The sequence below is a fragment of the Celeribacter halophilus genome, assembly GCF_900114135.1.
In the GTDB taxonomy this organism is placed as follows: domain Bacteria; phylum Pseudomonadota; class Alphaproteobacteria; order Rhodobacterales; family Rhodobacteraceae; genus Celeribacter; species Celeribacter halophilus.
This window is the reverse complement of record NZ_FORY01000016.1, coordinates 1-57,671: the sequence shown is the minus strand read 5'-3', so window position 1 is coordinate 57,671 and position 57,671 is coordinate 1. Positions and strand designations below refer to the sequence as shown.

50 protein-coding genes (1 of these 50 running past the window's edge) are annotated in these 57,671 nt (G+C 58.7%); 42 read left to right on the top strand and 8 right to left on the bottom strand.

The window, feature by feature from the left end; genetic code table 11:
* Together BM152_RS14760 and BM152_RS14755 are read right to left on the bottom strand one after the other, a co-directional pair.
* A protein-coding gene (locus BM152_RS14760) for a pyruvate carboxylase (RefSeq protein ID WP_066600853.1) crosses the window boundary here: on the bottom strand, window positions 1-2,826 show its 5' portion. It extends 618 nt beyond the left edge of the window; only the first 2,826 of its 3,444 coding nucleotides appear in the window; it begins with the start codon at window positions 2,824-2,826; its stop codon lies off the left edge, out of view.
* A 238-nt stretch (window positions 2,827-3,064) separates the two neighbouring features.
* Window positions 3,065-4,600, bottom strand: a complete 1,536-nt coding sequence (locus tag BM152_RS14755; protein WP_066600851.1) for an MDR family MFS transporter — start codon at window positions 4,598-4,600, stop codon at window positions 3,065-3,067.
* Window positions 4,601-4,736: 136 nt separating this feature from the next.
* Here BM152_RS14755 and BM152_RS14750 point away from each other — a divergent pair, with 136 nt between their 5' ends.
* Together BM152_RS14750 and BM152_RS14745 are read left to right on the top strand one after the other, a co-directional pair.
* The gene (locus BM152_RS14750) at window positions 4,737-5,348 is read left to right on the top strand and encodes a MarR family winged helix-turn-helix transcriptional regulator (protein ID WP_066600848.1); all 612 of its coding nucleotides are present in this window, start codon (window positions 4,737-4,739) and stop codon (window positions 5,346-5,348) included.
* Window positions 5,349-5,429: 81 nt separating this feature from the next.
* Window positions 5,430-8,081, top strand: coding sequence for an ATP-dependent helicase (locus BM152_RS14745; protein ID WP_066600927.1), 2,652 nt, complete (start codon window positions 5,430-5,432; stop codon window positions 8,079-8,081).
* Between the two features lie 563 nt (window positions 8,082-8,644).
* On the opposite strand, the gene BM152_RS14740 is transcribed toward BM152_RS14745, so the two are convergent.
* Window positions 8,645-8,860: a DUF1127 domain-containing protein gene (locus BM152_RS14740; protein ID WP_066600846.1), complete on the bottom strand. Its 216-nt coding sequence runs from the start codon at window positions 8,858-8,860 to the stop codon at window positions 8,645-8,647.
* A 365-nt stretch (window positions 8,861-9,225) separates the two neighbouring features.
* Between BM152_RS14740 and BM152_RS14730 the strand changes: the two genes are divergently transcribed.
* From BM152_RS14730 to BM152_RS14685, 10 genes are all read left to right on the top strand, one after another.
* A complete protein-coding gene (locus BM152_RS14730; protein WP_066600845.1) occupies window positions 9,226-10,320 on the top strand; it encodes an Mrp/NBP35 family ATP-binding protein in 1,095 nt (364 codons plus the stop codon).
* Between the two features lie 213 nt (window positions 10,321-10,533).
* A complete protein-coding gene (locus BM152_RS14725) occupies window positions 10,534-10,950 on the top strand; it encodes a universal stress protein (protein ID WP_066600843.1) in 417 nt (138 codons plus the stop codon).
* A gap of 85 nt (window positions 10,951-11,035) precedes the next feature.
* Window positions 11,036-12,649 carry a BCCT family transporter gene (locus BM152_RS14720; RefSeq protein WP_066600839.1) on the top strand — a complete coding sequence of 538 codons (1,614 nt, stop codon included), beginning with the start codon at window positions 11,036-11,038 and terminating at the stop codon, window positions 12,647-12,649.
* A 277-nt stretch (window positions 12,650-12,926) separates the two neighbouring features.
* Complete coding sequence (locus tag BM152_RS14715; protein ID WP_066600836.1) at window positions 12,927-14,873, top strand: TonB-dependent receptor domain-containing protein; 1,947 nt, start codon at window positions 12,927-12,929, stop codon at window positions 14,871-14,873.
* Between the two features lie 246 nt (window positions 14,874-15,119).
* On the top strand, window positions 15,120-16,514 hold the full coding sequence (locus tag BM152_RS14710; protein ID WP_066600834.1) for a Do family serine endopeptidase: 1,395 nt from the start codon (window positions 15,120-15,122) through the stop codon (window positions 16,512-16,514).
* A gap of 178 nt (window positions 16,515-16,692) precedes the next feature.
* On the top strand, window positions 16,693-18,186 hold the full coding sequence (locus tag BM152_RS14705) for an ABC transporter substrate-binding protein (protein WP_066600831.1): 1,494 nt from the start codon (window positions 16,693-16,695) through the stop codon (window positions 18,184-18,186).
* A gap of 78 nt (window positions 18,187-18,264) precedes the next feature.
* Window positions 18,265-19,218 carry an ABC transporter permease gene (locus BM152_RS14700; RefSeq protein WP_066600829.1) on the top strand — a complete coding sequence of 318 codons (954 nt, stop codon included), beginning with the start codon at window positions 18,265-18,267 and terminating at the stop codon, window positions 19,216-19,218.
* A complete protein-coding gene (locus BM152_RS14695; protein ID WP_066600827.1) occupies window positions 19,215-20,033 on the top strand; it encodes an ABC transporter permease in 819 nt (272 codons plus the stop codon). Before BM152_RS14700 ends, BM152_RS14695 begins: the two co-directional genes overlap by 4 nt.
* Complete coding sequence (locus BM152_RS14690; protein WP_066600825.1) at window positions 20,030-20,836, top strand: ATP-binding cassette domain-containing protein; 807 nt, start codon at window positions 20,030-20,032, stop codon at window positions 20,834-20,836. Before BM152_RS14695 ends, BM152_RS14690 begins: the two co-directional genes overlap by 4 nt.
* Window positions 20,833-21,633, top strand: coding sequence for an ATP-binding cassette domain-containing protein (locus tag BM152_RS14685; protein ID WP_066600823.1), 801 nt, complete (start codon window positions 20,833-20,835; stop codon window positions 21,631-21,633). Before BM152_RS14690 ends, BM152_RS14685 begins: the two co-directional genes overlap by 4 nt.
* A gap of 9 nt (window positions 21,634-21,642) precedes the next feature.
* Here BM152_RS14685 and BM152_RS14680 read toward each other — a convergent pair whose 3' ends face one another.
* Complete coding sequence (locus tag BM152_RS14680) at window positions 21,643-22,029, bottom strand: YciI family protein (RefSeq protein WP_066600820.1); 387 nt, start codon at window positions 22,027-22,029, stop codon at window positions 21,643-21,645.
* An 88-nt stretch (window positions 22,030-22,117) separates the two neighbouring features.
* Here BM152_RS14680 and BM152_RS14675 point away from each other — a divergent pair, with 88 nt between their 5' ends.
* The 6 genes from BM152_RS14675 to BM152_RS14650 all read left to right on the top strand — a co-directional run bounded on the left by BM152_RS14675 (window position 22,118) and on the right by BM152_RS14650 (window position 27,578).
* Entirely contained in the window at window positions 22,118-22,990 is an 873-nt protein-coding gene (locus BM152_RS14675; RefSeq protein WP_066600923.1) for a fumarylacetoacetate hydrolase family protein, read from the top strand.
* A gap of 8 nt (window positions 22,991-22,998) precedes the next feature.
* Entirely contained in the window at window positions 22,999-23,640 is a 642-nt protein-coding gene (locus BM152_RS14670; protein WP_082715301.1) for a malonic semialdehyde reductase, read from the top strand.
* 100 nt (window positions 23,641-23,740) lie between these two features.
* Window positions 23,741-24,823, top strand: a complete 1,083-nt coding sequence (locus BM152_RS14665; protein WP_066600818.1) for a C4-dicarboxylate TRAP transporter substrate-binding protein — start codon at window positions 23,741-23,743, stop codon at window positions 24,821-24,823.
* A 5-nt stretch (window positions 24,824-24,828) separates the two neighbouring features.
* Entirely contained in the window at window positions 24,829-25,398 is a 570-nt protein-coding gene (locus BM152_RS14660) for a TRAP transporter small permease (protein WP_066600914.1), read from the top strand.
* On the top strand, window positions 25,395-26,702 hold the full coding sequence (locus BM152_RS14655) for a TRAP transporter large permease (RefSeq protein ID WP_066600817.1): 1,308 nt from the start codon (window positions 25,395-25,397) through the stop codon (window positions 26,700-26,702). The genes BM152_RS14660 and BM152_RS14655 overlap by 4 nt, the downstream gene beginning before the upstream one ends.
* 9 nt (window positions 26,703-26,711) lie before the next feature.
* A complete protein-coding gene (locus BM152_RS14650; RefSeq protein ID WP_066600816.1) occupies window positions 26,712-27,578 on the top strand; it encodes a dioxygenase family protein in 867 nt (288 codons plus the stop codon).
* Window positions 27,579-27,591: 13 nt separating this feature from the next.
* Here BM152_RS14650 and BM152_RS14645 read toward each other — a convergent pair whose 3' ends face one another.
* Entirely contained in the window at window positions 27,592-27,993 is a 402-nt protein-coding gene (locus tag BM152_RS14645) for a YbaN family protein (RefSeq protein ID WP_231730482.1), read from the bottom strand.
* A 165-nt stretch (window positions 27,994-28,158) separates the two neighbouring features.
* Between BM152_RS14645 and rpiA the strand changes: the two genes are divergently transcribed.
* From rpiA to BM152_RS14615, 6 genes are all read left to right on the top strand, one after another.
* Entirely contained in the window at window positions 28,159-28,944 is a 786-nt protein-coding gene (gene rpiA, locus BM152_RS14640; protein ID WP_066600815.1) for a ribose-5-phosphate isomerase RpiA, read from the top strand.
* Window positions 28,945-29,117: 173 nt separating this feature from the next.
* A complete protein-coding gene (gene gor / locus BM152_RS14635) occupies window positions 29,118-30,479 on the top strand; it encodes a glutathione-disulfide reductase (RefSeq protein WP_066600814.1) in 1,362 nt (453 codons plus the stop codon).
* Between the two features lie 148 nt (window positions 30,480-30,627).
* Window positions 30,628-31,770, top strand: coding sequence for an FtsH protease activity modulator HflK (gene hflK, locus BM152_RS14630; protein ID WP_066600806.1), 1,143 nt, complete (start codon window positions 30,628-30,630; stop codon window positions 31,768-31,770).
* Complete coding sequence (hflC, locus tag BM152_RS14625; protein WP_066600791.1) at window positions 31,770-32,645, top strand: protease modulator HflC; 876 nt, start codon at window positions 31,770-31,772, stop codon at window positions 32,643-32,645. The genes hflK and hflC overlap by 1 nt, the downstream gene beginning before the upstream one ends.
* On the top strand, window positions 32,646-32,843 hold the full coding sequence (locus BM152_RS14620) for a DUF2065 domain-containing protein (RefSeq protein WP_066600789.1): 198 nt from the start codon (window positions 32,646-32,648) through the stop codon (window positions 32,841-32,843).
* A 424-nt stretch (window positions 32,844-33,267) separates the two neighbouring features.
* Window positions 33,268-34,689 carry a Do family serine endopeptidase gene (locus tag BM152_RS14615; RefSeq protein ID WP_414835845.1) on the top strand — a complete coding sequence of 474 codons (1,422 nt, stop codon included), beginning with the start codon at window positions 33,268-33,270 and terminating at the stop codon, window positions 34,687-34,689.
* 93 nt (window positions 34,690-34,782) lie between these two features.
* Here the strand turns inward: BM152_RS14615 and BM152_RS14610 are convergent, their stop codons facing one another.
* A complete protein-coding gene (locus tag BM152_RS14610; protein ID WP_066600780.1) occupies window positions 34,783-35,310 on the bottom strand; it encodes a peptidoglycan-binding domain-containing protein in 528 nt (175 codons plus the stop codon).
* A gap of 257 nt (window positions 35,311-35,567) precedes the next feature.
* Here BM152_RS14610 and BM152_RS14605 point away from each other — a divergent pair, with 257 nt between their 5' ends.
* The 3 genes from BM152_RS14605 to purU all read left to right on the top strand — a co-directional run bounded on the left by BM152_RS14605 (window position 35,568) and on the right by purU (window position 37,626).
* Window positions 35,568-35,891: a 2Fe-2S iron-sulfur cluster-binding protein gene (locus BM152_RS14605; protein ID WP_066600770.1), complete on the top strand. Its 324-nt coding sequence runs from the start codon at window positions 35,568-35,570 to the stop codon at window positions 35,889-35,891.
* Complete coding sequence (locus BM152_RS14600) at window positions 35,891-36,607, top strand: FG-GAP repeat domain-containing protein (RefSeq protein WP_066600766.1); 717 nt, start codon at window positions 35,891-35,893, stop codon at window positions 36,605-36,607. The genes BM152_RS14605 and BM152_RS14600 overlap by 1 nt, the downstream gene beginning before the upstream one ends.
* 134 nt (window positions 36,608-36,741) lie before the next feature.
* Window positions 36,742-37,626, top strand: coding sequence for a formyltetrahydrofolate deformylase (gene purU / locus BM152_RS14595; protein WP_066600762.1), 885 nt, complete (start codon window positions 36,742-36,744; stop codon window positions 37,624-37,626).
* A 56-nt stretch (window positions 37,627-37,682) separates the two neighbouring features.
* Here purU and BM152_RS14590 read toward each other — a convergent pair whose 3' ends face one another.
* On the bottom strand, window positions 37,683-38,615 hold the full coding sequence (locus BM152_RS14590; protein ID WP_066600760.1) for an L-lactate dehydrogenase: 933 nt from the start codon (window positions 38,613-38,615) through the stop codon (window positions 37,683-37,685).
* A gap of 270 nt (window positions 38,616-38,885) precedes the next feature.
* Here BM152_RS14590 and BM152_RS14585 point away from each other — a divergent pair, with 270 nt between their 5' ends.
* The 14 genes from BM152_RS14585 to recN all read left to right on the top strand — a co-directional run bounded on the left by BM152_RS14585 (window position 38,886) and on the right by recN (window position 54,930).
* Entirely contained in the window at window positions 38,886-40,055 is a 1,170-nt protein-coding gene (locus BM152_RS14585; RefSeq protein ID WP_066600908.1) for a peptidoglycan glycosyltransferase FtsW, read from the top strand.
* A 46-nt stretch (window positions 40,056-40,101) separates the two neighbouring features.
* On the top strand, window positions 40,102-41,202 hold the full coding sequence (gene murG / locus BM152_RS14580; protein ID WP_066600754.1) for an undecaprenyldiphospho-muramoylpentapeptide beta-N-acetylglucosaminyltransferase: 1,101 nt from the start codon (window positions 40,102-40,104) through the stop codon (window positions 41,200-41,202).
* Window positions 41,203-41,253: 51 nt separating this feature from the next.
* Entirely contained in the window at window positions 41,254-42,657 is a 1,404-nt protein-coding gene (murC, locus tag BM152_RS14575; protein WP_066600752.1) for a UDP-N-acetylmuramate--L-alanine ligase, read from the top strand.
* 195 nt (window positions 42,658-42,852) lie between these two features.
* Window positions 42,853-44,040: an APC family permease gene (locus BM152_RS14570; RefSeq protein WP_066600749.1), complete on the top strand. Its 1,188-nt coding sequence runs from the start codon at window positions 42,853-42,855 to the stop codon at window positions 44,038-44,040.
* Window positions 44,037-44,288: a DUF2484 family protein gene (locus BM152_RS14565; RefSeq protein ID WP_332937023.1), complete on the top strand. Its 252-nt coding sequence runs from the start codon at window positions 44,037-44,039 to the stop codon at window positions 44,286-44,288. The genes BM152_RS14570 and BM152_RS14565 overlap by 4 nt, the downstream gene beginning before the upstream one ends.
* 129 nt (window positions 44,289-44,417) lie before the next feature.
* Window positions 44,418-44,678: a DUF2484 family protein gene (locus BM152_RS14560; protein ID WP_066600741.1), complete on the top strand. Its 261-nt coding sequence runs from the start codon at window positions 44,418-44,420 to the stop codon at window positions 44,676-44,678.
* The gene (murB, locus tag BM152_RS14555) at window positions 44,675-45,640 is read left to right on the top strand and encodes a UDP-N-acetylmuramate dehydrogenase (RefSeq protein WP_066600739.1); all 966 of its coding nucleotides are present in this window, start codon (window positions 44,675-44,677) and stop codon (window positions 45,638-45,640) included. Before BM152_RS14560 ends, murB begins: the two co-directional genes overlap by 4 nt.
* A 144-nt stretch (window positions 45,641-45,784) precedes the next feature.
* Window positions 45,785-46,696 carry a D-alanine--D-alanine ligase gene (locus BM152_RS14550; RefSeq protein WP_066600736.1) on the top strand — a complete coding sequence of 304 codons (912 nt, stop codon included), beginning with the start codon at window positions 45,785-45,787 and terminating at the stop codon, window positions 46,694-46,696.
* Window positions 46,684-47,664, top strand: coding sequence for a cell division protein FtsQ/DivIB (locus BM152_RS14545; RefSeq protein WP_082715295.1), 981 nt, complete (start codon window positions 46,684-46,686; stop codon window positions 47,662-47,664). Before BM152_RS14550 ends, BM152_RS14545 begins: the two co-directional genes overlap by 13 nt.
* A complete protein-coding gene (gene ftsA, locus BM152_RS14540; RefSeq protein ID WP_066600731.1) occupies window positions 47,661-48,992 on the top strand; it encodes a cell division protein FtsA in 1,332 nt (443 codons plus the stop codon). The genes BM152_RS14545 and ftsA overlap by 4 nt, the downstream gene beginning before the upstream one ends.
* A gap of 406 nt (window positions 48,993-49,398) precedes the next feature.
* Complete coding sequence (gene ftsZ / locus BM152_RS14535; RefSeq protein WP_066600726.1) at window positions 49,399-51,039, top strand: cell division protein FtsZ; 1,641 nt, start codon at window positions 49,399-49,401, stop codon at window positions 51,037-51,039.
* A gap of 314 nt (window positions 51,040-51,353) precedes the next feature.
* Window positions 51,354-52,289, top strand: a complete 936-nt coding sequence (lpxC, locus tag BM152_RS14530; RefSeq protein ID WP_066600723.1) for a UDP-3-O-acyl-N-acetylglucosamine deacetylase — start codon at window positions 51,354-51,356, stop codon at window positions 52,287-52,289.
* A 138-nt stretch (window positions 52,290-52,427) separates the two neighbouring features.
* Complete coding sequence (locus BM152_RS14525) at window positions 52,428-53,264, top strand: outer membrane protein assembly factor BamD (protein ID WP_074914371.1); 837 nt, start codon at window positions 52,428-52,430, stop codon at window positions 53,262-53,264.
* A gap of 13 nt (window positions 53,265-53,277) precedes the next feature.
* Window positions 53,278-54,930, top strand: a complete 1,653-nt coding sequence (gene recN, locus BM152_RS14520; RefSeq protein WP_066600721.1) for a DNA repair protein RecN — start codon at window positions 53,278-53,280, stop codon at window positions 54,928-54,930.
* Between the two features lie 236 nt (window positions 54,931-55,166).
* Here the strand turns inward: recN and BM152_RS14515 are convergent, their stop codons facing one another.
* Window positions 55,167-57,035, bottom strand: a complete 1,869-nt coding sequence (locus tag BM152_RS14515; RefSeq protein ID WP_082715294.1) for a TniQ family protein — start codon at window positions 57,033-57,035, stop codon at window positions 55,167-55,169.
* Between the two features lie 378 nt (window positions 57,036-57,413).
* On the opposite strand from BM152_RS14515, the gene BM152_RS14510 reads away from it, so the two are divergent.
* On the top strand, window positions 57,414-57,671 hold a 258-nt coding region (locus BM152_RS14510), incomplete at its 3' end, for a transposase (RefSeq protein WP_139222514.1).

Below are 57,671 nucleotides of genomic sequence, written 5' to 3'. Positions count from 1 at the left end.
ATTGGGTTTTTCCTTGCCCAGCACCTTCTTGACGATTTTCTCGGGGAAGCCGCCGGGAGGCTGCCCGAGATTGCCGCGCATCATATCGACGACACTGTCGGGGAAGGCCACGTCATGTTTCGGGTCTTCGACCTCGTCGCGGGTGAGCCCTTGGGATACCATCATCAGGGCCATGTCGCCCACGACCTTGGAGCTTGGCGTCACCTTCACAATGTCACCGAACATCATGTTTACATCGGCATAAGCCTGTGCGACCTCGTGCCAGCGCTCTTCCAGACCCAGTGAGCGGGCCTGTGCCTTGAGGTTGGTGAACTGACCGCCGGGCATTTCGTGGAGATAGACCTCGGAGGCAGGCGCCTGAAGGCTTGCCTCGAAGGCCGCATATTGCCCGCGCACAGCTTCCCAGTAGTTCGACATTTCGCGGATCGCACCGATGTCGAGACCGGTGTTGCGCTCGTGGAAACGCAGGGCTTCGACGATCGAGCCCAAGGTCGGCTGGGAGGTGTTGCCGGAGAGCGCATCCATCGCCGCATCCACCGCATCAACGCCCGCCTCTGCGGCGGCCAGAACCGTCGCAATGGCAGCGCCTGATGTGTCATGGGTGTGGAAGTGGATCGGCAGGCCGACCTCTTCTTTCAACGCCTTAACGAGCATCCCCGCCTGTGTTGGCTTCAACAGACCGGCCATGTCCTTGAGGCCCAGAACATGTGCGCCAGCGGCTTCAAGCTCTTTGGCCATTTTGACATAGTAGTCGAGCGTGTATTTCGGGCGTGTCGGGTCCAGAAGATCGCCGGTGTAACAGATCGTGCCTTCACAGACCTTGCCGGAATCGATGACTGCATCCATAGCCACACGCATGTTCTCGACCCAGTTGAGACTGTCGAACACGCGGAAGACATCGACGCCGGTCTCTGCGGCCTGCCGCACGAATTCCTGCACCACATTGTCGGGGTAGTTGGTGTAGCCCACGCCGTTGGAGGCGCGCAAAAGCATCTGGGTCATGATGTTGGGCATACGTTCGCGAATGTCGCGCAGGCGCTGCCAGGGACATTCCTGCAAGAAACGGTAGGCTACATCAAAGGTCGCGCCACCCCAGCATTCCACGGAGAACAGCCCAGACAGATTGGCCGCATAGGCGGGGGCCGCGTTCACCATATCGATGGAGCGCATTCGCGTCGCCAGAAGCGACTGGTGCCCGTCGCGCATTGTGGTGTCGGTGATCAAAAGCTGCTTTTGCGACCGCATCCAGTCGGCAACGGCCTGCGCCCCTTTTTCCTCCAGAAGCTGACGTGTGCCGGCAGGCGGGGTTTGGGCCGAGGTTCTGGGGGCGACGGGCGTGCGCGCATCGGCGGCTGGCTTGGCCCGTCCGAGGGTCTCGGGATGGCCGTTCACGGTGATGTCCGCGAGATAGGTCAGCAGCTTGGTCGCGCGGTCGCGTCGCGGTTTGAAGTCAAACAGTTCCGGCGTCGTGTCGATGAATTTCGTGGTATATTCATTCGACAGGAACACCGGATGTTTCAACAGGTTCTCGACGAAGGCAATATTGGTAGACACGCCGCGAATCCGGAATTCGCGCAAGGCTCGATCCATCCGCGCAATAGCCGCCTCCGGTGTGCGCGCCCATGCGGTCACTTTGGTCAGCAGACTGTCATAGTAGCGCGTGATCACCGCGCCGGAATAAGCCGTCCCGCCATCAAGACGGATGCCCATGCCCGTGGCCGAGCGGTAGGTGGTGATCCGGCCATAATCGGGGATGAAATTGTTGGTCGGGTCTTCGGTCGTTACACGAGTCTGAAGCGCGTGGCCGTCGAGTTTCACGTCATACTGGCTGGCAACGCCTGTCGCTTCGGTGAGGCTCTTGCCCTCGGCGATCAGGATTTGCGCTCGCACGATGTCGATGCCGGTGACTTCCTCGGTCACGGTGTGTTCGACCTGCACGCGGGGGTTCACTTCGATGAAGTAGAACCTGCCGGTCTCCATATCCATCAGGAATTCGACCGTGCCGGCGCATTCGTAATGCACATGCTCACAGATACGCTTGCCCAAGGCGCACAGTTCTTCGCGCTGGGCGGGGGAGAGGAAGGGAGCAGGGGCGCGTTCGACCACCTTTTGGTTGCGACGCTGCACAGAACAGTCGCGCTCGTAGAGGTGGTAGATATTGCCGTGGCTGTCACCGAGGATCTGCACCTCGACGTGGCGCGCCTTGATGATCATTTTCTCAAGGTAGCCCTCGCCATTGCCAAAAGCGGCCTCGGCTTCGCGGCGGCCTTCCTTGACCTTTTCTTCAAGCTCTTCGACATTTTCAATCGGCCGCATCCCGCGTCCGCCACCGCCCCAAGAGGCCTTGAGCATCAGCGGGAAGCCGATCTTTTCGGCCTCTGCGCGAATCTGGTCGAAATCATCGCCCAGAACTTCGGTTGCGGGAATGACGGGCACGCCCGCCTCGATCGCGACCTTGCGTGCGGAGGCTTTGTCGCCCAACTCGCGCATGGTTTTGGCTTTCGGTCCGATAAAGGTGATGCCCGCCTCAACGCAGGCATCGACGAAATCGGGATTTTCGGAGAGCAGTCCATAGCCGGGGTGGATTGCATCTGCGCCGGAGAGTTTGGCGACGCGGATAATTTCCTCGATAGAGAGATAGGCCGCGACAGGCCCCATTCCTTCGCCGATCTTGTAGGCTTCGTCCGCCTTGAACCGGTGCAAGGACAGTTTGTCTTCTTCGGCATAGATTGCGACGGTGCGTTTCCCCAATTCATTGGCGGCACGCATCACGCGGATGGCGATTTCTCCTCGGTTGGCGATCAGAACTTTCTGAAATTCGGCCATGGCAAGCTTCCCCTCTTGCTATTTTTTAATCAGCGTAGTGATTTCTGCGGTGCAGTAAATCCCCAATTCCTCTGACGTGCTGCACGAGCACAGGCGGGGGACGCGGCGGGGGAAGAGGATTTTTTGCCGCACCTCTGAAAACATAGGGAAATTTGCAGGATTTGCAGTGCAAATCCTATGTGTTAGCAAATCAACCCTGTCGAGGCTTGCGGCTTTGCAAAACCGCAATGCCAGAGAATCAAGCGACTTCATCCCGTGTGGGAGCGCTGCGCGCGCTCAGGGGAAACTCGCGCAGGAACAGTGCCATAATCAGCCCCGAAAATGCCAGCCCCGCCGCGATCCAATAGACAGGATGCAGCGCCTCGGAGACAGTCTGCGCGACGAGGGTTTGGGCCTCAGAAGGCAAGGTGGCGAGGATTTGCGGCCCCAGTTCTGCGGCATTTGCCAAGCCCTCCACCGGTGCGCCGCCCATGAGGCTGGTCATGCGGGTTGCGAATAGTGCGCCAAACAGTGCAACGGCAATCGACCCGCCTACCTGACGAAACATCAGCCCCGCCGCCGTGGCCGTTCCGATCTGGTGGCGGTCTACGCTGTTTTGCACTGCCGTTGTGACGACAGGGAAGATGCAGCCCATACCTGCGCCAAGACCTGCCAGCGACAGCCAAAGCTGCCATGAGGGCATCTCCGGTGACAGACGTGTCAGAGAGAGCAGGGCAAGCGTGGCAAGGCTCAAGCCGATTTTCGGCAGGATGCGATAGCGCCCGGTGCGGCCCATATACTGGCCCGAGATTGTGGAGGTGCACAGGATGCCGAAGGTCATGGGGATGAGTTGTAGCCCCGATTGGGTGGCGCTGGCGCCTTTGGCCATTTGTAAAAAGACCGGAATGAAGGTCAGTGCACCGAACATCAACGCCCCCGAGATGAAGGAGATCATGGAGCAGATGGTGAAGACATTCATCCTGAACAGGGCCATCGGAAGGATCGGCTCGCTGGCCTTGCGTTCAATGGCGATAAAGCCAAGCGTGGCGGTCAGGAATACGGCCATCAGCCCCAACCCGATCGGGCCGGTGAGGACAAATTCCTTGCCGCCCAGAGCGGTCAGAAGAACGATGGAAGACAGGGACAGGGTGAGCGCTGCGGCCCCTGCGTAGTCGATTTTGTGCTGAACCCGTTTGCCCAAGGGTTTGAATCCGAAGATAAAACCCGCAAGCGCCAGCGCACCTACTGGCAGGTTGATGTAGAAAATCCAGTGCCAGGATAGCGTGTCCACAAACCAGCCGCCCAGAAGTGGTCCGGCGACGGAGGATACTCCAAAAACGCCAGCGAAGACGCCTTGGATTTTGCCGCGCTCCTTGGGCGGGATCACATCCCCGATGATGGAAAGCGCCAAGACAAACAGCCCGCCGCCGCCCAAGCCCTGAAGCGCACGTGCGGCGATGAGAAAGCCCATAGAGCCGGACATGCCGCAGAGCACGGAGCCGGTCAGAAACAGCGTGACCGAAAAGATCACCACGTTCCGCCGCCCGAAAAGATCGCCGAATTTGCCGTAGAGCGGCGCGACGATGGTGGAGGCGAGGATGTAAGCGGTGACCACCCATGACAGATGCTCAAGCCCGCCGAGATCCGCCACGATGGTCGGCAGGGCCGTGGAGACGATGGTCTGATCGAGAGAGGCCAGCAGCAACAGAACCGCAACCGAACTGATCACCAGCGCGACGGAGGTTTCTTCTGCAGGATGATCTGTCGACTTGGGGCTGTTCTTTGGTGCGGGCATGAAGACTCCTTTGCCCCGTCAGGGCAGGGCCCGCGGGTTTTTAGCAGATAGCGTCAATTTTAAATATATGTCAATAGCACATAAGTGTGACTGACATGTAATTGACATGGGCATATTTTCGTGCAACTCCCCTTGCATGATCGAAGATGACACACAGCCGAGCCCTTCCCGAAGTGACGCCGACACCAGTGCGGGTGATCCGCGTATTCATGCGGGCGTGCCGGATTTCCTGACGGATCAGGGGTTTTCCGACCCTGCTGTGATGGCGCTTTTGGATCTCGATCTGGCCTTGTTTCGTTGGCGGCGCATGGCAGAAAAGGGCGAGTTTAAGGGCAAAGTGATGCAGGGCATGTCCGAGCCTCTGGAACCCGCGATCTTGCAGGGGCTTCTGTCTATCGCGCAAATTTCTGCCGGTCTGGGGCGTGACAAAGCCGAGTTGCCCACCATCGGCATGGTGGCAGAGGTCATGTCGGTCGATCCTTCCCGCGCATCGCGCATTGTCTCCGAACTGGTGTCGCGCGGCTATGTGGCGCGGCAGGCGGTGCAGGAAGATGCCCGCAAATCCGTTCTGGTCATGACACCGAAATCCAAGGACTTTTTGCGGGAATTTACCCTGTCGAAATGGCGCATTATGGCGCAGGTCTTCGAAGGCTGGAATGGCGAGGATATCTCTGATTTTTCCCGCCTCTTTGCGCGCTATGTGGGTGGCTTGGTCAAAGCTGTTTCACCTTCTGACGAGGCGTCCTGAACCGGTCGGTGCGGCGTTCATTTTGAGAACAATTGCAGAACGTGCTTTTCCTTGGCGTGGCTCTTCTATATCCTGCTCCTCATGAGCAGTTACGATGAAGACGAGGCCTTCGAGGCCGCCGCAGCCCCGACCTCTGGCCAGCACAGGCCCTCCCTCTCGCAACTGGCGATGCAGGGCGCGCGAGCGGCCACGTTCGGCGCACCGGATACCAGCTATCTCGACAGTTTGAATCCCGCCCAACGCGAGGCGGTAGAGACTTTGGACGGGCCGGTTCTGATGCTCGCCGGCGCAGGCACGGGCAAGACCAAAGCCCTCACGGCGCGTATTGCGCATCTGTTGAATACGGGGCGCGCTCAGCCACGCGAAATTCTCGCCGTGACCTTTACCAACAAGGCCGCCCGCGAGATGAAAGAGCGGGTCGCGGCGCTGATGGGGCAGGATATCGAAGGTATGCCGTGGCTTGGCACCTTCCACTCCGTCTGTGTCAAACTCCTGCGCCGTCACGCGGAACTCGTTGATCTGAAATCGAATTTCACCATTCTTGATACGGACGACCAGATCAGGCTGCTCAAACAGTTGATCAATGCCGAAGGCATCGACGAGAAACGCTGGCCCGCGCGTCAGCTTGCCGGTGTGATCGACAGTTGGAAAAACCGTGCTCTCACGCCGGGGCGTATCTCAGGGGGCGAGGGCGAGGAATTCAACGGTCGCGGGGTCAGGCTCTACGCCGCCTATCAGGCCCGTTTGCAAACGCTGAACGCCGTGGATTTCGGCGACCTGTTGCTGCATGTGGTCACGATTTTCCAGAAACATCCCGACCTCTTGGAGCAATATCAGCGCTGGTTCCGCTACATCCTTGTGGACGAGTATCAGGATACCAACGTCGCGCAATATCTCTGGCTCAGGCTCTTGGCGGGCGGGCATAAAAACATCTGCTGCGTGGGCGATGACGACCAGTCGATCTATGGCTGGCGCGGGGCCGAAGTGGGCAATATCCTGCGGTTTGAAAAGGATTTTCCTGGCGCGAAGGTTGTCCGGCTGGAGCGGAATTACCGGTCCACGGAGCATATCCTTAAAGCAGCTAGTGCGATAATTTCTTGCAACAAAGATCGGTTAGGAAAAGATCTTTGGACTGATGAGACAGATGGCGAAAAGGTGCGCCTCATAGGCCATTGGGATGGCGAGGAAGAGGCGCGCTGGGTTGGTGAAGAAATTGAGGCAATGCATAGCGGAGTGTCCGGTTTTGCAAAAAGGAGAAAAAACCCACGCTCCAAAACCCCAGATCAAGAATTTGAGCGACTGACCAAGGGGGGGCGTGTCTCAGAGCATGTGGCGGGTGATATTCATCAGATCAATTTGCAACGAGAGCAGGCGCTTAGTCCCGCCGGTGTAGGCAACTATAAAATCCCTCAAAGTGTTGGTCTCGACGAGATCGCCATTCTCGTGCGCGCTTCGCATCAGATGCGGGCTTTCGAGGACCGGTTCCTGTCTATCGGCCTGCCATATCGCGTGATCGGTGGTCCGCGATTCTATGAGCGGATGGAGATTCGCGATGCGATGGCCTATTTCCGCGTCATATGTCAGCCTGACGATGATCTGGCGTTCGAGCGGATTATCAACACGCCGAAACGTGGCGTGGGGGATAAGGCCCTGCAAGAGATCCAGATCGCGGCGCGTTCGAATGGTGTGAACCTTGTGGAAGGGGCGCGGATTGCGGTGGCGGACGGGCTGCTCAAGGGCAAGGCGAAATCCGGTGTCGCGCAGTTGCTGGCCGATCTGGATCGCTGGACATCGCTCAATGTGCAGCAAATCCGCTATGGCGTCGAAGACGAGGATGCGCTGGTGGAAGACGTGGCCTATGAGCCTGCCGAGATCAGCCATATCGAACTGGCCGAGAAGATTCTCGACGAAAGCGGCTACACGAAAATGTGGCAGAATGACAAATCTCCGGAGGCCCCCGGACGGCTGGAAAACCTCAAGGAACTTGTCAAAGCCTTGGAGCAATTCGAGAATCTCGCGGGCTTTCTGGAACACGTCGCGTTGATCATGGACAATGACAGCGGCAATGACGGCGAGAAGGTCACGATCATGACCCTGCACGGGGCCAAGGGGCTGGAGTTTCCGGTGGTCTTCCTGCCCGGTTGGGAAGAAGGGCTGTTTCCATCGCAACGCTCGATGGATGAAAGCGGCACCAAGGGTTTGGAGGAGGAGCGCCGTCTGGCCTATGTCGGAATCACGCGCGCCGAAGAGCTTTGCACCATTTCCTTTGCTGCGAATCGCCGTGTGTATGGCCAGTGGCAGGCACAGATGGCCTCGCGTTTCATCGACGAACTGCCTGCCGATCACGTCGATGTCATGACACCCAACGGATTGTATGGGGCGCAAGGCAATATGGGCGCGGGGCGTTCTCTGGATGATTATGGGCAGGACAGCAGCCCCAGCCGCTTTCAGGAGCGCGCCGCCAAGGCCGATGTTTACAATTCACCGGGCTGGAAGCGGATGCAGCAGCGCACGAGCCGCGCAGGCACACCGCGATCACCGGTGACGATTGAGGCCAAGGCGACGGTGGCCTTTACCGAGGGCGAGCGTGTGTTCCACAAGAAATTCGGCTATGGCGAGGTGATGGCGATTGAGGGTGAAAACCTGACAGTTGAATTCGATCACTCCGGTACGAAAAAGCTCAAGGCCGGATTCGTGCTCCCTGCGGATCAGGCGGGCGATGTGCCGTTTTAAAGCCTTTTGCGATTCATTTGAAGCTGTGAAGGTGCGCGGCATAAAGGCGTTGCGCTGTGCTACCTGATAAATCTGTGCAGGTTGTTCGAGCGAGGCTTTCGGCGAGGACTATAGAGTTCTGCGCGAAATCGATTCTCTAAAAAACGATGAGACTTCCGGCGCGGTGTGGCTTAGGCCCGCCGCGTCTTTGGTTTGCGCATAAAAAAACACCCGCGCCAGGGAGGAGGAGAGGCGCGGGTGCTCTTGCATCGGACCACGAGGGAGGAGGAAGGGGTCCGTATAAGTAAAGAAATGCGGCGGTGTCAGGGAGGAGGAAGACACCGCCGCCTTCAGTAACGATCCCTCAGGGAGGAGGAGAGAGAGACCGCATGTCTGGGGCCGGAGCCCCGTATAGGTGCGACGATGCAGGGAGGAGGAAGCATCGTCGCTCTGGTCTTCAAGGCCCAGGGAGGAGGAGGGGGCCTCGAATTCCGGTATCTGTTGCGGCAGCACCAGGGAGGAGGAGAGGTGCCGCCGCAGGTATCAGGGCCTCAGGGAGGAGGAGGAGGCCATGATGAGTATTCTTAGTTGCCGTAAGCGGCCTCGTAGGCCACGGCTTTGATGGACGCCCGGGACAGACCCAGATCGGACAGGTCACGATCGTCCAAACCGGACAGTTCCAGCAACGTCTCGCGATATACGCGGTAACGTGCAACGCGTTCGGCCAGAGCCTTGAACAGGCCGCCAAAAGGCGCAAAAGATGCCGTTGCGGCGTTGCGGATGTCGTTTGTGTAAGCCATGTGACTTTCTAAACCTTAATATGCGTTCGGACCTGTGCCCGTGTGTGCGCCGCGTCTTGTTCCCTTCGGGCTTCTGCCGGTCTTCGATCAAACTCTTGTCTTTCGAAGCAAACCGCTTTGCTGCGGTCGAAGGTGCAAGCCTTGGCTGCGTTGTTGATCTCAATATTGTGGATTTGCTGCAATTGCACAATCCACCTAGTCGTCATTGCCGCTATGCAGAACATGCATAAGTCGTGCTGACCTATTTTGCATGACTCGTTGCGCCGCTCGGAGCTGTTGTGTCTGTGAAGGCAATGAGGAGTGGAAAAAGGTCAATAAACCCCCTATTTCGAAGGGAAAGCCAAAGAAATCGGAAGGGGGCCAAAATGCCTGTAACGCAAGACCTAATCATGGCGACGCTTAAAAAAGTGGCACTTCCGGGAGGAGCCAATTTGGTCGATGCCGATCTGGTGCGTGCTTTGACGGTTCAAGACGGCACAATCAGTTTTGTCATCGAGGCTCCCGATGCCGCCACGGCGCAAAGCTGGGCCCATATCGAATCTGAGGCCAAGGCAGCACTTGAGGCGCTGGAAGGTGTGGAGAAGGTTTCCATTGTGATGACCGCCCACGGGCCTTCCGCACCGAAACCCGCCGCGCAGACGTCTTCTGGTGAACCACCCAGCCTGAAGATCGGGCGTCACCCCACCCCTCAACAGGGCAAGCAGGGCGTTCCGGGCGTCAAACATATCCTTGCAATCGCTTCCGGGAAGGGCGGTGTCGGGAAATCGACCGTCTCTGCGAACCTCGCTGTGGCGCTGGCGCGTCAGGGGCGCAAGGTCGGGCTGCTTGATGCCGATATCTACGGGCCCTCGCAACCGCGCATGATGGGCGTCAACAAACGTCCCGCATCGCCTGATGGTAAAACCATCGAGCCGCTTCATGCACATGGTGTGACGCTGATGTCGATCGGCTTCATGATTCCCGATGGCGAAGCTGTGGTCTGGCGTGGGCCAATGCTCATGGGCGCGATGCAGCAAATGCTGGGGCAGGTGGCTTGGGGTGAACTGGATGTGCTCCTAATCGATATGCCGCCGGGCACGGGGGATGTGCAGTTGACGCTCGGGCAGAAGACCGAACTCACCGGCGCACTCGTGGTCTCCACGCCGCAGGACGTGGCGCTGATTGACGCGCGGCGCGGGATTTCCATGTTCGAGAAACTCAAGGTTCCGGTGCTGGGCCTGATCGAGAACATGTCCACCTATGTCTGTCCGAACTGCGGTCATGAAGAGCATATTTTTGGCCATGGTGGAGTGGCGGATGAGGCGACAAAGATCGGTGTGCCTTTGCTTGCAGAGCTTCCCTTGGCGTTGGAAGCGCGTCTGGCAGGTGACAATGGCGTGCCTGTCGCCGCGACCGACAGCCCTTTGGCCGCTCCCTATGATGCGCTTGCCAAGCGGCTGGTGGAGACCGGCGTCGCCTGACTTTGCGGGCGGGCGAACTCGCTTTTCGGGATGATGAGTGACATGCCTAAATTTTCATCTGTTTGCAAAACAGGGGCAGGGCAGCTATCCTGTCCTTGTTGAAAGGCATTTTGCCATTGCGTTTCATCTCTTTCGCGTCGCCCTCAGCGGCGCGTTTTCATGAAAGGACGACGAGGGGCCGGCAAGCCCGCAAAACCTCCCCGAAAGGACAATATGTTTACAAAAATTTTGGTCCCAGTGGACCTTGCGCATGTGGACAACCTGTCCCGCGCATTGGAAGTCGCCGCAGATATCGCTCTGCATTACAACGCTTCCGTCACCTATGTTGGTGTCACTGCTGAAACCCCCGGTTCTCTGGGGCACAATCCGACAGAATATGCGAAACATCTGGCGCAATTCGCGCAAGACCAGGGCAAGCGCTACGGTTTCGAAACCGCAGCCCGTGCTGTTGTGAGCCACGATCCGGCCACCGATCTGGACAAGTCTCTGGCCCGTGCGGTCAAAGAGGCTGGTGCTGATCTGGTGGTGATGGCCACCCATGTTCCCAATGTCGTTGATCATTTCTGGCCGTCCCATGGCGGCAAACTCGCGACCCACACCGACGCATCCGTCTTTCTCGTGCGCGGCTGATCTGCGCTGACACCTGCTGGCTGTTTGCTCGTCAGGGCAGGGCTGCGTGTGTTCGGATGACACTATAATCCTTAGGAGTAATTCTATGAGCGACGACGGCATTCCCGCCCCGGAGGGCGCGGCTGCATTGATCGAGACCGATTATGAAATCGGTCAGGATAACATCACCCCGAATGTCGGGCCTTTCGGGCTTGATATTCACAACCCTGTCTTTCTCATCTCCGGCCTGTCCATTGTGGCCTTTGTCTTGGTGACACTGGCATTTCAGGAACAGTCCGGCGAGATTTTCACCCATTTGCGCAACTGGCTGACCCAGACCTTTGACTGGTTCTTCCTGACGGCTGCAAATATCTTCGTGGTCTTCTGCCTCTTTCTCATTGTGTCGCCCTACGGCAAAGTGCGGATCGGCGGCAAGGAGGCAAGTCCCGACTATTCCTACGGCGGCTGGTTCGCCATGCTCTTTGCGGCCGGTATGGGCATCGGTCTGATGTTCTACGGCGTCTCCGAGCCGATCTCGCATTTCTCGTCGTCTTTCGCTGACAATGCGGGCACGCCGGAAAGCTGGGCGCCTCTGGCCGGTGCCGCGGGCGATGCCGAAGCTGCGCGTCGTCTTGGTATGGCTGCGACGATTTTCCATTGGGCGCTTCACCCTTGGGCGATTTATGCCGTGGTTGCACTGTCTCTGGCGCTGTTTTCCTTCAACAAAGGTCTGCCTCTGACCGTGCGGTCGATCTTCTACCCGATCTTCGGTGAGCGGATCTGGGGCTGGCCGGGACATATCATCGACATTCTGGCTGTGTTTGCGACGCTCTTCGGTCTGGCGACGTCGCTGGGGTTCGGTGCGGAGCAGGCCAATGCGGGGCTGAACCATCTGTTCGGTGTTCCAGTCAATGATGTGTCGAAAGTCCTTCTGATTGCAGCGATCTCCGGTCTGGCGCTTCTCTCCGTTGTGGCGGGGCTGGACGCCGGTGTGAAACGTCTCTCCGAGATCAACATGGCACTGGCGACCCTGCTTTTGCTCTTTGTGATCATCGTGGGGCCGACGGCGGCAATCCTGACGGGGTTCTTTGCCAACCTGAAAGCCTATGTGATCGACCTTCCGGCACTGTCCAACCCGTTCGGGCGCACGGATGACAACTTCCGCCAAGGCTGGACTGCGTTCTATTGGGCGTGGTGGATTTCCTGGTCACCGTTCGTGGGCATGTTCATCGCGCGTGTCTCGCGTGGCCGGACCGTGCGGGAATTCCTCGTGGCGGTTCTGATCGTGCCGATGCTTGTGTCGGTGCTGTGGATGACCGCCTTCGGGGGCACAGCCATTAGCCAGATCGTCAATGACGGCTATACGGCTGTGTCCGATGCCGCGCTGGAGTTGAAGCTCTTTGCCATGCTGGAAGCTCTGCCCTTGAAATCCGTCACCTCGCTGATCGCGATTGTTCTGGTGATTGTTTTCTTTGTGACATCGTCCGACTCCGGTTCTCTGGTGATCGACACGATCACCGCAGGGGGCAAGGTCGACGCACCCGTGCCGCAACGGGTGTTTTGGGCCGCTTTCGAAGGTCTGATTGCTATTGCCCTGCTTCTGGGCGGCGGTCTCGGCGCGTTGCAGGCGATGGCCGTTTCTACCGGCTTTCCTTTCACCATCGTGTTGTTGCTGGCCTGCTATGCCACATGGCGCGGGCTGCGGTCCGAGCCGCGCTAAAACGGAAATTTCCGCAGATGTGATCTGATTGCATCAGTTGCGCGAGATTGAAAATGACACCCCGCAGAGTTTTCTCTGCGGGGTGTTTTTATTATCCGACTGTTTTTATTTGTTATTTTGGAATGAAGGTAAATTTGCCTCTTTGATTTTCCTATGATTCGAAAATTCTTTAATTTTCAATCGAATAGAATCCTGACAAAAATACTTGAGAATCTATAGAGCCCTGCGTAATTCCGCGTTCATCGCACGAATTTGTCGCATTCTAAGGGGATGACTCATGAAAATTTCACGCTTTATGGCGTTGTGTGGCGTGTCTTACGTCGCTTTCGCCTCCGCAGGTTTCGCACAGGAGGTCTATGAACTCGACATGATCAACGTTTCGCTCGTTGATGAAGGGCAGGAAAATGTCGAGGCCACCGGTGGCGCTGTGATTTCCGAAGAGGACATCGAGGCCCTCAGCCCGCAAAACGTGAGTGAGTTGTTTGCGCGTGAATCCGCAGTTTCTGTTGCGGGTGGCGCGGGGCCTGCGAAACGGATCTATGTCTTCGGCATGGAGCAATCCAATCTGGCCGTTACCATTGATGGCGCGCCTCAAGCAGGGACAAGCTGGCACCACACAGGATCCTCTGTTTTTGATCCGGCCTTCCTGAAATCTGTCGAGGTTGAGGCTGGTGCCGCTGCGGCTGACAGCGGCTTTGCCGCGGCTGCCGGTGCGGTGAGCTATGAAACCGTTTCTGCCTACGATCTTTTGGACGAAGGCGACAATATCGGTGGACGCGCGAGCCTGAGTTATGGCGATAACGGGCAGGGTGTTGCAGGCAGCCTAGCAGGATTTGGGGCCTATAACGGGTTCGATTGGCTCTTTATGGTCAGCAAGCAGGATGGGGACAATTACGAAACCGGAGATGGCGAAGAGGTGCTTGGGTCAGCGCCGGCGGCAGGGGGGATCCTTGCTAAGGTGGGCTATGAATTTGACACGCACCGTATTGAGTTGAACTACGCGCATGATGAGGACAAGGAAGATCGCACGATCAAGATGAACCTCGATCTGAGCACGGACGATACGCTATATCCGATGGAAGTGACCCGTGACACGATCTCTCTCAGATACACAACGACCGCGCCGACGGACGTATGGGATCCCGAGGTTTTCCTGTATGTGAGTGAGAATGACTATTGGCGTCCGAATTATGTTACTTCAGGTTTCAATGGCGATATGGATCTGCAAGAGGATCAGTTCGGCGGCAAGATCCAGAACGTTTTCACTCTTGATGCCGGCTCGATCACTGCTGGTGTGGATTTCAACGAGCATGACTATTCCGTTGATGCTTATGGCGATAACGGGGCAGGGGTGCGTAACCTGTCGACGACGCAACTTGGCGCTTATGCGCAGGCGCGTCTTGAATTCGGGCGTTTCGATATTTCTACAGGGGCGCGGTATGACTTCCACCGTTTCGAGGACTGGAACGGCGAGCGGTTCTCTGATAGCGGCGGAAGCGCGAATGCGACCGTGTCATATGAGGTCGTGGATAGAGTCGAACTCTTTGCGGGGGGCTCTGAGACATGGCTGGGTTATAATGTTGGTGAATACGGTTTTTTGCACGCACGGGATGACCCCTATTACACGGATCCCGATTTTGAGACGGCTAAATCCCGCAATGTGAAGATCGGTTTGAATGCGAATTTCGGGGCGTTCCAAGGTGGTGTCACCTATTTCAAAACCCGAATCGAAGGGCTTTCGAACTATGTTTACGGGGGAAGCCTCGAAAATGCTGAGCCATATGAAAGCGAAGGCTACACGCTGAATGCAGCATATTCGTGGGGGACAGGCCGTGTTGGGATGAACTACACCAATGTGGACGTGTCATATGATGGTGAAGACATTGATCCGGGCAACAGCGTCTTTACGCCTGTTGGGGACACTGCGGCGCTCTATGTAGATCAGGATTTTGCGGAGTATAACCTCAAGGTCGGCGGCACAGTCGAATGGGCTGGTTCGATTGACTACACAGATAGTTTCGAGCCTCAGGATGCTTACACAGTGGTAAATGCCTATGCCGAATGGCAGCCGCAGTCGCTGTCCGGCACCACGCTGCGTCTTGGCGTGGATAACCTCTTTGACGAGACCTATTACGAGCGTTCCAGCTACGGCAACGGGACTAAGGCGACGGCCATCTATGCGCCAGGCCGCACAATCAGCCTCACCGCGACGCTTGACTTCTAAAATCGCTTCGGGGGCTCCGGCCCCCAAGGCTTATCTCGTGGAATCTACTGGGAGGTCTTCGGGCCTCCCTTTTTTTCACGAACGCGGAAAAGGGCGCCGCGCAGTTGAGGCAGGCGCGGTGCGAACAGTAAACAAACAGTAAACAGGATGTGTTTGGAACCTCGCGCTCCGTGAATGGGGGATGCTTGCAAAGCCTGTCCAAGGCGCGTCATTTAAGTGCATCATGAACAGATATGAGGCCCCGCGATGAAACGAAGCGCCTTGATCGCCGCTTTATTGGTTTTCTCCGTCTCCACTTCGGCACGAACAGGTTTCGCACAGGTGCCGCAGGTCCCTGAAACCCGCGCCGAAATCCAGCTTTCCTTTTCGCCTGTTGTCAAAGAAACCGCGCCCTCCGTGGTCAATATCTATGCCTCGCGCGTGGTTGAGGAGAGGTTTTCGCCTTTCGCGGGGGACCCGTTCTTTTCGCAATTTTTCCGCTCCGGCCCCGCACGCCAGCGGGTGCAGCGCTCCCTTGGTTCCGGTGTGATCGTCTCGGAGGACGGGCTTGTGGTGTCGAACTATCACGTCGTGGGGGAGGCTTCCGACATCCGCGTCGTTCTGGCCGACAAGCGTGAATATAAGGGAGAGGTGATCCTTGCTGACAAGGAGGCCGATGTCGCCGTGCTGCGTCTCGACGGGGCGTCCGGTCTGCCGGCCCTGCCGCTTGCCGATAGTGATGCGCTGGAGGTTGGTGATCTGGTGCTGGCCATCGGCAACCCTTTCGGTGTCGGGCAAACCGTGTCCTCGGGCATCGTGTCGGGGCTTGCGCGGTCGGGCTCTGCCATTCCGGGGGGCGCGGGGTCCTATATCCAGACCGACGCCGCCATCAATCCCGGCAATTCCGGCGGTGCGCTGGTCGATATGTCGGGGCGCCTGGTCGGTATCAACACGTCGATCCTGTCGCGCTCGGGAGGCTCCAATGGCATCGGATTTGCGATCCCCGCCAATTTGGTGCGTGAATTCACCCGTCAGGCAGAGGCGGGCCAGACCCGTTTCATCCATCCTTGGTCCGGTGTGACGACACAGGCGGTAGATGATGCGGTGGCCGAAGCTCTGGGGCTTGATCGTCCCGAAGGCGTGGTGCTGGCGGAATTGCATCCGCAATCGCCCTTTGCCGCACTTGGGTTGACGGCAGGGGATGTGATTATGTCGCTCGATGGTCAGCCGGTTCTGTCGCCCTCTGATCTGGAATACCGGCTGTCGATCCTGCCGGTCGGCTCCAAGGTCAAACTCTCGGCCCTGCGTGCGGGCGAGCCGGTGGAGCTGGAGTTGTCATTGATTGCCGCGCCGGGATCGGAGGAGACGCAGAGGGTGGAGATCAGATCGTCCGGTCCTCTGGGCGGTATGGTCGTCGCGGATGTGACGCCTGCGTTGATTGATGAATATGGCCTGTCTCTCAAGGCCAGTGGCGTGGTTCTGCTTGAGGCGCAAGGTGCGTCTGCCCGCCTCGGCCTTCAACGCGGTGACCGGATCGTTGAGGTGAACAATATGGAGATCACAACGGCGGAAGATTTGCAGAAGGTCGCCCGACAAAGGAGCAGCATGTGGCTGTTGACCGTTGATCGTGGCGGGCGTTTGCTGCGGATGCGGGTGCGGTAGCCGATGTGATCCGGCGCGGAACTCTTTCGAGGGGCATCCGTGCCCCTTCCCGAAGGCGTTCCGATGCGTCAATGCGGGGTTCGGGCGGATTTCCGGCCCATTGCGCCTTGCACTCATGAGTGGCGCGTTCTTAGATGGCGCAGTTCGACACGCACCAAGGCTTTCAACGGGGCAGCTCATGACCAAACATATCGCGTTTTTCAAAGGCACTTGTCTTGCCGTTCTTCTGGCCGGCGCCGCGCCGGTTCTGGCGCAGGAGGTCAATGCCGTTACTTTTGTTCAGGCGGTGGAACCCCAAGGGCTCGACCCGACCGTGTCCTCGCCCGTCGCGGCGGGGCAGGTGACGTGGCAGAACGTGTTCGAAGGGCTTGTGGCCATTAACCGTGAAGGCCGCGTGGTGCCGCAACTGGCGACCGCGTGGACGATCTCTGATGATGGTCTGATCTACACCTTTACTCTGCGCGATGATGTGACCTTCCAAAACGGCGTTCCCTTCGATGCGTCGACGGCCAAGTTTACCTTGGAACGTATTCTGGGAGAGGATTCGACCAACGGGCAAAAGGCCAATTACACGGCCATTTCCAAAGTTGAGGCCGTGGATGCCATCACATTGGTGCTGACATTGTCGAGCCGCAATTCGGATTTGCTCTATTGGCTGGGCTATCCGGCAGCTGTGATGGTGGAGCCGAGCTCTGCCGATACAAACAACACGGCCCCTGTCGGCACCGGACCGTTCAAGGTGGAAGAATGGCGCAAAGGCGACCGCGTTATCATGAGCGCGTGGGACGGCTATTGGGGGGAGGCCCCTGCGCTGGAGAGCGTGACCGCGCGGTTCATCAAAGACCCGCAGGCACAGGCGGCGGCGCTGCAAGCGGGTCAGGTGGACATCATCGGCAATCTGGATGCGCCGGAGCTTTTCGACCAGTTCACCCGAAATCCTGCCTATGACGCCGTGGTGGGGGCTGGTGAAATGGAAATCGTTGCGGGGATGAACAACGCCAAGCCGCCTTTTGATGATCCGCGTGTGCGTCAGGCGATGATGCTGGCGGTGGATCGCCCGAGCCTGATTGCGGCGGTCAGTTCCGGCTATGGCACGGCGATCGGGTCGCATTTCTCGCCCGCAAGCCCGTTTTATGAAGACCTCACTGAGCTGTTCCCCTATGATCCGGAGCGTGCCAAAGCGCTCTTGGTCGAGGCCGGTTATCCGGACGGCTTCTCCTTTGAATTCAAAGTCCCGACCCGCACCTATGCGCAACGCTCTGCCGAGATTTTGCAGGCTTTCTTTTCCCAGATCGGTGTGAGCGCGGACATCCAGAGTTCCGACTTTCCGGCCACATGGATTCAGGATGTGTTCAAAGACACCAATTATGACATGACGATTGTCGGCCACGCCGAGCCGCTCGATATCGGCATCTATGCGCGGGACAATTACTACTTCAACTACGACAATGCTGCGTTCCGCTCCGAGATGGAAAAGATCGCAGCGGCGACGAGCGAGACCGAGCGCGAAACGGGCTACCGCAAGGCGCAGGAAATTCTCGCGGAAGACCTGCCTGCTTTGTTCCTGTTCTCCTATCCGAAACTGGGGGTATGGAAGGCCGGTCTGGAAGGCGTGTGGGAAAACGGTCCTGTTCCGGCCAATGACATGACCGATGTGCATTGGGTGGAGTAATCGGGTGGAGTAAGCCTCTTTTGACACATCTTCCTGTCTGGCGGTGAGCTTGCCGCCTGTCCCTTTCGAAAGCGTCTTATGGCACGACACCTGACAGTTTTGCGCCGACTTCTGGGAACCGCGGCGGTTTTGCTGCTCGCCTCGCTGGTGATCTTCTTGCTGATCGAAGCTGCCCCCGGCGATCCGGCGGAGATCATGCTCGGCACTTCGGCGCAGCCGGACACTCTGGCCGCTTTGCGCGCGGAGCTTGGCCTCGACCGTCCGTTGATGGTCCGCTATGCGCATTGGCTGGGCGGGGTGATGACCGGCGATCTGGGGCAGTCCTACACCTATGGCGTGGCCGTGACGGAGCTGATCGCGCAACGGTTTACCGTGACCCTGCCATTGACGTTGATGGCAACGATGCTGGCTGTGACTGTTTCCCTGCCTCTGGGCGTCATGGCGGCGGCGCGTCCCGGCAAAGCGGGGGACGGGCTGGCGACGGTGTTTTCCCAAATCGGCATTGCCGTGCCGAATTTCTGGATCGGGCTTTTGCTCATTCTGGGCTTCGCGGTGAAGGTCCGGTGGTTTCCGCCGGGAGGATTCCCCGGCTTGGAGGCAGGGTTTGGCGCGGCGCTGGGGGCGCTTGTCCTGCCGTCCATCGCGCTGGCTATCCCGCAAGCCGCTGTCCTGACCCGCGTCACTCGCGCCGCTGTCATCGAGGTGACAAACGAGGATTTCGTGCGCACGGCCCGCGCCAAGGGCCTGTCGCGCCGCCGCGCGTTGTGGCGGCATACGGTGCCCAATGCGTTGCTGCCGGTGGTCACGATGCTGGGGCTGCAAATCCCGTTTCTCATCTCTGGGGCTGTCTTGGTTGAAAATGTCTTCAGCCTGCCGGGGATTGGCACCTTGGCCTATCAGGCCTTGTCGCAACGTGACCTCATCGTGGTGCAGAATGTCGTTCTGCTGTTCGTCGCCATCGTACTTGTTGTGAATGCCGGAACCGATGCGCTTTACGCCCGTCTTGATCCCAGACTGAGAGGCCGCAGATGAGGCGTCTTCCGAAGACACTTGTCCTGGGCGGGATCATCACCGTCATTATGATCGGTGCGGCTCTTCTGAGCCGGTTCTGGACCCCTGCGGACCCTACGGGCATGAATATCATGGCCCGCCTCAAGGCTCCGGGAGAGGTCGGGCTCTTGGGCACGGATCAGATCGGGCGCGATGTGTTGTCGATCATCATGTCTGGCGCGTGGACCTCGTTGGGCATTGCATCCACCGCGACCCTTGTCGGGGGCGGGATTGGCACGGTGTTCGGCGTTATGGCTGCCGCCAAAGGCGGTTGGGTCGAACGGCTTGTCATGACGTTCAACGGTGTGCTTTTCGCCTTTCCACCAATCCTGTCCGCGATCCTGCTTGGCGCTCTGCTCGGGCCGGGGGCCGTGACATCTATGGTGGCCATCGGGGTCTTTATGATTCCGGTGTTCGCCCGCGTGACACGGGCCGCCGCGATCCAGATCTGGGCGCGGGACTATGTCAAAGCCGCGCGTATGGCAGGCAAGCAGGATACGTTGATTACGCTGGAGCATGTCCTGCCCAACATCTCGGCGCAACTCATTGTGCAACTGGCAATCCAGACGGGGCTGGGCATTCTCTCCGAGGCGGGATTGTCCTTTCTCGGCATGGGAGTCTCTCCGCCCACGCCAAGCTGGGGGCGGATGCTGTCCGAGAGCCAGACCTACCTCTCCAGCGCGCCGCATCTGGTGCTGGCCCCCGGTCTGGCCATTGCCATCACCGTGCTGGGGCTGAACCTTTTGGGCGACGGGCTGCGTGATCTGACGGACCCCAGACGGAGACAGACCACATGATGCTGGATGTCAAAGACCTTCGCGTTTCTTTCACCCGCGAGCGCCTCCCGCCTGTTGAAGTGGTGCACGGGGTCAGCTTTTCCGTGGCGCGCGGCGAGGTTTTGGGGATCGTCGGGGAGAGCGGCTCCGGCAAATCCGTGATCTCTCTGACCATGATCGGGCTTTTGCCGGGCACGGCGCAGGCCACGGGGCAGGTGATGTTCGAGGGGCGCGATATTCTACGCCTGCCGGAACGTGACCTGTGCAAATTGCGTGGCAACCGGATCGGCATGATTTTTCAGGAACCGATGACGGCGCTGAACCCAGCCATGCGCGTGGGGGCGCAGATCGCCGAGGGCATGATCCTGAACAAAGGCCTGTCCAGAAAAGCGGCCCGTGCCGAAACCTTGCGTCTGCTGGATATGGTGCAGATTTCCCGTGCCTCCGAGCGGATCGACAGTTTCCCGCATGAAATGTCCGGCGGGCAACGTCAGCGGGTGGGGATTGCGATTGCCTTGGCGTCAAATCCGGATTTGCTGATCGCGGACGAGCCGACCACGGCGCTGGATGTGACGGTGCAGGCGGAAATCCTCAATATTCTTGATGATCTCGTCACCGATCTGGGGATTTCCCTTATTCTGGTCTCGCATGATCTGGGCGTGATCGCACGGATCGCGGACCGCACGCTCGTGATGTGTCAGGGAGAGGAGATGGAGCAGGGAGCGACCGAAGACATTTTGCGCCGCCCCTCTCATGCCTATACGCGCCAACTACTGGACGCCATGCCGCGACGGGCGCGGGCCTCTTTGGAGGAGGGCGCATGACCTCGTTATTGGAAATCCGCAAACTGTCACGTCATTTTGATCTCGGGTCGGGTGTTGTGAAGGCCTTGGACAATGTGTCCCTGTCCTTGCATGCGGGCGAGGTTCTGGGCGTTGTCGGAGAATCCGGCTCCGGAAAATCGACGCTGGCACGGACCGTCATGGCGCTGGACCATCCGACATCCGGCACGGTGGTGCTGGATCAACGTGATATATTCTCGTTAGGTCCGCGTGCGTTGCGCAAGGCGCGGCGGGATTTCCAGATGGTGTTTCAGGACCCTTATGGCTCCCTCAATCCGCGTCATCGTATCGGGCGGATCATCGCAGAGCCGCTCCATTTGATGCCGGATGCGCCCAAAGGGGCCGAGCGGCGTGCATTGGTCGGGACGTTGTTGGAAGATGTCGGGCTGGACGCCGCTGATCAGGACCGTTTCCCACATGAGTTCTCTGGCGGACAGCGCCAAAGGATCGCCATTGCGCGTGCGCTCATCACCAAGCCACGGTTGCTTGTGGCTGACGAAGCGACTTCAGCTCTTGATCTGACGGTCCAGAAGCAAATTCTGGACCTTATTCTGGACTTGCGCGACCGGCACGGAATATCGGTGCTGTTCATCACCCATAACATCGGCGTGGTTCAGGAGATTTGTGACAGGGTCGCTGTGATGCAGCACGGCAAGCTTGTCGAGGTTGGCCCCACCCAAGAGGTGCTGGACGCCCCGCAGCAGGCCTACACCCGACGGCTTTTGGCCGCCGAGCCGCGTCTCGATGTGATCGGGCGCAAGTCACGCAGTCGGCCCTGAAGCGCTCTCTCAGAGCATGGAGGCCCGCCCCGTGGACAGCCCGAGGGTGATATTCAGCGACCCTTCGTTTACAAGCCATTTTCGCAGGGTGAAGCTGCGCACCTTTGCGCGGTGCATCGGGTCGGCTTCAGCAAGAGCGCGGGCGGCATCCATCGTCGCGGCGCGGTAGATAATCAGACCGGCCCCTTCCATCAGGGTGCCGCTCTCGTCCGACAGGGGCCCCGCCAGCACCAGTTGCCGGTTGTCTTCGAGAGACCGTTGATAGCTCAGATGTGCGGGCAGGGTGGCTTTGACCTCTGCCGGCTCTGCGGCGGGGACCGACGTCACCACATAAAGTTCCAGCGCCAAGGCTCCGCGTCCTTTGGCTTCGGCTTTGTAGTCTTCCCAGTTTGGCATTGTGACCTCCCGTCAATAATATCGATATTATTTGACATACGATAAAATTATCGCCAAAGATATGAAAAACAAACCGAAGGAATGTGTCATGAAGCTCATGGTTGGCCACTCTGGTAACAGCACCGCCGTCTATCTCGTAGACGGCGCAACGGCGCGGAATGTCACCGCCGCGATGCCCGAGGTCAGCACGGACCTGATGGGCCTGATCTCGACCCCCGATCTCATGACGACCCTGCGCAATGGCGCACTCTCGGGCGCGTCCGAGGAGGTGGCCAAGATCAAACCGGCGCTGCCTGTTGCGGCTCCGGGCAAGATTTTGTGCCTCGGTCTGAATTATATCGAGCACATCAAAGAGGGCGGTTACGATATTCCCGACTACCCCGCAATTTTCATGCGCACGCGCAAATCGATCATGGCGGCAGGTGCGCCTCTGGTGCGGCCGACCTGTTCGGAGCAACTGGATTACGAAGCAGAGTTGATGATCGTCATTGGCAAGGGCGGACGTCATATCAGCGAGGCCGATGCTCTGGACCATGTCTTCGGCTACACGGTGTTCAACGATGGATCGGTGCGCGACTATCAGCGTAAGACGCATCAGTGGACACCGGGCAAGAATTTCGACAACACGGGCGCGATCGGCCCTTATGTGGTGACGCCCGAAGATCTGCCCGAAGGAGCGGCGGGTCTGAAGATCGAGAGCCGTGTCGGGAACGAGATCCTGCAAAGCTCCAATACGGGCAATATGATCTGGTCGGTGGCGCAGACCATCGCGATCATGTCGCAATTCACCACGCTGGAACCGGGCGACTTGATTGCGATGGGCACGCCGCCGGGAGTGGGTCACGCCAAAAAGCCGGGTCCGCGCTGGCTCAAACCCGGTGAGACCGTCGAAATCGAGATCGAGCGTATCGGCATTTGCGCCAGCCCTGTGGTTGACGAGGTCGAGGAGGCGGCACAATGAGCGAGGCAATGACAGATATACGCGCCTCGGCACAGGCCAAAGTGCGGGCGGTGCGGGCGGCTTGTGAAAAGCTCGATGATGCCGCGATTGATCTCATCCTGCGCGATGCACGCTCGCATTATGCGTGGACCAACAAGCCGGTAAGTGACGCACTGTTGCATGAAATATTCGAGATCACCATTTCCGGCCCGACCAGCATGAACACCTGCCCTGCACGCTTTGTCTTTGTGCGCAGCAACGAGGCCAAGGCACGGTTGGCGAAATCGTTGAAGGCCAAGAATGTCGACAAGATGATGGCCGCACCCGTTACAGCGATCATTGCCTATGACCCGAATTTCTGGACGCAACTGCCGTTTTTGTTCCCGCACGAGGACCGCCGCCCGCTTTTTGAAGGAAAGCCGGAGCATTGCGAGGCGACCGCTTTCCGGAATTCCACTTTGCAAGGGGCCTATTTCATGATTGCGGCACGCGCCCTCGGGCTGGATGTCGGCGCGATGTCCGGTTTTTCCAACGAGATTGTTGATGCGGAGTTTTTCGCGGAAAGTGGTTGGAAATCGAATTTTCTCTGTAACATCGGCTATGCTGATGAAACGGCGATTTTTCAGAAATTGCCACGGTTCGGATTTGAGGAGGTGTGCAGTATCATCTGAACGCGGAGGGGAGACCGCGTGACGACAAACGAACCCGACCGCGACCTATAATAACAGCGGCGGGACTATCACGGGCGCAAGCCCAGTCTGGGAGGACACTATGAAACACTTGTTTGCAAGCACCGCGCTCGCTGCGGTGATGGGCCTTGGCGCGTCACTGCCTGCTTTGGCGCAAGAAGTTATCACGGCCAATGTCATCGACGGTTATCCGGCCCGCGCCATGTGGGTGCAGGAATTTACCAACTTCTTTATCCCGGAGGTGGACAAGAAGCTTGCCGAGACCGGAAATTACAAAATCGACTGGCGCGAAAGCTATGGCGGCACGGTGGTCAAACCGCGCGGCGTGCTGGAGGGCGTGCAGTTGGGGCTGGGTGACATCGGTATCGTCACGACGATTTTCCATTCCTCGAAACTGCCCAGTCAGGCGATCTCCGCCGTCACGCCCTTTGTGGCGTCGGATGCGCGGGCTGTGGCCAAGGCCGTGGACGAGATCGCTCGGGAATATCCGGCGATGCAGGCCGAATTCGAAGCCCAGAATCAGGTGTATCTGGCCACTGGTGTTGTGTTGGACACCTATCAGCTGTTCAGCAAGGAGCCGGTCGACTCGATTGCCGATCTGGAGGGCACCAAGATTGCCGGTGCGGGTATGAACCTGCGGTATCTTGAAGGGATCGAGAACGCGGCGGGCGTGCGCGGTGGGCTGACGGATTTCTACAATATGGTGCAGACGGGCCTTGTCGACAGCGCGATGCTCTGGCCCGAAGCGGCTGCGACATTCAAGATGGCGGAAGTGGCCCCCTATATGCTCGAAGCCGATCTGGGCGCGGTGAACACCAAGACCGTGACCGTCAACAAAGACTATTGGGAAACGCTACCTGAAGAGGTGAAGACAGCGCTTCAGGACGTGGCCGTGGCCTATCGGGATCACCTGTCCCAGATGGCGATGGACAAGGCCGCCGAGAGTCGCGCAGCCTATGTCGAAGGTGGAGGCACCATTTTGCCGATGAGTGTCGAGGCACGCACCGCATGGGCCGAGTCGATGCCGGATATTGCCGCCGAATGGGCCGCGACACTTGATGTTAAGGGCAGCGACGGATCTGGCATGTTGCGGGCCTATCTGGACAAGCTCGCCGCAGACGGGTTCACCGGCCTGCGTGACTGGACCGCAGGCCTGCTGGAGTGAGCAAGATGGTCCCTTCAACGGATGCGGCGCAGCCTTCGGGCCTGCGTCGCCTTCTCAACGGCCTGACCCGCGCGACCAATGGTGTGGCCATTGCCGCCAATGTCACCGGCACGCTCGTTGTGCTGGGGCTTGTGCTGGTGGTGAATTACGACATCGTGGCGCGTGGCCTGTTCAACCGCCCGTTTCATGGAGCGGTCGAGCTGGTGCAATTCGCTATGGTTCTGATCGTGTTTCTGCAACTGCCGGACGTGATCCGTGTGGAGCGGCTGACCCGTTCGGACGGGTTTCTACTGTTGATTGGTCTGAGCCACCCCCGTGTGGCCTCCGCGATGCGACGGGTGATCGACTTACTGTCCTTCATGCTTATGGCGCTGACGGCGGTGGCGATTTTTCCGGAGTTTCTCAAGATGTGGGATACGCAGGATTACTACGGCATCCCCGGTGTTTTCACCGCGCCATGGTGGCCGATCAAACTGACCGTTCTGTTTGGAACCACGCTCTGCGCCGCGATCCTTCTGCTTAAATCCGTAGGCCCGTCGCGCAACCCCGCAACCCCGACATCGGAGCAATCATGAGTCCTATCGAGATCGGCACTGCATCTGTCATTGCGATTATCGTGATGATCTATCTCGGGGTCTATATCCCCATCGCGCTGGGCGTCGTGTCCTTTGTCTCGATCTGGTTGATGCGAGACAATTTCGATCTGGCGATGAACCTGCTCAAGATCGCCGTTGCGGATAGCGCGATGGAATACACCTTTGCCACTGTGCCGCTGTTCAGCTTTATGGGGCTGGTGGTTTCGAAAGCGGGGTTGGGCACCGATATTTACAGCGTCATGAGTACGGGATTCCGGCGGGTCAAAGGCGGGATCGGCATGGCAACCGTTGGTGCCAACGCCGCCTTTGCCGCCGTCACGGGCAGTTCGATCGCCTCGGCCTCGGTATTTTCCAAGGTCGCCGTGCCGGAGATGCTGGCATATGACTACAAACCGCGCTTTGCCGTGGGTGTTGTGGCCGGGTCATCCGTTCTGGGCATGATCATCCCGCCTTCGGCCATGCTCATCATCTATTCCTTTGTCGCCGAACAATCCGTGGGCGATATGTTCCTCGCCGGTGTTGTGCCGGGGCTGCTGCTGGCGCTGGCCTATATCGCGGCGATCTGGGCGATGGGACGCTTTGCACCGTCGTTTGTCGGCGGGCGGCCTGCGGACGATTACGAACCGATGCCGTGGCGCGAGATTGCGTCCAAGACCCTGCCGATGCTGCTTTTGATCTTCACCGTGATCGGCGGCATCTACCTTGGCTGGCTCACTGCCGTCGAAGCCGGTGCCGCGGGTTCCCTGTTGGGTCTTGTTATCGCGATGCTGCGGCGCTCTATGAGTTGGCGCGGGTTGTGGGAGACGCTGATCGAGACCGGCCATATCACCGCCGCGATCCTGTTCTTGATCACTGCTGCGTCGATCTATAGTCGGATGCTTGGTCTTGCCGGACTGCCCAATGAACTGGCCGATCTGCTGGCCGGTTCCAGCTTTGGCTTTGCGCAGATCATGGTGTTCTACATCGTCCTGATGTTGTTTCTGGGCACGATCCTCGACACCTCGTCGATCATCCTGATCGTCGTGCCACTGTTTTTGCCGCTGATCGAACCGATGGGCCTGTCTCTGGTCTGGTTCGGCATTATCACCGTGATCGGGGCGGAGATCGGCCTTTTGACACCGCCGCTCGGCATCTCGTGTTTTGTCATCAAGGCCACGCTGAATGATGACCGTATCTCCCTCAAAGACGTGTTTATGGGCGCGCTGCCCTTCGCGGGGGTGATGCTCTTTGTCCTGATCCTGCTGATCTGCTTTCCGCAACTCAGCCTTGCTATTCTCAACTAGGAGATACCCATGCGCAACGTGACACCCGACAATATCACCGAGGTCTTCCAGAGCTATTTCTCGCAAGACACCGATCCGCGGTTTCGCGAAGTGATCGGTTGTCTGGCAAAGCACCTGCATGCCTTTACCCGAGAGGTCGGGCTGACCCATGACGAATGGCGCAAGGGGCTTGAAGCTCTGGAATGGGCGGGTCGCATCACCACCCCTGAACGCAATGAATTTGTGTTGCTGTCGGATGTGATGGGCCTGTCCTCTCTGGTGGACATGATCAACTCGCGGCCCGGTGCGACCAGTTCCAGCGTGCTTGGTCCGTTCCATGTCTCGGACGCGCCGCCTCTGGAGATCGGAGGTGACATGCGTGGAGATTTCGAGGAAGAGGTGTTGCTGGTCGAAGGCCATGTGCGTGATCCCGAAGGCAATCCGGTGGCCGGTGCCGAGATCGACATCTGGCAGACCGCGCCGAACGGGTTGTATTCCAGTCAGGACCCCGATCAGGACATCATGTCCTTTCACGGGTTGATGACCGCAGATGAAAATGGCCGCTATGCCTTCACCACTGTGCGACCGGTCAGCTACACCGTGCCGACCGATGGCCCTGTCGGAGATATCCTGAAGGCCGCCGGACGGCACCCGTGGCGGCCCTCGCATCTGCATTTTATCGTCAAGGCCAAGGGCTTCCGCGATCTTGTGACCGAAGTCTTTCCCGCAGATGATCCTTATCTGGATCAGGACACGGTGTTCGGCGTGCGCGAAGATCTGGTGATGACCTATGTGCCGCAACCTGCTGGTAGTTTTCCGGAGGGGTTTGCTCTGTCTGGTAAGGTCGATGGTCCTTATGCGCGGGTCGATTTCGACTTCACGCTTGTGCGCGATTGAGGGTGTTCAAGGCTCAGGCGTCTGGGCGTGTTAGAATATAGGCTGCGCCCACCCCGATCAGAACGGCCTGCAGCCCCAGATACAGCGGAGGCACACGCAAAAGCAGCGTGGGCACGAAGCTCAGCAGCATCATTGAAATGGAAACCACTTTGATCCGGCGCGGAATGGCGCCGGTTTCTTCCCATGCGCGAATGTTCGGACCGAAAATCCTGTGCTCCAGAAGATATGACCTTAGTCGCGGCGAGCCTTTGGTGAAGAAGAAGGCCGCGAGGATGACGAAAATCGTGGTTGGCATCACGGGCAGAAACGCCCCGATAAAGCCCAGAATCACGCAAATCGTGCCGAGTGTCAGGTGGATGAGTTTTACGATCCGGTCCGTCATTTCCATACCCTGCCACATGCGTGACGGTTGCACATCTGCATTCTTGTCGCGCCCGAGTGCGGCCCTGTCTACATCGCAGCCAGATTTTATCTGTCAAAACGGCCGGTCCCTGCCTATAAACGGCGTGGTTGTCCTGTAAACCTGTCCTGAACGCCAAGACAGAGGCGCTTTGTTTTATCCCTTCGGAGGAACCGCAGCATGTCCGATACCTTGTCACCGATTGATACCGCCAAATTCGTGGCCGCGAAAAAGGCGGTGGGTTATGTTGAAGACGGGATGAAAGTGGGCCTTGGCACAGGCTCGACCGCCGCATGGATGGTGCGCTGTCTGGGCGAGTTGGTGCGTGAGGAAGGTCTTGATATCGTTGGCGTTCCGACGTCGAGCCGCACGGCGGAACTGGCGCGTCAGCAGGGGATCAAGGTGATCTCTCTGGATGAGGCGAAATGGCTTGATCTGACGATTGACGGGGCCGACGAATTCGACCCCGAACTCAACCTCATCAAGGGCGGCGGCGGCGCGTTGTTGCAAGAAAAAATCGTGGCCACGGCCTCCGATCAAATGATCGTCATTTCGGATGTGTCGAAACAGGTTGATATGCTCGGCGCGTTTCCCTTGCCGGTGGAGGTGATCCCCTTCGGCTGGCAGACGACCAAGGCGCTGGTGGAGGAAACGCTGGTGTCAATGGATGTTCTTGGTCAGCAGTCGACCGTGCGGATGAACGGGGACGCGGCCTATGTGACCGATGAGGGCAATCATATCATCGACCTGCATCTGCAACGTATCGGCAACGCGCGCCAGCTTGCTCTGGTGCTCAACCAGATTCCCGGCGTGGTGGAAAACGGTCTGTTTATCGACATTTGCGACAAGGTGATCATCGGCCACGGTGACGGTCGGGTGACGACGAAAGACATCCTGTCGGGCGAAGAAGATGAAGACCGGATTGAGTTCGAAGACAGCGAGAACATTTTCGCAGATCTCGCCTGATCGTCGCGCAGGGTCGGGAACAGGGACGGGGCCGGACTGATCGAAGCAGGGATGTTCGAAACAGGAATGTGTTGCTGCAAAGCCCCCGTGCGTCAGGCGCGGGGTTTTCCTTTGGCGTCAAAGCCCCTACATCTAGCCTCAAGTTTAGAATTCTTCGAAAAAAGGCGGGACAGATGGATTTCGACTATGATCTCTTCGTGATTGGTGGCGGCTCCGGTGGCGTGCGCGCAGCGCGGCTTACGGCGGCGGATGGCAAAAAGGTGGCCATGGCAGAGGAATTCCGTATGGGCGGCACCTGTGTCATTCGCGGATGTGTGCCCAAAAAGCTGATGGTGTTCGCCTCGCAATATTCTCATGCTGCCGATGAGGCAGCTAAATACGGCTGGGACATCCGGTTGGGAGATTTCGACTGGCCGAGCTTCCAGAGCAAGCTGAAGGCGGAACTGTCGCGCCTCGAAGGCATCTATACGAAAAACGCGGGCAATGCGGGTGTCGAAATCCTGCATCAGCGCGCGGCCGTCAAAGACCCGCACACGGTTGTGCTGGCGGACGGGACCGAGAAAACCGCCAAGCATATTCTCGTCGCCGTGGGGGGCACGCCTTTCGTGCCGGACAATGTGCCGGGGATCGAACATGCGATCACCTCGAACGAGATTTTCGACATTCCCGAATTTCCCAAGCGTATTCTGATCGTTGGTGGCGGCTATATTGCCTGTGAATTCGCCTGTATTTTCAACGGGCTGGGCTCGGAGGTAACGCAATATTATCGCGGGGCGCAAATCCTGCGGGGTTTTGACGACGAGGCGCGCGGCCACATTGCGGAACTGATCCGTGGACAGGGCGTCAACCTGCATGTCGGCAGCGATGTGGAGCGGCTTGAAAAACGCGACGGCGGAATCTGGGTCAAGGCAACCGACGGGCGCGAGGGCCTCTTTGACGTGGTGCTCTATGCCACAGGCCGCAAACCTAATACGGCGGGGCTTGGCCTCGAAGAGGCGGGCGTGAGCCTTGGTCGTGGTGGGGCGGTCGTTGTCGATGAATATTCGCAGACCAATATCCCCTCGATCTTTGCCGTGGGCGATGTCACCGACCGCATCCAGCTGACCCCCGTGGCGATCCGCGAGGCCGTGGCTTTCCACGAGACGGTGTTCAAAGGCAATCCGATGAAACCGGATCATGCCAATGTGCCGTCCGCGATTTTCACCCAGCCGGAATATGGCGCTGTCGGGCTGACCGAAGAGCAGGCGCGTGATGAAGGGCCGGTTGAAATCTACTCCGCCGCCTTCCGTCCGATGCAGAACAGTTTCATTGAAAAGAACGAACGCGTGATGTTCAAACTCATCGTTTGTGCCGAGACGCGCCGCGTTCTGGGCTGTCATATCATCGCGCCTCATGCCGGTGAGATGATCCAGCTTGCCGGTGTGGCCATCAAGATGGGGGCCACGAAAGAGGATTTCGATGCCACTGTGGCGGTGCATCCGACCATGGCCGAAGAGATCGTTTTGATGAAAGAGCCGGTGCGGGTTCACAAATGATCTCCTGTTGGTCACGATAAAGCGAACTGCGACACCTGAGCACCCTTGAAAATCGGGGCCAGAACGAACAGGTTACACGGGAGCGCCCGACAGAGGTTTTCTGTCGGGCCTGATCTATACGATCTACACGAGAGAGGACTTGACCTTAATGGCCAGCAATAATGGCGGACCTTGGGGCGGCGGTGGAAATCGCCCGACCGGAGGGGACAACCGCGGGGATGACAATCGAGGTGGCAATCGCCGTCCGGGCGAGCAGCCTCAGATTCCCGAAATCGACGAGATGCTCAACAAGGGCAATGAATATCTGAAAGTGCTTATGGGCGGCAAAGGTGGCGGCGGTGGTCGTCCCAACGGGTCCGGCGGAGGCGAAGGCCCCCGTGTGTCCAAAGGGATGATCGGCCTTGCTGTGCTGGGTGCGATCGGTCTTTGGGCCGCGTCCTCCTTCTATACCGTGAAGCCCGAAGAACAATCGGTCGAGCTTTTCCTCGGTGACTTCTACAAGATCGGCCAACCAGGTCTGAACTTTGCGCCTTGGCCGCTGGTCAGCTACGAGAAAGTCATCGTTACGGGCGAACGCACCGAGAGCATCGGCCTTGCCGGTCAGGGCAGCTCCGGTTTGATGCTGACCACGGATGAAAACATCGTCGACATCGATTTTCAGGTGGTCTGGAATATCAGCGATCCGGCGAAATATCTCTTTAACCTCGCCGACCCGCGCACCACAGTGCAGGCCGTGTCGGAATCCTCGATGCGCGAAATCATCGCGGCCTCCGAACTGGCACCGATTCTCAACCGTGATCGTGGTTTGATCGCCGATACGGCGATGACTCTCATCCAAGACACGCTCGACAGCTATGACAGCGGCATCAACGTGATCCGCGTCAACCTCGACAAAGCCGACCCGCCGCAAGAAGTCATCGACGACTTCCGCGACGTGCAGGCCGCCGAGCAGGAACGCGATCGTCTTGTGCGTCAAGCGGATGCCTATGCCAACACCGTGCTGGCTGGCGCGCGTGGGACGGCTGCGCAGATTTTGGAAGAAGCCGAAGCCTATCGCGCGCAGGTCATCAACGAAGCCGAAGGTGAAGCCTCGCGCTTCTCGGCCGTTCTGGCCCAGTATCAGACTGCGCCCGACGTGACCCGCAAACGTCTTTATCTTGAGGCGCTTGAAGAGGTCTATGGCGGTATGGACAAGATCATCCTCGACGAAGGAGCTGGCGGGCAGGGGGTTGTCCCTTATCTGCCGCTCAACGAGTTGAAGAAATCCACCACCAATGAGGGGTCGAACTGATGAAGAAGCTTCCTATTCTCTTCGGCGTCCTGTTTGTGGCGCTGGTTCTGGTGATGTCCTCGCTCTTTATCGTGGATGAACGTCAAAAGGCCTTGGTGCTGCAATTCGGTCAGATCAAATCGGTGAAAGAAGAACCGGGGCTGGCGTTCAAGTTGCCGTTCATTCAGGAGGTCGTTTTCTATGACGACCGCATCCTGTCACTGGAAACACCGGAAATCGAGGTGACGCCTTCGGATGACCGTCGTCTTCTGGTTGATGCTTTCGCACGTTACCGGATTTCCGATGTGGTCCGCTTCCGTCAGGCTGTGTCCACTGGCGGCATCGCACTGGCCGAGGACCGTCTTCAGGGCATCCTCAACGCGCAGGTGCGTGAAGTGCTTGGCTCCGACAGTGTGACCTCGTCGACCATTCTTTCGGATGATCGTTCCGAGCTGATGGAACGTATCCGTGACAGCGCCCGTGCGCGTGCCCTGTCTCTCGGGGTCGAGGTTGTGGATGTGCGTCTCAAACAGACCTTCCTGCCGGATCAGAACCTTGATGCCACTTTTGCACGGATGAGTGCGGAACGTGCCCGCGAGGCCGCCGACGAGCGCGCCCGTGGCCAAGAGGCGGCCCAACGCGTGCGTGCGCAAGCCGACCGTACCGTGGTCGAGCTTGAGTCCGACGCGCGCCGTCAGGCGGAGATCACTCGTGGTGAGGCCGATGCGGAGAAAAACCGGATCTATGCCGATGCCTATGGTGAGGATCCGGAGTTCTTCGAATTCTACCGCTCTCTGGATGCTTACCGTGCGGGTCTGAAAGGCGAGAACACCACGATGGTTCTGTCGCCGGACAGCGAGTTCTTCGACTATCTGAAGTCCGACACGGGGCGGTAAATGGGCTTTCTGATCCTTGCGATAGGATTGGTGCTATGTGTGGAGGGGCTGGTGCTTGCACTGGCCCCTGCGCGTTTGGAAGAGGTGTTGCGTGCCTTTGCGGAACTGCCGCAGGCAAGGCGGCGCATGATCGGATTGATCGCTCTGGCCTTTGGTGTCGTTCTGGTCGCGCTGGCGCGGCGGGGGCTTGGCGTTTAGGCTGTTTGTCCGCACCTCTCGTTTTCGCCTTTGAGCGGGGCAAGGCACGCTCTTGCGTTCCTTTAAGGGCATTCACCTTAACGCCTCTGACACTGGGGCCTGCCGGCCCGGCGCCATATGCCGCAGCAGGTTTTGCGAAAATCGGTCGTCCGGGTTTGCACGATATGCTTTAAGTCGCAAACGCCTTGGAATTCCCCGCAGATTTGCACCGTTTGCGCTTGTCACACCCGGCTCACATGCTGTTGACTAAGCGCGACCGACATTGAGTTGTGTTGGTCACGCCCTATTTGTACCCCTGAGGACAGTCGCCGCGCCGGAACATAGGCAAATTTGCCTCGGGGCGCATCATATGGAGGATATTAGACCTATGACACAGGCTCGCGCCGTCACTTTCACCCCTCAGGAAACGCGCGCCAGATGGCGCATGATGTTCGTGGCGCTCATGGGTGCGTTCGCCCTCATGTTCCAGAGCATCGCCGCAGAAGCACGCGGCGCGCCCGAAAGCTTTGCCGATCTCGCAGAGAAAGTCAGCCCGGCTGTGGTCAATATCACCACAACCACGGTGGTCGAGGCTTCGACCGATCCTTCTCCGATCGTGCCCGAAGGTTCACCCTTCGAGGATTTCTTCCGTGATTTCATGGAGCGCAACAATCCGGGCGGACAAGCACCTCGCCGGTCACAGGCTCTGGGCTCTGGTTTTGTGATTTCCGAAGATGGCTATATCGTCACCAACAACCACGTCATTGACGGGGCCGACGAGATTGAAATCGAATTTTTCGAAGGGTTCACCCTGCCGGCAAAACTGATCGGCACCGATCCGACCACTGATATTGCCGTGCTCAAGGTCGAAAGCGACAAGCCGCTGACCTTTGTCCCTTTTGGTGACAGTGATGCGGCGCGTGTTGGTGATTGGGTCATGGCTATGGGCAACCCGCTGGGGCAGGGCTTCTCGGTCTCTGCAGGGATTGTCTCGCAACGCGGTCGTGCGCTTTCCGGTGCCTATGACGATTACATTCAGACCGACGCAGCCATCAACCGCGGGAACTCCGGCGGACCGCTGTTTAACATGGACGGTCAGGTGATCGGCGTGAACACCGCGATCCTCTCTCCGAACGGCGGCTCCATCGGGATCGGTTTCTCGATGGCGTCCAATGTGGTTTCCAAAGTGGTCGACCAGCTCAAGGAATATGGCGAGACCCGTCGTGGCTGGCTTGGTGTGCGCATTCAGGATGTGACCGATGATGTGGCCGAGGCTATGGGCATGGATGCGGCCAAGGGCGCTCTTGTGACCGATGTGCCGGAAGGTCCGTCGAAAGAGGCCGGCATTGCAAGCGGCGATGTGATCCTGTCCTTCGATGGCAAGGATGTTGGCGATACCCGTGAACTTGTCCGCACTGTTGGCGAAACCGAAGTGGGCAAAGCAGTTCGCGTCGTGGTCCTGCGTGACGGCAAAACCAAAACGCTGATGGTCACGCTTGGCCGCCGTGAAGACGCAGAAAGCACCGCTTTTCCTGCTGATGATGACGCAGCGCCGCAGGTTCCCGAAGCGATCGAGATGATGGGGCTGAAGCTCCAGCCGCTTGATGACACGCTGCGCGAACAGCTTGGTATCTCGTCCGGCACAACCGGTCTGGCCGTGCTGGATGTGGACGAGACCTCCGAGGCCTACACCAAGGGTCTACGTGCCGGTGACGTCATTACCGAAGCGGGTCAGCAAAAAATTGCGTCGCTTTCGGACCTTGAGGCACGGATTGAAGAAGCCAAGGATGCCGGACGCAAAACCGTCCTGCTTCTGGTGCGCCGCGCCGGTGAGCCGCGTTTTGTGGCGCTGGGTGTGGACGAATAATCCTTCCGGACTTCCAAAACATCAAAGGCGGCCTTCGGGCCGCCTTTTTTAGTGTGTAAATGTTGTGTTGCGGCAAAGCGTACCGGAGCGGCGTTACCCCTCCCGCGGCACTTCTTTAAGCCCAAGTTGGCGGGCGGCAGCCAAGGACAGAACTTCGCTGTCCACCCCTTGTTTCAACTGATAGGCGCGGATCGCGCCGCGGGTGGCGTGATCCATGCGACCGTGGGCGGTGCCGTGGTAATAACCGCGCACAGCCAGCGCCCGTTGAACCGAGGCAATGAACTCCGGTGTCCAGTCTTCCCGACAGAGGGTTTCGAACCACAACTCCTTGCGCTCACGCACAATCTCCTGACGGGTCTCCGTACGGTAGACCGCCGGATAGGACACCGCTCCCGAGGCGTCGATCTGGGGAGGCTGCACGAGAACTTGCTCGGTTACTGTTTCGATGATGGCAGGGGTCACATGATGGGAGAAACAGCTTTCCGGATCCGCACCGGGCGGTGCGCCGGGGGTCTCGGAGGCGCGTAAAATCTCTGTCTCCGGTGTGGCCATCTGACAAGCGGCCATCAGTCCTGTAGCCAGCAAAAGCGCGATTGGCCTGCGTGAAAGGGGTCCTGTCATCTGCTCTCTCGTTACTCTTTTTCCCGGCCTCTTGTCGGTGTTCCGGAATTTTGCCGCCATGCTACCCTGATCTGCGGGATATGCCAAAGAGGAATGCGTAATCGGCGCTTTGGGTCCTGAAATCTGTGCCACAAAATATGGCACTTGCCGTTTATGGCCCGGCGGGAAGGGAGGCTTGTGGCGCAATGGCTCTTTTCTCTACCTGACTGTCAGGATAAGCCTGTTGCAAAGCAAGACGAGCGAAAAAGGATAAGCCAATGGTCAAAATCACCTATGTCGAATTCGGCGGGACCGAACATGTCGTGGATGTGCCCGTGGGGCGCACAGTCATGGAAGGGGCGCGTGACAATGGTGTTCCGGGAATTGATGCGGATTGCGGTGGGGCCTGTGCCTGCTCCACCTGCCATGTCTATGTCGCGCCCGAATGGGTCGAGAAACTTCCGGCGATGGATGACATGGAAGAGGATATGCTGGACTTTGCCTATCAACCCGATCCGGCGCGTTCGCGCCTGACCTGTCAGATCAAGGTGACCGAAGACATCGACGGTCTGGTGGTCAACCTGCCCGAAAAGCAGATCTGATGTTTCTACGGCTGGCCACATGCGTTGCTTTGGCGGCCAGCCCGCTTGCCGCTGCCGAGATCACGGGCGCGCGTTATGTGGAGCCGACGCAGGTCTATGACCACGGCGCGGTGCACAATGGCGAATATGCGCGGATGGTGGTCACGCTGGATGATGGCACCACACGCGCGGCGGCGTTCAAGAAAAGTGTGTTCGAGGACACAGCCCCGAGGCTCCATGATCTCGACGGAGACGGTGCGCCGGAGGTGGTCACGGTTGTGAGCGGCTTTGTCACCGGAGCGTGGGTGCAGGTCTGGGCGCTGGATGAAAAAGATCGCCTCATCCCCGTCAAGGCCAGCGCCCCCATCGGTCAACGCCACCGCTGGCTGGCCATTGCGGGTATTGCCGATTTCGATGGCGACGGTGTGGATGAGATTGCCTATGTGGACCGGCCGCATCTTGTCAAAGAGCTGGTGTTCATGCCTGTCGATCTGGCCAGGGAGGGGATGCTGGCTGCCTCGGCGCGGGTCGGGGGGCTGACCAATCACCATCTGGGAGCGGCGGAGATCGAAGGCGGCGTGCGTGTCTGTGCGGGAGATGTGCCTGTGGTCGTGACGGCCAATGCCGACTGGTCCTCGGTCATGGAGACCCGTTTTGTGAATGGCGTGCCGCAAGCCGTTGCCGTTGCCCCTTATGAAGGGCCGCAGAGCTTTGCGCCCTATCTCACCTGCGAGTGACGCCTTTCGGAAACCTCTGTTTCTGAAAGTGACCGTGGGGCACTGGTAAACCCGTTCAAGCCGCCGTTTCGCGCTGGCATTCGTACGGGTTCAGGACAAAACTCCGGCAAAATGTAAGAAAGCCCGAGGTTCCAATGAGCTCCCATGTCCTGACCGTCACTTGCCCGTCCAAACGGGGCATCGTTGCCGCCATTTCCGGTAAGCTGGCCGAGCTTGGCTGCAACATCACCGACTCCGCGCAGTTCGATGACACGAACACGGGACAGTTCTTCATGCGGGTGAGTTTCGTCTCGGAAAAGGGGATGACACGGGCCGAGGTTCGGGATCATTTCTCTGCGCTTGCCAGTGATTTTGATATGGCATGGGCCGTGCATGATGCCGACAAGAAGATGAAAGTCGTGATCATGGTTTCCCGCTTCGGGCATTGCCTGAACGATCTTTTGTATCGCTGGCGGATCGGGGCGCTTCCGATTGATATTGTGGCTGTGGTGTCCAACCACATGGATTACCAGAAGCTCGTGGTGAACCACGACATTCCCTTCTATCAGGTGCGTGTCACGAAAGAGAACAAGGCCGCTGCCGAAGCGCGGCTTTTGGAGATCGTCGAGGAGAGCGGCGCGGAACTGGTTGTTCTGGCGCGCTATATGCAAATCCTCTCCGATCAGCTTTGCCAGAAAATGTCGGGCCGGATCATCAATATCCACCACTCTTTCCTGCCGTCTTTCAAGGGCGCGAACCCTTATAAGCAGGCCTATGAGCGCGGGGTAAAGCTGATCGGGGCGACGGCGCATTATGTGACCGCCGATCTGGACGAAGGTCCGATCATTGAGCAGGACACCACTCGCGTGACCCATGCGCAAAGTCCGGAGGATTATGTGTCTCTTGGCCGCGATGTCGAAGCGCAAGTTCTGTCGCGGGCCATCCACGCGCATATTCACCATCGGGTGTTTATCAATGGCAACAAGACGGTGGTGTTTCCGGCCTCTCCAGGGTCTTATGCATCAGAGCGGATGGGGTGAGACAACTCACCCTGAATCTGCAATGTCGCGTGCCTTTTTCGTAAGAGGCGAGGCTCTCAATACTCCAGCGCGTCAAGCGTCTCTTTCAGCAGCCGCGCCGAAGCCCCGAGCGCCTCGTGTTCGCCGTCGTCCAGTTCCGGAAACAGGTCCGCGACCACACCTTGCGCGCCGACAATGCGGGGGATGGAGAGAGCGACGTCTTTCACCCCTTCGACCTTCGGTGCGACAATGGAGACCGACAGCACCGTTTGTTCGTCCCGCGCGATGGCCCGCACAAGCCGTTCCAGCCCTGCGCCGATCCCGTACCATGTCGCGCCTTTGCCGTTGATGATCGTATAGGCGGCGTTGCGCACCCCGTCATCAATCCGCGCCTTGGCCCCTTCGGTGAGGGGGACACGCATCTGGGCGGCGAAGTCTTTCACTGACAAAGCGCCTGCGCGTGCCGAGGACCAGCACAGCACTTCGCTATCGCCATGTTCTCCCAGCACATAGGCATGGACGGAGCGCGGGGAGACGCCGAGATGCTCGCCAATCAGATGCCGGAACCGCGCGGTGTCGAGAATGGTGCCCGACCCGATCACCCGTGACGGGGGCAGGCCAGAGAGCCGTGTGGCGATCTGGGTCATGATGTCCACGGGGTTGGTGGCGACGAGCAGGATCGCATCCGGCGCGGCGTCAAGCACCTTGCCGATGATCTGGCGGAACACTTCTGCATTGCGGGTCAGAAGCTCAAGGCGGCTCTCGCCAGGTTTCTGCCCGACACCAGCTGCGAGGATCACCACGCCCGCGCCCTCAAGGTCGCTGTAGTCGCCCGCCATAACCGCCGTCGAGGAGGCAAAGGGCACCGCGTGGGCAATGTCTTCGGCCTGTGCGCGGGCGAGATCCGCGTTGTAATCGACAAAAACGACTTTGCTGGCCGTGCCTTTGAGCGCGATAGCGTAACCGGCGGCCGAGCCGACCATACCTGCGCCGACGATCCCGATTTTCATGTCATTCTCCAAATGTGGAAGGGGTTAAAGCCTCTTGCGAAACACTTTAGCGCTAGCATGTGGGGATTCCCTGTTTCGATCAATGACAGGGATCAATTCGAAATTTGCAATGTATTGGCGGAAGCCTTCGGCAAAACCCCGCTTTTCTGTGCGCCGCAGATCGGGGAAACACAATCTGTAGTGGCGCAAAGCGAGAAAAACCGTTACTCTGGACAAATCAGATCCGGAAAACCGGACGAAAAATATGATAACGAGGCAGTAGGCGGTATCATGACAGAGATGGTGTATGGCTCGACGCCAGTGCGCGTGGGTGAGCCGATCTTGCCGCGTTGGTGGCGGACAATCGACAAATGGACTCTGTCCTGTGTCTTTATCCTGTTCGGGATCGGGCTGTTGCTCGGACTGGCCGCGTCACCGCCGCTGGCCGAGAAAAACGGCTTTGCCGACCTTTTCCACTATGTAAAACGTCAGGCGTTTTTTGGCTCTTTGGGCCTTATGGTGATGATTGGCGTAACCATGATGGACCCAGCACGGGTGCGGCGTCTGGCGGTTCTGGGCTTTGCCGCGACACTGATCTCGCTGTTCTTGCTGCCCGCCTTCGGGACAGATTTCGGCAAGGGGGCGACGCGGTGGTTCTCCTTGGGCTTCGCCTCTGTCCAGCCCTCCGAATTTCTCAAACCCGCTTTCGTCATCACCTCCGCATGGCTCATGGCCGCAGGGCTTGAGATCGGTGGTCCTCCAGGGAGGCTCTATTCCTTCCTGATCACTGCGCTGGTTGTGATCCTTTTGGCATTGCAGCCCGACTTCGGGCAGGCTTCCCTAATCCTCTTTGCTTGGGGCGTGATGTATTTCGTCGCCGGAGCGCCTTTGACCCTGCTGGTCGGGATCGCGGGGCTTGTCGTCGCAGGCGGCACATTTGCCTACCATAATTCCGAACACTTCGCGCGGCGTATCGACGGGTTTCTGAACCCCTCGATCGACCCGACCACCCAGATCGGCTATGCCACGAACGCGATCCGCGAGGGCGGGTTCTTCGGCGTGGGCGTGGGCGAAGGGACTGTCAAATGGTCGCTGCCTGATGCGCATACCGATTTCATCATTGCGGTTGCGGCCGAAGAATACGGGCTGATCCTCGTGCTGATCATCATCGCGCTTTATGCCACGATCACCGTGCGCTCGCTCTGGCGTTTGCTCAAGGAGCGTGATCCGTTCATCCGCCTTGCGGGAACGGGGCTGGCCTGCGCGTTCGGCATTCAGGCCTTTATCAACATGGGTGTGGCTGTGAGGCTCTTGCCAGCCAAGGGCATGACCTTGCCTTTCGTGTCCTATGGCGGGTCTTCCGTGATCGCGTCGGGCATTGCGCTCGGGGCGCTTCTGGCCTTTACCCGCACCCGTCCGCAGGGCGAGATCGGGGACATCCTGATCCGCCGCGGTCGCTGAACCGGTCACGCGTCCGGCTGTTGACCCAAAAGAACAAGAGGTTCCAATGACCCACAAACTTCCCCTTCTCGTGATCGCCGCTGGCGGCACCGGCGGGCATATGTTTCCGGCGCAGGCGCTGGCCGAAGTGATGCTGGCGCGGGGGTGGCGGGTGAAGCTGTCGACCGACGCCCGTGGCGCACGCTATACCGGCGCTTTCCCCGAGGCGGTCGAGATCGAAGTCATGCCTTCGGCTACATTTGCCCGTGGTGGACTTGCTGCCAAGGCGATGGTTCTGCCGCGCATTATCGGTGGCGTGTTCAAGGCCATGTCGAAATTCCTGCGCGACAAGCCCTCTGTTGTGGTGGGGTTTGGCGGTTATCCGGCGATTCCTGCGGTGGCGGCGGCGACCTTGTTGAAACTGCCGCGCATGATCCATGAACAAAACGGTGTTCTGGGGCGGGTCAATGAGGTCTTTGCCAAACGGGTCGACAAGGTTGCCTGTGGCACATGGCCCACGGCTTTGCCCGAAGGGGTTGAAGGCGTCTACACCGGCAATCCTGTTCGCGCCGCCGTCCTTGAGAAACACGGTGCGCCCTATATTCCTCCCGGAGATTATCCGATGGAAATTCTGGTCATGGGCGGCTCGCAAGGGGCGCGCATTCTGTCGGATGTGGTGCCCGAAGCGATTGCGCGTCTGTCCGCGCCGTTGCGGGCGAACCTGCGGATCAGCCAGCAGGCTCGTGCCGAAGACCTTGAGCGTGTGGTGGAGTTCTATCATGCGCGGGGTATTCAGGCCGATGTGCAGACTTTTATCCATGACGTGCCCAAGCGGATGAGTGAAAGCCAGTTGGTGATCACACGTTCGGGGGCGTCATCGGTGGCGGATGTGTCCGTGATCGGGCGGCCTGCCATTTTCATCCCCTATGCTGCGGCCACGGCGGACCATCAAACCGCGAATGCACGCGGGTTGGTCGAAGCCAATGCCGCCATCATGATCCCTGAGAGCCAGTTGACGCCTGAAAGTCTGACCGAGCAGATCGAGAACGTGCTGGCGCATCCGCAAGGGGGCCTGATGATGGCCAATGCGGCGCTCTCTGTGGCGAAACCGCAAGCGGCAGAAGAATTGGCGGCGCTGGTGGAAGAGCTGGCGTTCAACAAGACATAAGGCGGCCCGAACGGGTCCGGTAAAGAATAAAGAAAAGAAGAGACGAGTGAGATGAACGCGAGCGTAACCAAACTCCCCACCGAGATGGGCCCAATCCATTTTGTCGGCATTGGCGGGATCGGCATGTCGGGCATTGCCGAAGTGCTGTTGAACCACGGCTATCGGGTGCAGGGATCGGATTTGAAAGCCTCGAAAATCACCGACCGGCTCAAGGAGCTGGGCGCGGTGATCTATGAGGGCCAGCGCGCGAAAAATCTCGAAGATGCCGAGGTCGTGGTGATCTCGTCTGCGATCAAACCGGGCAATCCGGAGCTTGACGCTGCGCGTGCCAAAGGTCTTCCGGTGGTGCGCCGCGCGGAGATGCTCGCAGAGCTTATGCGGTTGAAATCCAACGTGGCTGTGGCCGGCACACACGGCAAGACGACAACCACGACGCTGGTGGCCGAATTGCTGGTCGCTGGCGGGATTGATCCGACAGTGATCAACGGCGGTATCATCCATGCTTACGGCTCCAATGCCCGCATGGGGCAGGGCGACTGGATGGTGGTCGAGGCCGACGAGTCCGATGGCACCTTCAACCGTCTGCCGGCCACGATTGCGATTGTGACCAATATCGACCCCGAACATATGGAGCATTGGGGTTCTATCGAGAACCTGCGCCAAGGGTTTTACGACTTTGTCTCCGGCATTCCGTTTTACGGTCTTGCCGTGTGCTGCACCGATCATCCGGAAGTGCAAAGTCTTGTAGGCAAGATTACCGACCGCCGTGTTGTCACCTACGGGTTCAACGCGCAGGCCGATGTGCGTGCCGTGAATCTGACCTATAAGAAAGGTGTCGCGCATTTCGACATTATGCTGGCGGCCGAGGATATGGTGATCGAGGGCTGCACCCTGCCGATGCCGGGCGATCACAATGTGTCGAACGCTCTGGCCGCTGTGGCGGTTGCACGTCATCTCGGGATGAAGACCGAAGAGATCAAAGCAGCGCTGACAGCGTTTGGCGGGGTGAACCGCCGGTTTACCCGCGTGGGCGAGGTGAATGGCGTCACGATCATTGACGATTACGGCCACCATCCGGTGGAGATTGCCGCCGTGCTCAAAGCCGCGCGTCAGGCCACCGAAGGCCGTGTCATTGCTGTGCATCAGCCGCATCGCTACTCGCGCCTGCATTCCCTGTTCGAGGATTTCTGCACCTGTTTCAACGAGGCGGATGTTGTGGGCATTGCCGAGGTTTACGCCGCAGGCGAAGCGCCGATCGAGGGGGCGTCCCCGGATGATCTGGTGGCGGGGCTCATCCGTCACGGCCATCGCCATGCCCGCGCCGTGACCTGCGAGGACGATCTGGAGCGCCTTGTGCGCGAACAGGCCCGTCCGGGCGATATGGTGGTCTGCCTCGGGGCAGGGACGATTTCTGCGTGGGCGCATAACCTGCCGGAGCGCCTGTCAAAAGGGTGAGGTTTACCCCCCGCTTTGTTCTGACGCAGAGACGGGCGCGGGCTGATGGTGTAAAGCCTTTCCCGAACACCTGAGCGACAGAGCTTCGGGAAGTGCTGCGCAACATCTTGACGCCGCATATCTCCCGCAGTCTGTTTGTGGCTCAGGGTCCGCGCGGAAGGCCTGCACCTGACCGCGCTCGCAATGGAGAGGCGCATGGCAGAGAAACTCAAACGCCGCATCGGCCCCGGATTGCTCACCGCATACGGCGTGGGCGTGATGGTGGGCGCGGGGATTTATGTTCTGGTCGGAACGGTCGCGGCCCAAGCCGGACTTTACGCCCCGTTGGCCTTTCTGCTCGCAGGTCTGATTGCGGCCCCGTCGGCGCTTTCCTATGCCGAACTTTCCACTCGCATTCCCGAAGCGGCGGGGGAGGCGGCCTATGTCGAGGCGGGACTCGGCTCGCGCCTCATGGGGTTGATCGTCGGTCTGGCCATTGTCGCAGGCGGCACGGTCTCGGCGGCGGCTGTGCTCAGAGGGGGTGCGGGCTATCTGACAAGCATCGTGGATATGCCGTTCAATCTTGCGGTGGTCGGCCTTGGTGTGATGCTTGTGGCCGTGGCGATTGTCGGCGTTCTGGAAAGCCTTGCTATGGCCGCGCTGTTCACCGTGATCGAGGTGACGGGGCTGGCGCTTGTGGTCTGGTCCGGCTGGCACGCGCCGGTCTCCCCCGATTTCGCCACCCCTGCGGCGCCCTATTTTCCGGGCATCGGGGTGGCCGCGACACTGGCGTTTTTTGCCTTCATCGGGTTTGAGGACATCGTAAACATGGCCGAGGAGGTCAAGCACCCCGAGCGCACGCTGCCCATCGCCATCATCGGCTCTCTCATCATCACCACGCTGCTCTATGCCGGAGTCACCGTGACAGCTGTGCGGGCGGTGCCGCTCGAAGATCTCGGCGCGTCGGAGCGCCCTTTGGCTCTGGTTTATGAAGCAGGGGGCGGGCATGTCGCCGTGCTCTCTGCCATCGCGGTGACTGCGGCGCTCAACGGGGTGCTGGCACAGGTTGTCATGGCCGCCCGCGTGATGTTCGGGTTGGGCAAGCGCGGCGGGGTTCTGGGTGTCTTCCGCCATGCACACCCGCGGTTCGGCACGCCGGTGCTGGCGACCGTGCTGATCGGTGCGGTGGTGATCGGGGCGGCACTGAGCCTGCCTGTCTCCAATCTGGCGGGGGTGACCTCGACCATCCTTCTGGTGGTCTTCACCCTGGTGAACGCCAGCCTCATCCTGCTCAAGCGTCGCTCCCCCCAAGCCCCCTTCAAGGTTGCGGGCTGGGTCCCTGTTGTGGGGCTGGTCTTCGCGCTTCTGGCGCTGGTTGCATTTACCTTGGGCGGGGTCTCTTGAATTTTATCGATAATCCTTTGACAGCATTAGCCATTTGGGCGCTTGCCACCATGGCGCTTGCTCCGTTACCTTTGCGCTACCAGATTCTCCCCGGTGTGGCGCTTTTGCTCGTGCTGCCCGTGTTGCTCGTCTGGGTCGGTCTGACCTATGGGGTTTGGCCGGTGTTAATCGGTTTAGCTGCTGCCGTGTCTTTGTTTCGCAAACCGCTGGGTGTGCTTTGGCGCCGCCTGATGCGGGGACTTCGATAAAGCCTTTCGGGATGGGCCTGTTTACAGGCGGATTTCGGGAGGTGCGCGATATCAATATGTTACACGGCGTTTCCTGACGATCTGCACTGCAGGTTGTCGTGAAACGCTTTCGGCTGACAGGAGAGCCCGATGACAGTTTCTCTCGCACTTGCCTGTGGCTGGGCGATATTGGCGAATGTGATCGCCATGTTCCCCTCTCGCCGCAACCATTGGCCCGCGGCCTATGTCCTGATCGCTCTGGGGGTTCCCCTTTTGGGCTATGTCACCTATGAGAACGGCCCGTGGGTGGGGCTTGCCGTATTTGCGGCGGGCGTGTCCATCCTGCGCTGGCCTGTGGTGTATCTGGGCCGGTGGCTGAAAAGAACAATTGTGCGAGGTTCTACGGAATGATTTATCCCGACACACGCGGCAAACTGACCGAGAACCGGCTGTTGTCCGAGTTGACATGGCTGCGTGTGGGCGGTCCGGCGGATGTGCTGTTCCAGCCCGCCGATCTGGAAGATTTGCAGAACATCCTTGCCGCCCTTGATCCGTCTGTGGCGGTGTTTCCCATGGGCGTAGGCTCCAACCTCATCGTGCGGGATGGCGGCATTCGCGCGATGGTGATCCGCATGGGGCGCGGGTTCAACGGTATCGAGATCGAAGGCAATCGCGTGACTGCTGGTGTTGCGGCACTGGACGCCCATGTGGCCCGCAAGGCCGCTATGGCCGGGCTTGATCTGACCTTCCTGCGCACCATTCCCGGCGCGATCGGCGGGGCAGTGCGGATGAATGCGGGCTGTTACGGCTCTTATGTGGCGGATCACTTTGTGTCAGCTAAGGCCGTGACGCGGACGGGAGAATTGGTGACGCTCACGGCCGATGATCTGAACTTCCAATATCGCCAGACCGATTTGCCCGAGGGCTGGGTGATCGTGCAGGCTACATTCGAGGCCGAAGCCGCCGATCCCGCCATGCTTGAGGCGCGGATGGAAGAACAGCTTGCCAAGCGCGACGCGACGCAGCCGGTCAAGGATCGCAGCGCGGGCTCGACCTTCCGCAATCCGGCGGGGTTTTCCTCTACGGGTAAGGCCGATGATACCCATGATCTCAAGGCGTGGAAGGTGATTGACGATGCGGGGCTGCGCGGGTTTTCCATCGGTGGAGCGCAGATGAGTGAGAAACATTCGAACTTTATGATCAACACAGGTGAGGCTTCTGCGCACGATCTCGAACTTTTGGGAGAGACTGTGCGAAAAAAGGTATTTCAAAACGCGGGTCTCGCGTTACAATGGGAAATCAAACGCGTGGGCGAGTTTCTCGGGGATCCGATCCCGGACGGGCTTGCACAGGCGCAGACAACTGGCGCATAAGTCGGTATCCGGCTCACAAGACCGGAACGTGGCAAAGAACGGCCAGATCAACGTCCTGAGCAGGGCGTGACGACAGACCCCGAAAACGGGGCATTTTTCAAGGGATCGCAACAGACGGTCCCGAACATATTGAGGCGAGTGGACATGTCGAGCAGGCAGTCCCCGAAAATTGCGGTCCTCAAAGGCGGTCCCTCGGCTGAACGCGAGGTGTCTCTGTCTTCGGGACGCGAATGCGCCAAGGCGCTTCGGGGTGAAGGATTCGAAGTAATTGAAATCGACGCGGGCGAAGACCTTTGCGCGCAACTGGCCGTATGTCAGCCCGATGTCGTCTTCAATGCACTACATGGCCGGTTCGGTGAAGACGGTTGTGTGCAGGGTCTTCTCGAATGGCTGCGCCTCCCTTACACCCATTCCGGCGTTCTGGCCTCGGCCCTTGCGATGGACAAGGAAAAGACCAAAGAGGTCTACCGCGCTGCCGGGCTTCCGGTCGTGCCTTCGCTTCTGGCGCCGCGCGAAGAGGTCGAAGCGGGTCATGTGATGGCCCCGCCCTATGTCGTGAAACCCTATAACGAAGGCTCCTCCGTCGGCGTCTATATTGTGCAAGAGGGGGCCAATGCCCCGCGCATGGCCGCAGATATGCCTGCTGTCGTGATGGTCGAAGCCTATGCGCCGGGACGCGAATTGACCTGTTCCGTGATGGGTGACAAGGCCCTTTGCGTCACGGATATCGTCACGGATGGCTGGTATGATTACGAAGCGAAATATGCCGATGGCGGCTCCCGCCATGTCTGTCCTGCCGAGATCCCTGCCGAGATTGCTGCCGCTTGTCAGGACTATGCCCTGCGCGCCCACAAGGCATTGGGCTGCCGTGGCCTGTCGCGCACGGATTTCCGTTGGGACGAAGAGAAAGGTCTCGACGGCTTGGTGCTTTTGGAAACCAATACCCAGCCGGGTATGACGCCGACCTCTCTCTCGCCGGAACAGGCGCAGAAAAGCGGGCTCACTTTCGGGCAGTTCTGTAAATGGATGGTGGAGGACGCGTCATGCGACCGGTAGACCCGATCGAATTTGCCAAAGCGCCGACCGTTGGTGGCTCCGCCCGTGTGTCCGAGGCCGTGGCCCGTGCGATCCGCGCCCGCCGTGGCGAGAGCGATCCCGCGCCGCGCCCGCGTGATCCGGCGCCGTCACGCGCGGCTTACCGGATGAACCGCCTCTGGTTGACTCCTTCCTTTCGCTTTTGCCTGCGCCGCCTCGCGCCTGTCGCGGCGATTGTGGCCTGTATCGGGCTGTGGTTTGCGCAGCCGGAAAACCGCGAAGCCTTCACGGGGCATGTTCTGGCAATCAAGAACGAGGTGCAGAACCGTCCCGAGTTCATGGTCAAGCTGATGGCCATTGACGGGGCCTCGCCGGAACTCTCCGAAGACATCCGCGAAGTGATGGCACAGGATTTTCCGGTCTCCTCCTTTGATCTCGATCTGCCCGGTCTTTTGGAGCAAATCGAAAGCCTTGATGCGGTCGAAGCCGCAGGGTTGCATGTGCGTGCGGGCGGGATTTTGCAGGTGGACATCACCGAACGCACCCCCGCCGTGGTCTGGCGTTCTGAGCATGGGTTGGAAATGCTTGATGACGAGGGGCACCGCGTGGCGGCGCTCGACAGCCGGCTTGACCGTCCTGACCTACCGCTTGTCGCGGGCGAGGGGGCGGATCGCGCTGTGGGCGAGGCGCTTGCGATCCTGAGTGCGGCCGGCCCGCTGCTGCCGCGTTTGCGCGGTCTGGTGCGCGTGGGCGAGCGGCGCTGGAACGTGGTTCTGGACCGCGATCAGGTGATCATGCTGCCGGAGCAGAAGCCGCTGGGCGCCTTGGCGCAGGTTCTGGCGCTCGATCAGGCCAAAGACCTGCTGGCCCGTGATATTGAAGTTGTAGATATGCGGCGGCCCACACGGCCGACGTTGCGATTGACCGAAGCTGCGCAAGAGGAAATGCGTCGGCTTCAAGGTGTGGAACTTGGAGTGTCTTATCAATGACCGATCTCTATGAAGCCCAACGGGCGATGCGGAACATGCGCCAAGCTGCGTTGCAACGCGGTGTGATCGCCATTCTGGATGTGGGCAGTTCGAAAATCGCCTGTCTGGTTCTGCGTTTTGATGGCGAACGTTTCATGGGCGGGGATGGTGTCGGCGCTTTGGCGGGGCAGTCGTCCTTCCGTGTGATCGGTGCGGCAACGACACGCTCGCGCGGGGTGCGCTTTGGCGAGATCGATGCGATGGCGGAAACCGAACGCGCCATCCGGACCGCTGTTCAGGCGGCGCAGAAAATGGCCCAGACCCGTGTGGACCATGTGATCGCCTGTTTCTCCGGCGGCAGCCCGCGGTCCTACGGCATCGCCGGTCAGGTTGATGTGGAATATGATACCGTGTCCGAACAGGATGTGGCCCGCGTTCTGGCCTCGTCTGATGTGCCTGACTACGGCGCGCATCGCGAAGTGCTCCATGCCCAGCCGGTGAATTTCCAGCTCGACCATCGCTCCGGTCTCAAAGACCCGCGTGGCCAGATCGGGCAGAGCCTGTCCGTCGATATGCATATGCTGACCGTGGACACGGCGGCGATCCAGAACCTTCTGTATTGTATCAAGCGCTGTGACCTCGAAGTGGCGGGGCTGGCCTCCGGTGCCTATGTCTCCGGCATTTCGGCGCTCGTGGAAGATGAGCAGGAACTCGGCGCAGCCTGTGTTGATATGGGTGGCGGGGCGACGGATGTCTCTATCTTCATGAAAAAGCACATGATCTATGCCGATAGCGTGCGCATGGGCGGGGAACATGTGACCTCCGACATTGCGATGGGGCTGCAAATCCCGCTGTCGACCGCTGAGCGGATCAAGACCTTTTATGGCGGCATTGTCGCGACCGGCATGGATGATCGCGAGATGATCGAAGTGGGGGGCGATAGCGGCGACTGGGACAAAGACCGCCGGACGGTGTCGCGCGCCGAACTCATCGGGATTATCCGCCCGCGTGTCGAGGAAATCCTCGAAGGCGTGCGCGATTGTCTGGATGCCGCCGGATTTGAACATATGCCTTCGCAGCAGATTGTGCTCACCGGCGGGGCCTCGCAAATTCCGGGGCTGGACACTCTGGCGCCGAAAATCCTCGGGCAGAATGTGCGGATCGGACGGCCTTTGCGTGTGCAGGGGCTGCCGCAGGCCGCCACCGGCGCGGCCTTTGCCTCTGCTGTGGGGCTGTGCCTGTTTGCCGCCAACCCGCAAGACGAATGGTGGGATTTCGAGATTCCGGTCGACCGCTATCCGGCGCGTTCACTCAAACGTGCGATGCGGTGGTTCAAGGAAAACTGGTAAGATATTGCAGCCCGCGCGCGGGCTGTGATAGGTTTCGATCAGGCAGAAGACCTGAAGAAACGGGTTTCGCGACACAGGCGCAAGAGCAGTGCCCTGACATCGTTATAAGGTTTGCGGCAGAAATGCCGGTTTCGAGGTGAGACAGCGAACCGCACCCCGTTCTATAGGTGTGTCGACGGTCCAACCCGCTAAATCTGGCCTTTTGCGCAAAATCCCGCCGAATTTTGCCGATTTATCCCCTATATTTTGTGGTGAATCTCTGTTTTGGGGATGACGTGACGATCGAAAACCCATAGAATTTAGGGTGAATAGGTAAAATTTGCCCCGATTCAGGGGCGGGGACATAAGGGCGACTTGGGCAGAATGTGCAATCGCCCCGGCACGAGAGAAAGCAGGCGGTACACTCATGGCTTTGAATCTGACGATGCCCGAGCGGGACGAGTTGAAACCGAAAATTACGGTGTTTGGTGTTGGTGGTGCAGGCGGCAACGCGGTCAACAACATGATCGAAAAGGCGCTTGAGGGCGTCGAATTTGTGGTCGCAAACACCGACGCGCAAGCGTTGCAACATGCAAAAGCACAGGCGCGCATCCAGATGGGTGTGAAAGTGACCGAGGGTCTCGGCGCAGGCGCACGGCCTTCTGTAGGCGCTGCGGCGGCCGAGGAAAGCATCGAGGCCATTGTGGACCAGCTGGCGGGGGCGCATATGTGCTTCATCACCGCCGGTATGGGCGGCGGCACCGGCACGGGCGCGGCTCCGATCATCGCACAGGCAGCGCGTGAATTGGGTGTTCTGACCGTGGGCGTTGTCACCAAACCCTTCCAGTTCGAAGGCGCGAAACGGATGCGTCAGGCGGACGAGGGTGTCGAGCAGCTTCAGAAGATGGTCGATACGCTGATCGTCATTCCGAACCAGAATCTGTTCCGCCTTGCCAACGAGAAGACCACATTTACCGAGGCCTTCTCTATGGCCGATGACGTGCTCTATCAGGGTGTCAAAGGCATTTCCGACCTGATGGTCCGTCCGGGCCTCATCAACCTCGACTTCGCCGATGTGCGTTCCGTGATGGACGAAATGGGCAAGGCGATGATGGGCACAGGCGAGGCCAATGGCGAGGATCGCGCCGTGCAGGCCGCCGAGAAAGCCATTGCCAACCCGCTTCTGGACGAGATTTCGCTCAAAGGTGCGAAAGGCGTGCTGATCAATATCACAGGTGGTCACGATCTGACCCTGTTCGAACTGGACGAAGCCGCCAACCGTATCCGCGAAGAGGTTGATCCCGACGCGAATATCATCGTCGGCTCTACGATGGACACGGATATGGAAGGCTCCATGCGCGTCTCCGTTGTCGCTACAGGTATTGATGCCACGGTATCGGTTTCCGAAGTGCCGGTGCCGCGCCGTCGTCTTTCCGAGCCGTTGCAAGCGCCGGAAGCTGTTGAAGAGAAACTGGAACAGGCGGCCCCTGCGGCTGTTGCTGCGGCGGCCTCTGTTGAAGCTGCGGCAGATGAACCGCGCCAGCCGACTTTGGATGTCTTTGATCCGCAGCGTTCGGCAGCACGTTCCGAAGCGCCTGATGAAACGTTCCGCGCTCTTGATGATGACCTGCCGCCGCCGGCCTATCAGCCGCGTCCGCAGCCCACGCCGCAACCGGCCATGCACGAGCCGCAAGCCGAGTCTTTCGTGGCACCGCGTGCGTCCTCTGCGGGGAACCCGTCACCGGAAGCGATGGCACGGCTTCAGGCGGCTGTCTCCAAGCAACCCCGCGCCGAGGTCCGTCAGGAACAACCTGCCGCCGATCCTCACGCTGGTAAAGGCGCCCGTTTCGGCATCAATTCCCTGATCGGTCGCATGACCGGTCATGGCGGCGAGGAAGAAGCACGCCCCGCAGCCCCGCAACCGCAAGCAGCCCAGCCGCAGGCCCGCTTCGGTGCCCAGCCGCAGGTCCGTCCGCAGGTGCATCAGGCCTATGACGAAGATCAGGATACCAATCCGGAAGCCGAAAAAATCGAAATTCCGGCCTTTCTGCGTCGTCAGGCAAACTGAAATAGTTTTGTGATCCTCGCGGTGGGGTAGAGGTTTATGCCCGACCGCAACGGTTTGAAATACACGATATGACATGTTTCAAAGGTCGCCTCAGGGCGGCCTTTTTCATTTAATTTCAGAGGGTTGTGCGAGATGTTCTGCGCTGTGCGCGGGTTTTTGCCATTTGGTCAGGGAAGATGTTTCAAACGGTTACAAAGATTGAGTTGAGCCTTCAGGGGGGCATGGATTAATCATCTCTTAACACGTCCGGCATCGGTGCAATCCGATCTTGATGGGCGGGACCAACAAAGATCAAATGATCAAAGAGGCAAAACGTGCAGAGCACAGTCGCAAAACAAATTCGGTTCGACGGGGCAGGGCTTCACTCCGGTGCGCCCGTGCGTATGGTTCTCACACCTGCACCGGTTGGTCATGGCATTGTGTTCCTGCGCTCTGATATCGAAGCGGATGCCGCTGACACGCGTTCCGTGCGTATTCCAGCGCGCTGGGATGCGGTTGTGCCCTCGCAGCTTTGCACCCTCATCCGCAACGAAGACGGTGTCGAGCTTTCGACCATTGAACATATCATGGCCGCTCTTGCGGGCTGTGGTGTGACCAACGTGCTGATTTCTGTGGATGGGCCGGAAGTTCCGATCCTTGACGGATCTGCCGCGCCTTTCGTTGACGGTATCCTTGCGGCGGGCCTTGCGCGCCAGGAGGGGCCGACCCGCGCTCTTAAAATTCTTAAAACGGTCGAAGTGGAAACCGAGACCGCTAAAGCGCGTCTTGAGCCTTCGGACACGATGGAGATCGATTTCCACATTGATTTCGCCGATCCGGCCATTGGCGTGCAGGACAAGCACCTCGTCATGGCCAACGGCGCTTTCGTGCGCGAACTCTCGAACTGCCGCACCTTCTGCCGCAAGGCGGATGTGGATTACATGCGCGAACACGGGCTGGCTCTGGGCGGCACGTTTGAAAACGCCGTGGTTGTGGAAGGGGATGCCGTGCTGTCTCCGGGCGGGTTGCGTCATTCCGACGAACCTGTGCGTCACAAGATGCTCGACGCCTTGGGCGATCTCTACCTTGCCGGTGCCCCGATTCTCGGTCGCTATGTCGGTGAGAAGTCCGGCCATGCGGTGACGAATGCGCTCTTGCGCAAACTTTTTGCAACGCCCGGCGCATGGGCGTATGTCACGGCGGATGCGAAAACCGCAAGCCGCCTGCCGGGAGCGGGCGTGAGCCGTGCGGATCTGGCGGTTTGTGCGTGATCCGGCGTTTCTTTTGCCTGCTCTCCTGACCGTGACGACATTTCCCGCGCAAAGGCGTTTTGCCTCGGATTTTTCTGTGCTAGGAGTGTGGTCACGTCCTATTGAGAAGGATGGTGAACGGTGAGGGTAGGGCCTTTCATGACGGCACGAAAAACAGGCAGTTTGGCGGTAACGCTCGGGTTTTCCATGGCTTTCTTGGTGGCCTGTGGGGATCATGCCCCGACACGCGATCTGGAAGGCTACCCGGCGGACGAGATTTACGCCCGCGCGGAATATGAGATCACGCAAAAAGACTACGACGATGCGGCACAGTATTTCGCAGAAGTCGAACGTCTTTACCCCTATTCCGATTGGGCCAAGCGCGCTTTGATTATGCAGGCATTCTCCTATCATCGCGCCCGCGACTATGAGAACGCCCGCGTTTCGGCGCAGCGATTCCTCGATTTCTATCCGGCAGATGAAGATGCGGCCTACGCGCAATATCTTCTGGCGCTGTCCTATTACGACCAGATCGACGATGTGGGCCGTGATCAGGGGCTGACCTTCCAGGCGCTTCAGGCGCTGCGGGTGGTGATCGAGCGCTATCCCGACACGGAATATGCACGTTCGGCGATTCTCAAATTCGATCTCGCGTTCGACCATCTCGCGGCGAAGGAAATGGAGATCGGGCGCTACTATCTCAAGCACAAACATTACACCGCCGCGGCGAACCGCTTCCGCGTGGTGGTCGAGCAATTCCAGACCACGCAACACACCGCAGAGGCGCTGCACCGTTTGGTGGAAAGCTACCTCTCCTTGGGGCTTGTCGAAGAGGCGCAGACCGCAGGGGCGATCTTGGGTCACAACTACCGTTCCACCGACTGGTATGCGGACAGTTACAAGTTGTTGACCGGTCACGGGCTTGAGCCGAAAGCCTTTGAAAACAACTGGCTCGGTGCCGTGTATCGTCAGATGATCCGCGGCGAATGGCTCTGAGGCTCAGACACAGATGCTGAGAAGTCTCGACATCCGGGACATGCTTATCATTGACCGGTTGGAGCTTGAGTTCCAGCCGGGTCTTAATGTGTTGACCGGCGAGACCGGGGCGGGCAAGTCCATCTTGCTCGACAGTCTGGGCTTTGTGCTTGGCTGGCGCGGGCGCGCCGATCTGGTGCGCTCAGGCGCGGCACAGGGCGAAGTCACCGCTGTGTTCGACCTGCCCAAAGGCCATGATGCCGAAGAGGTGCTGGCCGAGCTTGGCATGGACACGGACGATGGCGAGTTGATCCTGCGGCGGGTCAATACGGCAGACGGGCGCAAGACCGCGTGGGTCAATGACCGCCGCGTGTCCGGCGATGTGCTGCGTCGTCTTTCCGAAGTTCTGGTCGAATTGCACGGGCAGCACGATGATCGCGGGTTGTTGAACCCGCGCGGGCATCGGGTTTTGCTCGACACATTCGGCGGGCTTGAGCCGCAACTGGCGAAGACCCGTCGCCTCTGGAAAGAGCTGGCAGCGGCGCGCAAGGCGCTTGCGGCCGCAGAGGCGGAGCAAGCTGCTCTGAAAGACGAAGAAGAGTTTCTGCGCCACGCGGTGGGCGAGTTTGATGCGCTGGCCCCTGAGCCGGGCGAAGAGGCAAAGCTCGACGCGGAACGCCGCCTGATGCAATCGGCGGAAAAGATCGCGGCAGATGTCGCCAAGGCACATCAGGCGATTTCCTATGACGGGGGCGAGGGGATGCTCTCTGATGCGCTCAAATGGCTCGAAGGGGCGGCGGAGAAGGCTGACGGACGGTTGGATAATGCGATTGAGGCTCTGGGCCGTGCGCTTAATGAGTTGGCCGAGGCGCAATCCGATGTTGAGGATTGTATCGAGGCCCTGCGCTTCAACCCGCATGAGTTGGAAGCGGTCGAGGAACGCCTTTTCGCCATTCGCGGGCTGGCTCGCAAACACAATGTTCTGGCCGATGATCTGCCCGCGCTGGCCGATGATTTGCGTAGCAAGCTGGCCGCGCTCGACAGCGGCGCAGGTGACATTGCCGCCTTGGATAAAGCTGTGGCGGAGGTCGAAGCCGCCTATGATGCAGCGGCAGGGCGTCTGAGTGCGGCGCGGACGAAAGCGGCAAGTGAGCTTGATACGCTCATGGCACGCGAATTGGCGCCGTTGAAAATGGAACGCGCGGTGTTCTCGACCGAGATCACAGAGGGCGAACCGGGCGCGGAAGGGCGTGACGCAGTGGCCTTTACCGTGGCAACCAATCCGGGCGCTCCGTCGGGACCTCTGGGCAAAATTGCCTCCGGCGGGGAGCTGTCACGTTTTCTCTTGGCGCTCAAGGTTTGCCTCACCCGCGATCAATCCGGCGTGACGATGATTTTTGACGAGATCGACCGAGGTGTCGGAGGCGCGACCGCCGATGCGGTGGGGCGGCGTCTCAAATCTCTTGCGGAAGAGGGGCAGGTCTTGGTCGTGACCCACAGCCCGCAGGTGGCGGCTCTTGGCGGGCATCATTGGCGCGTTGCCAAACGTGTGGAGAATGGCGTGACCCTCTCCGAAGTGATCCCGCTGGATGATGCGGCACGGGTCGATGAACTGGCACGGATGCTCTCCGGCGATACGATTTCCGAAGCCGCAAGAGAAGCCGCGCGTTCCCTTTTGGCGGGATAATTTCTTCACCAATTCTTAACCCGCCCGCGCTAGAGTCAAGCTGTTGTGACTGCTCCAAGGTCTCGCGTTTGGCGCAAAAGGCGAAACTCTTTTGCGCCAAACGTTATGCGGAATGCGTTTTGTGAATCACCTCATCCGATTTCCGTGAACCACCACAACCTGTTTCCGAAAAATGACGTGCAAATGAGAAATCGGGCGCTAAATAAGCAACATTTCTGCGGCGATCCGTATTTTTACTATTTATTTTCTGATAGTTGTTTGAAAATTTCTTCGATTAGATAACGTTCGTAAATGTTTCCGTAGTCCTTTCCATCAGGAGAAAACGTTTCAATTCCATTGGAACGCAAAGCCGCAATCATTGATTGCCAACTCTTTCCATAAGCTTGTGCCATCGTACGGGGTGTGAAGAATTTTTGGTGGAAAGCTTTGGCATCTTCACGTGTGATGTAAAGCTGCGGTATCTTGAGCTTTGGATTTAAAATTTGCGTCGCTGGCGTATGTCCATTCAGGATGAGACGACGCATGCTGCGTGGTCGCCGAATACCAACTGACTGTGCAAAAAGTGCTATACTAAGGTGCGGTGATTGATCCGGAGAAAGAACGGAGGCGACTTCATCGTGATAAACGTACAGTGCGGCATAACCATCATAGTCGGCATGGTTACCAATCCGTACGATCTTCTTGTCTTGAATGCCCTGAATAATTTTCTCGGGTCCGATTTTAAGCCGCATTGCCGACTTTGAGATATGTACCCATCCATGTTGTGCTTGTCTGAGAGGAACGGCTCCCAGGAAAACACTTTCGAGAAACTTTACTCCATCCGCCGGATCCCAGACGGCGTTTGTTCCTGTTGTTTTTACGGAGTGCAATCTCGGTGTAAGCACTCCGCCGGAAACAAGAAGATCAAATTGCGAGCGAGTGGCACCAATGCTGTCGGCAAAGGTTTTCACTGAAACAAGTGTAGTTGCTGCATTCAGCACATCCTCTGCTTGTTTGGCTTCAAAAACTTCCCATGCATAAGATCGGGCATTTCCAGAGATTATACCTTCGGAAAGGAGAATTTTTTTAAGGCGTCTTTGATCAATGCCTGTTGCGTGGGCGGCCGTTCGCACGGAATGAAGTTTTCTTTCTGTTACCGGCTCTCCCAGAAGTTCGTCACCGACGCCGAGAGGCCACGTCTCAAGCATATGAGATCGAAGGATATGACGAAATTCGTCATAATCTGGATCTTCGATAAACTCATAGGCCAGCTGATCATACATTCTCGGAAAGATTTTTTTAGGTCCGTCGTGGGGATCTCCTGCCAGGTTTTGCAAGCCCATAAGCGCGTCTCGGATAGCTCTCTCGCCGCGTTTGGCTACGTCGAAACCCATCTGGTAGACAGCCCATCTATCCTCAGGCAAAACTGAAGACGGTGCGCTCATTTCATGACGCAATAGCGAGGTACCAAGCATCAAGCAAAAGTTACAAGCTGCGTGTAGAGGAAATTGCTCCAACCAATTTCCTTCAGCACGGAATGTGAGTCTGTTATCTAACCAAATGTCGAAATCAGTTTCGTCGCGTAGCTGTTCGTCGAATTGCCCTGAGAGTATCGACTGTGTGACTTTTGAAAGCTGAAGAGCGGCGTCATACCGAGACGTGGGTTTGGTTTCTTTCCAGAGGGTTACCAAAGGGTGTATGTGCTTCAAGCAGAGCGTGACATGAGGGACCAGCCAGTCGCCACGCATTGCCATCGCGTTTTTTGCGCCCCCTTTGTTCTCCATGTCTTCTCTAAGGCAGTATGGGCACCCCCGCATTTCGGTCTTTTGTAGAGACCTCGTGGGAAAGCAGTGGCCGCGAAAAAGGCGTTTTCCTTTCGGAGCACCTTCAGAAGTAGGCGACCAGGAGATGACGTTTTCAGGAATACTGACGTTGAAGCTCTCAAGAGTCTTGATCGCCTCGGTATGACCGGCAATGAGCGTCTGAAATGACACTTCTTTATCGGAAGAGAACGTGGCTGCATCAACATGAAAATGTGCGGCCAGACGTGAGACGAAAGAGTTTCTCTGGGTTTGGCTGAAATGTTGATTATAGCGGACCTCGTGATACTTTGAACTCTCTTTCAATTATCTCCCGTGTGGGGGTATTCAAGCAGGTTTACATGATGATTGGTGCTATCTTACCATTTATTTCTCGGTTTTAATAACAATAAGGTTCTCAACCTTTTTGCCGCCACCTCGTTGAATGTTTCGAGAGCCCTTGACAATAGAGTTCTTAGTCTTTGCCCCCCGCTGACTTTCCCAAAAACAAAAAAGGCACCCCAATCAGCGCACAAGCGGCCGCAATCACCGTCGCCCAATCCATCCATGTTGCCGGCATGAAATACCCCAATTATTTATGTCACTATGTGACTTTGTACGTAAGCGTTCGCTGGCCCTCACCTTTTGTTCGATTGTCTAACCTGCGATGCCGTGTCCGATGGAGATCGGTGCAGGAGTTTCGCGATGGCGACTACGGTGGAGTTTCTCAGGAGCTACGGGGTGGACATACGGACCAATGGTCAGCGACGCTGGCCGGATGAGGTCAAGGCGCGGATCGTAGCTGAGAGTTTAAAGCCCGGGGCGACGGTGAACGGGGTTGCTGCGCGGTATGGGCTTCGGGCAAACCATCTGTCGGAATGGCGCCGTCGGGCGCGTGACGGCAGGTTGGTTTTACCCGCAGATGAAGAGGATGGCTTTTGTTTTGCGCCGATCGTGATGTCG

Excerpts from the sequence above, each read along its gene's own strand:
- murC (WP_066600752.1), top strand. The coding sequence starts at position 41,254 with ATGAACGCGAGCGTAACCAAACTCCCCACCGAGATGGGCCCAATCCAT.
- BM152_RS14730 (WP_066600845.1), top strand. The coding sequence starts at position 9,226 with ATGCCTGTAACGCAAGACCTAATCATGGCGACGCTTAAAAAAGTGGCA.
- BM152_RS14725 (WP_066600843.1), top strand. The coding sequence starts at position 10,534 with ATGTTTACAAAAATTTTGGTCCCAGTGGACCTTGCGCATGTGGACAAC.
- BM152_RS14585 (WP_066600908.1), top strand. The coding sequence starts at position 38,886 with ATGACAGAGATGGTGTATGGCTCGACGCCAGTGCGCGTGGGTGAGCCG.
- BM152_RS14670 (WP_082715301.1), top strand. The coding sequence starts at position 22,999 with ATGACAGATATACGCGCCTCGGCACAGGCCAAAGTGCGGGCGGTGCGG.
- BM152_RS14710 (WP_066600834.1), top strand. The coding sequence starts at position 15,120 with ATGAAACGAAGCGCCTTGATCGCCGCTTTATTGGTTTTCTCCGTCTCC.
- BM152_RS14745 (WP_066600927.1), top strand. The coding sequence starts at position 5,430 with ATGAGCAGTTACGATGAAGACGAGGCCTTCGAGGCCGCCGCAGCCCCG.
- BM152_RS14715 (WP_066600836.1), top strand. The coding sequence starts at position 12,927 with ATGAAAATTTCACGCTTTATGGCGTTGTGTGGCGTGTCTTACGTCGCT.
- BM152_RS14720 (WP_066600839.1), top strand. The coding sequence starts at position 11,036 with ATGAGCGACGACGGCATTCCCGCCCCGGAGGGCGCGGCTGCATTGATC.
- BM152_RS14620 (WP_066600789.1), top strand. The coding sequence starts at position 32,646 with ATGGGCTTTCTGATCCTTGCGATAGGATTGGTGCTATGTGTGGAGGGG.
- BM152_RS14605 (WP_066600770.1), top strand. The coding sequence starts at position 35,568 with ATGGTCAAAATCACCTATGTCGAATTCGGCGGGACCGAACATGTCGTG.
- BM152_RS14525 (WP_074914371.1), top strand. The coding sequence starts at position 52,428 with ATGACGGCACGAAAAACAGGCAGTTTGGCGGTAACGCTCGGGTTTTCC.
- BM152_RS14695 (WP_066600827.1), top strand. The coding sequence starts at position 19,215 with ATGAGGCGTCTTCCGAAGACACTTGTCCTGGGCGGGATCATCACCGTC.
- ftsA (WP_066600731.1), top strand. The coding sequence starts at position 47,661 with ATGACCGATCTCTATGAAGCCCAACGGGCGATGCGGAACATGCGCCAA.
- BM152_RS14615 (WP_414835845.1), top strand. The coding sequence starts at position 33,268 with ATGATGTTCGTGGCGCTCATGGGTGCGTTCGCCCTCATGTTCCAGAGC.
- BM152_RS14750 (WP_066600848.1), top strand. The coding sequence starts at position 4,737 with ATGATCGAAGATGACACACAGCCGAGCCCTTCCCGAAGTGACGCCGAC.
- BM152_RS14685 (WP_066600823.1), top strand. The coding sequence starts at position 20,833 with ATGACCTCGTTATTGGAAATCCGCAAACTGTCACGTCATTTTGATCTC.
- purU (WP_066600762.1), top strand. The coding sequence starts at position 36,742 with ATGAGCTCCCATGTCCTGACCGTCACTTGCCCGTCCAAACGGGGCATC.
- BM152_RS14650 (WP_066600816.1), top strand. The coding sequence starts at position 26,712 with ATGCGCAACGTGACACCCGACAATATCACCGAGGTCTTCCAGAGCTAT.
- murG (WP_066600754.1), top strand. The coding sequence starts at position 40,102 with ATGACCCACAAACTTCCCCTTCTCGTGATCGCCGCTGGCGGCACCGGC.
- BM152_RS14740 (WP_066600846.1), bottom strand. The coding sequence starts at position 8,860 with ATGGCTTACACAAACGACATCCGCAACGCCGCAACGGCATCTTTTGCG.
- BM152_RS14665 (WP_066600818.1), top strand. The coding sequence starts at position 23,741 with ATGAAACACTTGTTTGCAAGCACCGCGCTCGCTGCGGTGATGGGCCTT.
- BM152_RS14690 (WP_066600825.1), top strand. The coding sequence starts at position 20,030 with ATGATGCTGGATGTCAAAGACCTTCGCGTTTCTTTCACCCGCGAGCGC.
- gor (WP_066600814.1), top strand. The coding sequence starts at position 29,118 with ATGGATTTCGACTATGATCTCTTCGTGATTGGTGGCGGCTCCGGTGGC.
- murB (WP_066600739.1), top strand. The coding sequence starts at position 44,675 with ATGATTTATCCCGACACACGCGGCAAACTGACCGAGAACCGGCTGTTG.
- hflC (WP_066600791.1), top strand. The coding sequence starts at position 31,770 with ATGAAGAAGCTTCCTATTCTCTTCGGCGTCCTGTTTGTGGCGCTGGTT.
- BM152_RS14755 (WP_066600851.1), bottom strand. The coding sequence starts at position 4,600 with ATGCCCGCACCAAAGAACAGCCCCAAGTCGACAGATCATCCTGCAGAA.
- BM152_RS14600 (WP_066600766.1), top strand. The coding sequence starts at position 35,891 with ATGTTTCTACGGCTGGCCACATGCGTTGCTTTGGCGGCCAGCCCGCTT.
- rpiA (WP_066600815.1), top strand. The coding sequence starts at position 28,159 with ATGTCCGATACCTTGTCACCGATTGATACCGCCAAATTCGTGGCCGCG.
- BM152_RS14655 (WP_066600817.1), top strand. The coding sequence starts at position 25,395 with ATGAGTCCTATCGAGATCGGCACTGCATCTGTCATTGCGATTATCGTG.
- BM152_RS14705 (WP_066600831.1), top strand. The coding sequence starts at position 16,693 with ATGACCAAACATATCGCGTTTTTCAAAGGCACTTGTCTTGCCGTTCTT.
- BM152_RS14660 (WP_066600914.1), top strand. The coding sequence starts at position 24,829 with ATGGTCCCTTCAACGGATGCGGCGCAGCCTTCGGGCCTGCGTCGCCTT.
- BM152_RS14590 (WP_066600760.1), bottom strand. The coding sequence starts at position 38,615 with ATGAAAATCGGGATCGTCGGCGCAGGTATGGTCGGCTCGGCCGCCGGT.
- BM152_RS14570 (WP_066600749.1), top strand. The coding sequence starts at position 42,853 with ATGGCAGAGAAACTCAAACGCCGCATCGGCCCCGGATTGCTCACCGCA.
- BM152_RS14700 (WP_066600829.1), top strand. The coding sequence starts at position 18,265 with ATGGCACGACACCTGACAGTTTTGCGCCGACTTCTGGGAACCGCGGCG.
- BM152_RS14560 (WP_066600741.1), top strand. The coding sequence starts at position 44,418 with ATGACAGTTTCTCTCGCACTTGCCTGTGGCTGGGCGATATTGGCGAAT.
- BM152_RS14675 (WP_066600923.1), top strand. The coding sequence starts at position 22,118 with ATGAAGCTCATGGTTGGCCACTCTGGTAACAGCACCGCCGTCTATCTC.
- BM152_RS14550 (WP_066600736.1), top strand. The coding sequence starts at position 45,785 with ATGTCGAGCAGGCAGTCCCCGAAAATTGCGGTCCTCAAAGGCGGTCCC.
- BM152_RS14545 (WP_082715295.1), top strand. The coding sequence starts at position 46,684 with ATGCGACCGGTAGACCCGATCGAATTTGCCAAAGCGCCGACCGTTGGT.
- BM152_RS14680 (WP_066600820.1), bottom strand. The coding sequence starts at position 22,029 with ATGCCAAACTGGGAAGACTACAAAGCCGAAGCCAAAGGACGCGGAGCC.
- BM152_RS14610 (WP_066600780.1), bottom strand. The coding sequence starts at position 35,310 with ATGACAGGACCCCTTTCACGCAGGCCAATCGCGCTTTTGCTGGCTACA.
- ftsZ (WP_066600726.1), top strand. The coding sequence starts at position 49,399 with ATGGCTTTGAATCTGACGATGCCCGAGCGGGACGAGTTGAAACCGAAA.
- recN (WP_066600721.1), top strand. The coding sequence starts at position 53,278 with ATGCTGAGAAGTCTCGACATCCGGGACATGCTTATCATTGACCGGTTG.
- hflK (WP_066600806.1), top strand. The coding sequence starts at position 30,628 with ATGGCCAGCAATAATGGCGGACCTTGGGGCGGCGGTGGAAATCGCCCG.